Consider the following 45599-nt stretch of genomic DNA (forward strand, 5'->3'; position numbering starts at 1 on the left):
GTTTCCCTCAACTGTCGTCCCGGCGCAGGCCGGGACCCATGCCGAATATTCGAAGTTGCTCAAGTTGCGTGGTCGCATGCTCAGCATGGGTTCCGGCTTGCGCCCGAACGACGTGGAGTCTCAGCGGGCCAAGTGCTCGGTTACCGGACTATCCAGGGTGCGCAGGAAGGCGACCAGATAACGCGCATCCTCGTCGCTCAGGCGGGGCCTTGCCAGCTCGGATTGACCCACCTGCGCCCGCGGCGCCTTGCGGTAGTGCGCGACCACGTCTTCCAGCGTTGCCAGCTGCCCTGCATGCATGTACGGCGCGCGCGTCGCCACGCCGCGCAGGCCCGGCGTCTTGAATGCGCCCACCAGCAGCGGGTCGTCCTTGACCATGAACGCAAGCTCCTCGCACTGGCTGCTCTGCGCGTCGCTGAACCGGCCCAGGCAGTTGAATTCGTCGTTCGCGACCACGCTCGTCGCTGCAGAGCGGCCCAGGTCAGGGTGCGCCGGATCCAGGCGCGGCACACCGGTATTGTGGAAATGCTGGTCGGTCAGCAGCGGGCCGTTGTGGCAGGTCGCGCAGCGCCCCTCGCCGATGAAGATGCGCAGCCCGCGCTTTTCCGCCTCCGTCAGCAGGCGTGGCGCCTCAGGATCGCCGCGCAGTGTCGCGCCCACGTAGGCGTCGAAACGCGATTCGCCAAAGCGCAGGGTCTTCTCGTAAGCTGCAATGGCCTTGCCCATGTTGGCGTAGATGCGCGAGATGGCCTCGCGGCTTGCCGGGTCGAGCTCCTGCCATGCCTGGCGCTGCGCAGCGGTGCCGCTGGGGCTGGCGTCGGCTGGCAGTACCGGCAGGCTGGGCATGGCGCCGAACACCTTTTCGTATTCATCACGGTACGCGGCCTGCACCAGCTGCGCGTAGCGGGTGCGCGTGCCGCCGTGTTCGGCCGGATTTTCGAGCGGCCCAAGCGCCTGGGCCCACAGGCTGTCGGCCCGGCCGTCCCAGAACAGCCACGGGCTGTAGCCTGCGCCGGCCACCGGCATCGTGCGGCGATTGCCCAGCCCCGTCCCGCGCCCGCGCGGCAAGCCGTCCTGGTAGCCCTTGGCCGGGTCGTGGCAGCTTGCGCACGAGACGGCGCCGTTGCTGCTCAAGCGCTTGTCGAAGAACAGCTGCTTGCCGAGTGCGATGGCTTCCGGTTTGCCGTCGACCGCATTGGACGGGTCATTCTGCGCAGGCGGCAGCTGGTTGATATGCATCGACGACAGCACCACCAGTTGTTCCGGCGTCCAGTGGTCGGTATCGGCCAGGGTCGCCGCGATCGACCACGCGGCCGCCGTGGCGGCGATGCCAAGCGCGGCCATCCAGCCGACCACGAGTGCGGGACGACTCATGCTTTCCCCGCTGGTGCGAGAAGCGCGGTCTGGCGCGGCGTGCCGCGGCCGACGACGACGTTGAAGGTCGCGGCATCCGGGCCGTTGGTGCTCGAGTCGATTTTCAGCTTCAGTTCCCACCAGCCGCTCATGCTGAACTTCACGCCGCCGATGACGTAGCGGCCGCCTTCCAGTTCGCGCGTCACCGCGGGGCGGGTCGGCAGGCCGTGGCCGTGTTGCGGCATGCCGCCGCCCACTTCGATGCGTGCACCCGATACCGGCTTGCCGTCGGCGGTGGCCACACTGGCCTCCCACGACTGCATCTGGCCGATCTTGTCCGGATCGCCCAGCGGCTGGAGTTTGACCACGTATTTGTGCCCGTCGGTGGGCTTGGCAAGGGACAGGTCCAGCCCCTCGGGCACGGACATGCAGCCGGTGAGCAGGGTAGCGACCGCGAGCGCGGCCAGGACGAGAAATCGTTGGAACATGTTGCGAGCCTCCTGTAAAAGTAAGTCAAAAAGAAGAGAGGCGCGCAGGTTAAAGCTTGACATCATGGGAAGGTCAAGCGGTTAATACAGAAAAATAAAAAGGGACCTCGAAGGTCCCCTTGGCTCAGAACGTGCCGATCTGTTTGCGGATCTTCATCCGCCATCGCAGCAGGCCAGCCGAGTACATCCAGAAGTACCCGGCGGTCAGCCCCACCGTCAGCATGGTCAGCGGGCTGTCGGTGAGTTTGGGCGTTGGCAGGTTGCTGCCTTTGTTCGCGTAGATGAGCGCGCCCAGGTACAGCACGCGCGCCACCAGCGCCATCGCGACCAGGATGCCAAGGCGCGCGTTGGGCGTGAAGAAGCAGCCTTCCTCGGTCTGTTCGAAGCGCGTGATGCGCAGCCCGTACACACCCAGCGCCAGGCCCGCCAGCAGGCCACCGCCGAGCGCGGCCAGCGTGAGCGGGTCGGACAGCTCGGTGGCCGGCACCGCCACCATGGCGAAAAACGTCAGCAGCCCAGTGTAGTGGCGCGAGACGATCGAGCGCTGGCGCGCCATGCGCGAGGCCACGCGCGAATACACGCGCCACACCAGCACCGGCACCAGGATGATCAGGGCAAGGGTAGTCAGGTCCATCGTGGTTTCAGTCCTTGGCGGGGGCGGTGAGCTTACGCCAGCGCAGCAGGCCGATCGCGTAGGTCATGTAGTAGCCGGACAGGATGCCGAAGATCGTCACCGTCAACGGGCTTTTCATGAAGTCGTTCTGGTGCATGCCGCCGTTGACGTAGAACTCCCAGGCGCGCCAGCCCATGCGGCCGATGAACAGCAGCGCCACCACCAGGCCGATGTGCGCGTGCGGCGTGAAGTAGAACTGCTCGCCGACCTGCTCGAACTGCGTCTTTTTCAACGCTACCGCGCCCAGCACTGAACCGGCGACCAGGCCGCCCGCCAGGCCAAGCAGGATCAGCGGGTTGCCGATGCCGGCCAGGCTGACCAGCACCAGCAGCAGCGGGAAGAACACCAGCGTGGTGCGGTGGCGCCAGGTGCGCGAAAGCTGGCGGGTGGTCAGGCGCTTGATGCGGCTGTACAGGCGCCACGCCACCAGCGGTGCAAGGGCGACGGCGATGATCGGTGCGGGGATGGCCATGTCGGATTCCTTATGTCGAATCCGGCATTGTAATGCAGCCGGGCGGCGAACCGGTCCAGCTCATGATAAGGTTGGCGGTGCATTTCTTGAAAGGAGAACGAGGCCATGAAGCCAACGCCTGCCCTGGCGCATCGCGCGCCGGACCCTGAGCCAATTGAAGAGCCCAGCCCGGATACCTTCGACAACCCGCACCCGCACCACAACCCGGTGCGCATGCCGCAAGAGGACGACGAGGACATCCCGCCCGACCACAACCCGAGCGTGCGCGTCTAGTCGAAGGCCCACGAATACAGCACGTCCAGTGCCGTATTCGTGCCGGTCTGCAGCTGCAGGGTGATGCGCGGGTTGAGCTTGTAGCGCAGCCGCACCACGCTTGACGCCGTGCTCGCGCCCTGCTCGAAGCTCAGGTAGGTGCGCGACGAAAGCCGCTTGCCGACCGTGACCACGGTGCTCTCCAGCCCCTTGGCCGACGCCCCCGACACCCCGATCTCGTCCAGCCCGAGCGAGCCGGCCACCTTGGACGGGAAGCCGCCGCCGGACCCGGAGAGCAGGGCGCTGGCCGCCGCGCCCAGCACGTCGGCCTCGGTGCCGGTCGTGCCCTGCATGCCGTGCCCCAGCACCAGCCAGGACAGCTTTTCGCTGTCGGACACCGTCGGCGTGGACACCAGCTTGGCGACTGGCGCCTGCGCCGTGCCGCGTACTTCCACGCCGGCCTCGACGTTCGTTTCGCTGGGCTGGCCACCGCCAGGCGTCTTGCGCACGGCGAGGATGTCGAGCGAGGGATTGTCGTACGGGCCGCTGAAGGTGAGCAGGCCGCGGTCGATCGTCAGCTTCTGTCCGTAGGCCGAGTAGGTGCCGCTGGCCACGCGGATGGTGCCGTTCACGCGCGGCGCCCGGCTGCCCGTGCGACGCAGGTGCAGGCTGCCGCCGAGCGTGGCGTCGATGCCCTTGCCGCGCAGGCGGAAGTCGTCGCCCAGCTCGGCGGTGAGGTCCACCACCAGCGGCTGGGCCGCTTCCGGCCTGGCCTGCTGCTGCGGCGCGGTTCGGCCCAGCACCACCACATCGTCCGACATGGTCGGGCGGCCCTGCGGCGCCAGTTCGATCAGGGCGCGGTCGGCGCGAAAGCTCCCCTCCAGCGCAAACCGGCTGGCGTCGCGCACCAGCGTGGCCTGGCCGCTCACGACCACCGTGCGGTCCGGCCGCGACAGCGCCTCCAGCTTGTCGGCCACCAGTTTGAGCTGGACATTGGACGCGCTGCCGGCCAGCCGCATCGTGCCTTCGGCGGTGGCGGTGCCGTGCGGCCCGTTGAACGAGAGCCGCTGCAGGCGCAGCTCGTCGCCGGCGACCTGTGCGCGCAACTGCCCGCCGCGCAGGTTCAGCCCCTGTTCGGTCCAGCGCACCGCGAGGTTGTCGCCGCTGACGGTGCCGTCCAGCCCCGGCGCGCCGATGGTGCCGGTGCCGGCCAGCGCCAGTTTGAGCGTGCCGTCCAGATCCAGGCCCGGCTGGCCGGCGAGCGGGGCGAGCCAGGCGATCGACGGGATGTCGGCGTTGGCCGCCAGGCGCAACGGGCTGGCGTCGCTCAGCAGCCCCTGCACCAGCTGGGCGGTCGCTTCCAGGTGCGTGCGTCCCGGCTTCACGCCTTCCATGTCCAGCTGCGCGCGCAGCGTTCCGGCCGCGACGTCGGCGCGCGCGTCGAGCTGGCGCAGGCCGAGCGTGACCGGGATCTCGGTTCCCACGGTCAGGTCGCCGCGTTCGCGGAACAGGTGCGCCATGCCGTCCAGCGCTGGCGCGCCGCCGGTTGCCGCCGCCGTGCGCAGGTCGAGCGACCACTGCGCGCCCAGCGTCAGGTCGCCGCTGACGGTGTCGGCCAGGTCGGGCGATACCTGGGTCAGGTAGTTGAGCGGAATGCCGGTGGCGCTGCCGCGGCTGTTCCAGCGCGGCCCGAGCTTGACCAGCGACTCCACCGTCACGGTGCCGGCCGGCAGGCGGATCACCGCCCCGTTGAATGCAAGCTGGTCCGGATGCGCGAGCCCGGCCAGGCCCGCGCCAGGCAGCGTGGCGATCCGCAGCGGCACCGGCGCCTGCAGTTCAAAGGCGTAGCGGCCGCGGTTGCGCAGCACGCCGACCGTGCCGTTCCAGGCGTTGCCGGTCCAGCCTCCGCGCAGGTCGAGCGCGGCGTCGAAGCCGTCGCCGCGCGCGGCCAGGCCAAGGGTGTGCGCTGCGCGCGTGCCGCTCGATTGCAGGCGCAGCGCGGCCACGCGGGCGGTGCCGGCGGCCAGGTCGGTCAATTGCACGTCGGCCGCCACCGGGTCCATGGGGCCGCGGCCGGTACCAAGGCTGGCCGTGGCATGCAGCGTGCGCACGGCGTAGCGGCCCAGGAAGGCCAGGCCCTGGCCGTCGAGCGTGGTGGTGAGCGCAGGCGCGTCGATGGTTCCCGAGAGCGTGCCGGCCCCGCGCAGCGCGCCTGCGTAACCCGGCCCCAGAGCGGCCAGGCGCGGTGCGTCGATGCGCCAGTCGAGCGTGTCGCGCGCGGTGCCGAAAGCGCCGCGCGCGCTCACCAGGTTCGGTCCGAGGTGCAGCTCGACGTCGGTGTTCGAGATGCGCGCGCGGTCGGCGTCAAAGCGCGCGCGGCCCGACAGGGGCGAGCCGGACAGGGTCGATTGCGGTTGCACGGCCAGGTCCAGCGCGCCGCGCCACGCCGCGCCAAAGCGCGCGTTGCCGTCGAAAGTGGCGTCGATGCTGCCGGCAAGCGGCGAGCCGAATGCGGCCGGGTTGAAGCGCTGCGCCGAGCCGCTGGCCTTCACCGCGGCGACGCGCTTGCCGCCCTCGCTGGCCAGCGACGCCTCGCCGCGCGCCTGCACGATGCCGCCCCCGGCCTTGCCGCGGTCGGCCGCCCAGCCCAGGCCATTGGCATTGACCTCGAAACTCGTGTGCGGCGCGGCCATGGTGCCGGTCAGCTCGCCGCTGGCGACCACGCTGCCGTACAGGCCGGCGCGCAGCACGTCGAGCTGGCGGCCCTCGACGCGCCAGCGCAAATGCTCGCCGGGCGCACCGAAGCTGCCGCTCAGCTGCGCCGCGTTCTGGCCGAGCGCGAGCGATGCGTCCACGCTGCTCACGTGCTGCGCGTCGGCGTCCAGTTTGCCCTTGCCGGACAGCGGCTGCCCGAACAGCCGGCTGGGCGTCACCGTAAAGTCCACCGTCGTGGCCCACGCCGGGGCCAGCTTGCCGCGCGCCTGCAAGGCCGCGTTCAGGTCGGCCTGCGGCAGCTCGCCCAGCGCCGCCGGGTTGAAGTGGGCGACATTGCCCTTGACGCTGAACGCCTTGTCGCCGGCCAGGCTGGCCCTGCCGGCAAGGTCGATGACGCCGCTGCCCACGCCAAGGCGCGCCTGTTTCAGCTCGAGCGCGGTGCCGGACAGCGCCGCGTTCAGGTCCAGCCGCAGGTTCTTTTCCGCGAACTTGCCGCGCAGCGTCTGCGTCTTCTCCGCGCCCGCCAGTTCAAGGTTGCCCGCGATGGCGGTCTTGCGGATGAGGCTGTGAATTTCGTGCAGGTCCAGGTGCTCGGTGCGCAGTACGAAGTCGGCCTGCCCCAGCCCCGCTTCGCCAGTTGCCCGGTGCACGCTGCCGTTGCCGGTGAATTGTCCGGCGGCTCCCAGATCGATCAGCACGCCGGAGACCGACAGCGCGGTCAGGTCGCCGCCCAGCCGCGCCCGTAGCGCGCGCAGCGGCAGCCGCTGCTGGTCGATGGTGCCGGCCGGCCCGTCGTTGGTGATGTCCAGGTTGCCGCTGACGGCATTGCCGGCCTTGATGCGCGCGGCCACCGAGAAGGTCAGGTCCGCTGTCGGCAGGCCGGGGCTGAAAAAGCCGGGATCGACATTGCGGCCGTTGATGGTGAATGCATGCAGTGGAATCGCTTCGTACGGCGCCAGCTCGACGTGACCGGTGCCGGTCGCGCGGCCGGCCTGGCCCTGCGCATCGATGATGGTGGTGGCCAGGTTGCCGCCTGCGTGCAGGGCCAGGCGTGCGGGATGCGGTGTGCTGGTGGCATCCTGCGCCAGGCTGGCATTGGCATCGAGCTTGTAGGGCTTGGTGCCGTCGATGGTGCCGCTCGCCGCAAGCGCACCCCATGGCGTCGACGCGGTCGCGCTGCGCAAGTGCCAGCCGCTTGCACCGCCCGAGACGCTCAGGCGCACGTTGTCGATTTCGGTGGCGGCGCCCTTGCTGACGAAGACCGCTTTTGCCAGCCGCGCGTCGCGCACGTCCAGCCCGAACGGCGGCGCCAGCGTGGCGGGCATCGGCTGGGGCGGCGTTTCGCGCAGCGTTTCGGAACGCAGCGCGCCGGCATACAGCTTGTCGATCGCAAGGCTGCCGCCAATGAGGCCGGAGGGCGACCACACGATGTCCACGTTGTCGATGGTGAGCAGCTGGTCCGGCGTGCGGTACGCGATGCGCGCGATGTGCATTGGCCCGTACAGCGAGCCAGAGATGCCCGACAAGGTGAGCTTGCCGCCGGTGGCGTTGGCGACTTTTTGCGCCAGCGACTGCAGCGTCGCCGGCCGGCCCAGGTACCAGGCGCCGGCGGCGGCCAGCACGGCCACGATGGCCACGCCCGTTGCCACGCGGCGCGGCCAGCGCCGCGGCACTGGCGATGGGGTGGCGGGGGCGGGCGTTGGCGTATCCATCAGAAGGTGAACCCCAGCGAGAAGTGCAGGCGCACCTGGCGCGCGGCCTGGCCGTATGCGATATCGACGTTGATCGGCCCGGCCGGGCTGCGCCAGCGCGCGCCCACGCCGTAGCCGGACTTGGGCCGCAGGTCGGCAATGCGGTCGGCCGCGTTGCCGGCGTCGTAGAAGACCGCCGCGCCCCACGGCGGCTTGAACCAGTACTGCAGCTCGGCGCTGCCGGTGGCCAGGTAGCGAGCGCCGACGGTCGCGCCGTCCTCCTTCACGCCCAGTTCCTGGTAGGCGTAGCCGCGCACCGACTGGTCGCCGCCGGCACGGAACAGGAAGGTGCTCGGCACGCCGGTCTTGGCCCTGGAGCCGACCGCGCCGGCCTCGGCGCGCAGCACCAGCGAGACCCTGGTGGACAAGGGCTTGAGCAGGAAAGCGCGGCCCCAGGCGCGGATGAACTGGCGGTCGGTCATCACCGGCAGCAGGGCGCCGCCGAACTGACCGGTCAGCACGTAGCCGTGCGTGGGCGTGATCAGGTTGTCGAGCTCGCGCTTGGTGATGGCATACGTGAGCGGCAGGCTCTTGCTGCGCGTGGATGGCTGGCTGTCGATGGTGCGCAGCTCGGTCAGCGCTTCGAGCGTCACGCTTTGCTCGAGCCGCGGCGAGCCCCAGGCGCGCCGTCCCGAGATGCTGGACACGTTGGTGATCTCGCCCTGCACGTCGGTGCGTTCGACGCCGCCGCCGATGCTGTCGTCAAAGCCGCTCGGGGTGGTTGGCCAGTAGAAGTCGGCGCGCCCGGTCTGGCGCTTCTGCTCGACGATCAGGCGGCTCTTCAGGCGCGTGCCATGCACGTTCAGGTCGTTGTAGTTCAGCTGCAGGCGCCCGCCGGTGTTGGTCGACAGGCCGGCGCCGGCCTCCACGCTGCGCTGCTTGTTTTCGGTCACCTGCACCAGCACCGGCAGCACCAGCGGCACGTTGTCCGGCGTGGCTGCCGCTTCCTCCTGCCCGGTCGTGTCCAGGCTCACCTGCACGCTGCTGAAGTAGCCGGTGTCCTGCAGGCGGGTCTGGAAGGCCTGCATCGCCGCCTCGCTGTACGGATCGCCCGGACTGATCCGGTTCAGATTCGTGACCACCGTCTGCGGATAGCGGTACAGGCCGACCACGTGCAGCGCGCCGAAATGCACGTCCGGGCCGCTGTCCACCACGATCTGAAGCAGCGCCTTGTGCGCGGCGGGATCGACCGTGGCGCGCGATTCGGCCAGCTGCGCGCGCGCGAAGCGGTTGCGCGTGACCTGGCGCAGGAAGTCGCGCTTGGCGCTCTCCCAGTCGGCCTGGCGGAACTGGCGCCCCGCCGGCAGCGTCCAGTCGCTGCGCAGCGCCTTCTCGTCGAAGGGCAATCCGCTGCCGGTGGTGCCAAAGCCGCGCAGTTCGATCTCCACTTGGCCGACCGTGACCGGCGGCCCCGGATCGACGCTGATGCGCGCGACCGGTTCGGCGCCGCTGGTGTCGAGCCGGGCCTCGATCTTCGGCGTGTAGTAACCCTCGGTTTCGACCAGCGTGCGCGCCTGCGCCGGCGCCTCTCGCACCAGCCTTTGCAGGAGCGGCAGGTCCACGCGCGGGTTGCCGCGCCAGCGCATCAGGTCCAGGTTATTGGTGAGCAGTTCGTCGAGTGCGCCTGGCGCGTCCACCTGCACCGTGTAGTTGATGCCCCCCACGGTGGGGGTATCCTGGGCCAGGGCCACCTGGACCAGCAGCAGGGCGTACACGGCCGACACGATTTGTGCCAAAATTCGAGGTCGCCGCCGCGCCGTCGTCAGGTGATCAAGGCCCGCAAAGAACATGTCGCTCCAATCGCACTTATTGCAGAGAACATCTTAACGGATCGGCAAACAGACTGGCGAACGTTTATCTTCAGAAATTATTCAGCATGCATCCTACCGACACTGCGCTGGTCCTGTTCAGCGGAGGCCAAGACTCCACCACCTGCCTGGCCTGGGCCCTGCAGCGTTTTGCGCGCGTGGAGACCATCGGCTTCGATTACGGCCAGCGCCACGCGATCGAATTGTCGGTACGGCCCACCGTGCTGGAACAAGTGCGCGCGCTGTCGCCCGTATGGAACGAGCGCCTGGGTGAAGACCACATGATCGACCTGTCGCTGATCTCGAAGATCTCCGACACCGCCCTCACCAGCAATGTCGAAATCGCGATGCAGGAAAACGGCTTGCCCAACACCTTCGTCCCGGGGCGCAACCTGCTGTTCATGACCGTGGCCGCCACCGTGGCCTACCGCCGCGGCCTGACGGTGCTGGTGGGCGGCATGTGCGAGACCGATTTTTCCGGCTACCCCGACTGCCGCGACGACACCATGAAGGCGCTGCAGGTTGCGCTCAACCTGGGCATGGCCACGCGCCAGCGCATCGAAACGCCGCTCATGTGGATCGACAAGAAGCAGACCTGGGAACTGGCCTTCGAGGCCGGCGGCCAGCCGCTGGTGGACCTGATCCGCTTCGAGACCCACACCTGCTACCTGGGCGAGCGCGGCGAGCGGCACGAGTGGGGCTACGGCTGCGGCAAATGCCCGGCCTGCGAGCTGCGCGCGCGCGGCTACGCTCAGTTCGCCGCCAGCCGCGGCGCCTGATCCGGGCACCTTGCGATGCGCCTGGCCCTGCTGACCGACCTGCACGCGAACCGCGAGGCGCTGGCTGCGTGCCTGGCGCATGCGGCGCAGCAGAAGGCGGACCAGTATGCGTTCATGGGCGACTTCGTGGGCTATGGCGCCGACCCGGCGTGGGTGGTGCAGACCGTGATGGACTACGTGGCGCGCGGCGCGATCGCGGTGCAGGGCAACCATGACTATTCGGTGACGCGCCCGGCCAGGCCGCAGATGCACGCCGAGGCGCGCGAAGTGATCGAATGGACGCGCGGCCAGCTCGCGCCGGCGCAGCTCGACTTCCTGGCCGAGCTGCCGCTCACGCGCCAGCTCGGCAACATGCTGTTCGTGCATGCCAGCGCCTACGATCCGATCAAGTGGGAATACGTGACCGGCGTCGAGCAGGCCGAGCGTTCGCTGCGCGCGACCGCCAGCAAGCTGGTGTTCTCGGGCCACGTGCACGCGCCAGCGCTGTTCCGGCGCGCCGATGACGGGCGGGTCGGCAAGCACCAGCCGTCGCCCAACTCGCGCCTGGTGCTGCAGCCGCAGCACCAGTACCTGGCCATTCCCGGCGCCGTCGGCCAGCCGCGCGACGCCAACAACGCGGCCTGCTATGCGCTGTACGACGATGCGACGCGGGAGCTGTGCTACTTCAGGGTGCCCTACGACCACGGCGCGGCGGCGCGGCGGGTGATCGGGGCCGGGTTGCCGATCGTGTTCGCGATGCGGCTGGTGGAAGGGATCTGAGGGGGGGGTGGTAGGGTGGGCGCTCGGCTGGGCACTGCCCAGCCTCTCCCTGCCCACGCGTCCAGGCGGCGCAAGCGGTAGTTGAACGCGTGGGCAGGAGGACCTGCCCACCCTACGTATCAGACAGCTTGTTCGGCCAGCATGCGCTGCTTCTTCGCGCGCTTGGTGAAGAACCAGATGATCGCCAGCGGCAGCAGCAGGGGCAGCAGCAGCGGCGAGATCATGGCGGCCAGCGCCAGCGCGCCCATGCCCAGCACGCCAAGCAGGATCACGCCCACGCCGGCGAACACGACCGCCAGCACGGCGCCCACCACCAGCATCACGAATCCCGCGATCAGGGTGCCGCCGCCGGCGAACGCCAGGCCAAGCAGCGCGCCCAGCGGACCGTCGATGCGTTCGCCGTCGATGTCGACAGTCCAGATGTCGGCATGCGCGAACAGGGCCCAGGACGCGGCGGCGACCAGCAGCAGGATGATCCAGGGAGCGTACTTTTTCATGGCTTACCTCGTTGTGTGGTTGTTCGGTATGGTTGTACTGTAGGCGCGCGCGGGGCGTGCGGCCATCGGAATGCGACAGGCTGCAGCTTTTGCGGACCAGGCGTGCGCAAGCGCCGACGAACGTGTTTGCGGGCCGCCCGGCCTGGCCTTGAAATGCGGCTGTCCTTGCCTATACTGACAGTCCGCGCTGCCGTCCGGGGGATGCCATGCACAATAACGAGCACAAGATGAACGCGCGCCGGGCCCGTGCTGCTCCGGTGTTGTTCAACAGCGGGCCGAAAGGGCCGCCGTCGGCCCCGCCGACGATCCCGCCGATCATCATCAACCCCTTCCCGCGCCAGGCGCCCAGCCCGGCCATCGATCCGCGCCCGCTGCGCCCGCCGGTGGCGCCGCCGCGCCCGCCGGGCCTGCGCGCCCGCAGGCCGCCGCGCGCCCCCTGAAATCGCCCGCCGCCGCGGGCAAGCTGGTACTATTTCCCTAGTGCATTATCTATGCAAGGGAAATCATGGAAAGCCGCCTCCGCCGCCTTGAAGCGGTCCAGTCGATGTTGCTCGAAATCGGGCAGATGACCACCAGCTGCAATGACATCACCGAATTCATCCGCCTGGTGCACCGCGAACTTGGCCGCATCATGTTTGCCGCCAACTTCTATGTGGCGCTGTCGGACCGCGAGGATGGCACGGTGCGCTTCGTGTACTTCGTGGACGAGCAGGACGCCTCGCCCGACCCCGGCGAGCGCGTGCGCCTGGCCTCGCCCGAGCAGTCGCCGACGGCGTGGGTGATCCTGAACAAGCGCACGCTGGTGATCACGCGTGACGACTTCGACGAGCGCGGCCAGTGGGGCGCCGGCAGCGCGGCCGAGCACTGGATCGGCTGCCCGCTGCTGGACCAGCAGCACCAGGCGCTGGGCGCGATCGTCATCCAGAGCTACACGCCGGCGCACCGCTACAGCGATGAAGACCAGGCGCTGTTCGCGCTGATCGCCAACCACGTGTCGATCGCGCTGCAGGGCCTGCAGAGCATGGACCGGCTCGAGCGCGCGGTGCAGGAGCGCACCGCGGCGCTGGCGATCGAGGTGGCCGAGCGGCGCCGCGCCGAGCAGCTGCAGCACGCGCTGTTCCAGATCGCGAACCTGTCCGCGCGCGCGGTCGAACCCGAAGACCTGCCGGGCAGCCTGCACCGCATCATCAGCGAATTGATCGCCGCCGATAACTTCCTGATCGCGCTGTACCATCCCGACACCCAGGAAATGAGTGTCCCGTACTTCGTGGACCAGAAGGATGCCGTGGCGCCGGTCAAGCGCTTTCGCTACGGCGTGGGAATGAGCTCGTACGTGCTGGCGTCCAAGCACGCGCAGCTGCACGACGCGGGCAGCTTTGCGCGGCTGCTGGCCAGCGGCCAGGTCACCGAACCGCTCGGCAGCCAGGACATCGCCAGCTGGATGGGCGCGCCGATGCTGTTCAACGACGAGCCCTACGGCGTGATCATCGTGCAGAGCTATGACCCGGCCATCGTGTACAGCAAGGCCGAGCTCGACCTGCTGGCGTTCATGGCCAGCCACGCCGCGGTGGCGATCGCGCGCATGGAGGCGGACCACCGGATCCGGCGCGCGAACGACCGGCTGGAACACCAGAACGCGGCGCTGAACCAGGCGCTGAACCAGCTGCAGCAGGCGCAATCCGAGCTGGTGCGGCAGGAGAAGCTGGCCTCGCTCGGGCGCCTGGTGGCCGGCGTGGCGCACGAGATCAACACGCCACTGGGCATCTGCGTGACCGCGACCAGTCACCTGGTGCAAGAGCTCAAGCTCACGCGCGAGGAGCTGGAAGCGGGCGAGATGACCGAGGAAAGCCTGCAGGCGTTCTTCGACGTGGTGGACCAGTCGCTGCGCATCATGACCACCAACACCCAGCGCGCGGCGGCGCTGGTGCGCAGCTTCAAGCAGGTGGCGGTGGACCAGTCGTCGGACGACCTGCGCAGCTTCAACCTGGGCGCCTACCTGCACGAAGTGCTGCTGTCGCTGCAGCCGAAGCTGAAGGGGCGCCCGGTCAAGGTGGACGTGCAGTGCCCGCCCGACCTGGTGCTCGACAGCTTCCCGGGCGCGGTGTCGCAGATCGTGACCAACATGCTGGTCAACTCGCTGGTGCACGGCTACGAGCGCGACCAGGCCGGCACGATCAGCATTCGCGCACGACGCGACGGCGAGACCGTCACGCTCGACTATGCCGACGACGGCGCGGGCATGGACCAGGATACGCTGGCCAAGCTGTTCGATCCGTTCTTCACGACCAAGCGCGGCAGCGGCGGCAGCGGGCTCGGGGCGCACATCCTGTACAACCTGGCCACCGGGCCGCTGGGCGGCACCGTGCGCGCCGAGAGCGAACCGGGCAAGGGACTACGCTATCAGCTCAAGTTCCCGCGCAGCCGGCGCGAGCAGAAAGCGGCCTGAGTGGCGCGCCGCGTAAGTTTCCACATGGAATTTGTCTTAATTACCGCAGCGCGAAGATATAACTTTGTTGTGACAATTCAATAGCTTATCGTATTTCCTGCACATATATGATCTCCGGCTCACACAGACACGGAGTGACAATGTTCAGGAAACTTGGCATGGCTGCGGGCTGCGCCGTCTTTTGCGCCGGATGTTCCACCGCGCTGCCGGCGTTCGACCATGGACCGGTCCAGATGGACGGCGTGCGCGTGAACGCCGACCTGGTCGACCTGACGCAGCTGAAGGTGTACGTGAATGGCGAGAAGGTGATCGACGATGGCCTTTCCTTGCCCAGGGGCGAAGGCAGCTTTCGCGGCAACTACGCCGGCAAGCCGGTGCTGGCGAGCTGCTCGACCCGGCACCTGATGGCGAGCGGCGCGACCTCGTGCGTGATCACGGTCGGCAGCACCAGCCGCAGCATGTTGTTCTGAGCGGCGCTGCCGCTCAGTCCGGCCAGTTGCGGTTGATCTGAACCGCGTGGTCGATATTCTTGATCAACAGGTCGACGAAGCGCGGGTCGAGGTGGTGGCCAGCTGCTTCGCGCAGGTATTCGGTCACTTTCTCCACCGGCCAGGCGTCCTTGTAGCAGCGCTTGTGGCTGAGGGCGTCGAACACGTCGGCCACCGCCACGATGCGCGCGTAGGGGTGGATCTGCTCGCCCGACAGCCCCTGCGGATAGCCGCTGCCGTCGTACTTCTCGTGGTGCTGGTGGGCGATCACCGCGGCCGCCTTCAGGATCGGCCGTTGCGAGCCCTGCAGGATCGACAGGCCCACGGCCGGGTGCTGCTTCATGATTTCCCACTCTTCCGGCGTGAGCTTGCCGGGCTTGAGCAGCACCGAGTCGGGCGTGGCGATCTTGCCGATGTCGTGCATCGGCGCCGCGTGCATCAGCACCGCCGTTTCATCTTCCGGCAGGCCGGCTTCGCGCGCCAGCAGCTGGCACACCTGGGCCATGCGGCGCACGTGGTTGCCGGCCTCGTTCGAGCGCGACTCGACCACGTCGCCCAGGCGCAGGATCAGCTCGGCCTGGGTGTCGGTGATTTCCTGGTTCAGCAGGATGTTGTCGAAGGCGATCGCGACCCCGGAACAGAACACCTCCAGCAGCTGGGCGTCGATTTCGGAAATCTCCTCGACCCCGCGCAGCACCAGCAGCGAGGCCTTGCCGCTGCTGTTGGGGAAGTAGCCGACATAGGTGTCGCCATGCAGCTTGGAGATGCGGTTGGCGCGCGCCTCGTCGAGCTGGGCCACCAGCTCGGGGCCGATGATCTCGCCGCCGAGGTCGCCGATCTGGGCCAGGATCTCGTAGCGGCTTTCGCCCGTGATCAGGCTGGCGCCGGCCACGCGCAGCAGCATGCTCTGCTCCAGGCGCAACAGCGCCACCACCTGTTGCAGCAGGCCGCTGGCAAAGTCTTTCAGGTTGCGCTGCTTGAAGATGTGGGCCGAGGCCGCGATCACGCGTTCCAGGCCCTCGCGGTAGTTGGCCTGCGCGCGGCGCGCTTCCTCGACCTTCATGATGTCGCGGTAGGCGCGCAGCGCGGCGAAGGTGGTGGTGAACAGCTTGGTGCGGTCGAGCTCGGTCTTTTCCTTGTAGTCGTTGATGTCGTAGTCAACGATCACGCGCTCTTCCGGCGCCTGGCCGGGCTGGCCGGTGCGCAGCACGATGCGGGTGAACTGGTTGCCCAGGTCCTGGCGCATCCAACGGGCGATTTCCAGGCCGCTGTCCTCGCGCTCCATCACCACGTCGAGGAACACGAGGGCGATGTCCTTTTCACGGGCCAGCACTTCCTTCGCTTCCGGCCCGCTGTAGGCGTGCAGGAAGGTCAGGGGGCGGCCGTCGAGGCGAAAGCGCGACAGCGTCAGCTTGGTGATGTCATGGACGTCGGGCTCGTCATCGACCAGCAGGACCTTCCAGGGTGCAACTTTTGGCGCGGCGGACAAAAAAGCCATAGTACTTTCCGATACCGTTTTATTGTGGGCCCGCAGGCCGGCGCGTAATGCAGCCCGCATGAGTGCCGCGTAACAATTTGATTGTAGTATGACCAGATATCATTAACAACAGGAAACACTGTTGCATTTTTGCAGAATCGCGTCACGCCATGCCGCCACCGCGCCTCGGTCGCGTTTGTTCAATATCTTTTTGTAATTCTCAGTCCACCCGGGGCGGGTTATAGCGCTTCTGGCAGCGTTCGCAATAGAAGCTGCGCCGCCGGCTGTGGCCGAGGTTGGCCTTGTGGAAGGGGATGTGGCAGCGCGGGCAGATCGATTTGGTGTGCGCCAGCCAGTGTTGCTTGAGAACGAATTGTTTCTTCCACTCGAGGAACTCGAAGCTGTAGGTGCGGGCCTGCTCGACCAGCGCGCGCAGCTTGGGCGCGGGCAGGGCGCCCACGGTCGAGAGCGGGTGGACGCGGATGCGGAACAGCACCTCGTTCTTGATGATGTTGCCCACCCCGGAAAAGATGTCCTGGTCGAGCAGGGCGTCGCAGGCCAGCATGCCGGGCGCCGCGCGCAGCTTCTTGCGGGCGCGCGCCGGGTCCCACTGGTCGGACATCACGTCCGCGCTCCAGTCGTACAGATGGTCGAGCTCGCCCTCCAGCACCTTCACCGAGCAGGCGTAGAAGTTGAGCTCGCCGCCATCCTCCATTGCCAGGCCCAGCCGTGCGGGCCGGTCACGCCGTTCGTCCACGCGGTAACTGCCGAACAGCAGGAAATGGATGCGCAGCACCAGCTCGGGCAGCTCGATCAGGAAATGCTTGCCCCAGGTGCGCAGCGACACGATCGGCTGGCCGACCAGGCGTGCCTTGTCGATCGCCCAGGTGTTGCCCTCGGCGTGCACGATGCGCTGGCCGACGAAGCGGCGCGACTGTTCCTTCAGAATCACCAGCGACGGACCTTCCGGCACGGCTCACCTCCCTTGGCCCGATTGTGGCGCGCTCCTGCCGAAAATCATGTTCGGAGACTAACATTTCGATACAAAAGTGGACGGCGGGGCAGCAGACGGCGGTGGCCAAAGCGGCGTATATTTGTCATGAGATCAGGAACAGAAAGGACTCCACCATGAAACCGCTGATGCGACAGCTTGCTCTCGCGGGCCTCTGCCTGCTTTCTGCCGGCGGCGCGCTGGCCGCCGAGGTGACAGTGAACTACATCGAACCGGGCAAGTTCGCCGACATGCCGTTCGAGCCGTGGGAACGGGAGAACGTGCTCAAGGACCTGACCGAGCACTTCCAGAAGCTGGGCAAGCAACTGCCGGCGGACCAGAACCTGACGATCGAAGTGCTGGATATCGACCTGGCCGGCCGCATTTATCCGAACATGCGCGGCCAAAATTTGCGTGTGCTCAGGGGCGGCGCCGACTGGCCGCGCATGCGCCTGCGCTACCGGCTCGAAGCGGGCGGGCAGGTGCTGGCTAGCGGCGACGCCGAGCTGTCCGACATGATGTACATGCAACGCAACAACCGCTTCTCGGACGGCGATACGCTGCGCTTTGAAAAGCAGATGATCGACGACTGGTTCAACAAGACCTTCCTGCCCAGGCGCTGACCGGCGCTGGCGCCGCGGCGTTGTGTGGGCGTAGGGTGGGCGGGTTTCCCGCCCACGCGTTCAAGCCAGGTTAGCGCCGTGGTAACGCATGCCTTCGTTGGACGCGTGGGCAGACGAGCTGCCCACCCTACCTGGTCTGCCGGGAAGAAAAAGAGCCCGGCACCAGGTGCCGGGCTGTCAAAAGCGGGACAGGCCCGCACGCTCCCTTAGGGTTCACTGGTATCGCCTACGGCGCCTTCGGCTGCGCGCCCGGTTTGCCCGGCTGGCTGAGATCCTTGACGGTGTAGTCGGACGGCACGCTGAACAGGGCGGCGGCCGGCTCCTCACGCTTGATTTTGTCGAGGTGGAACAGCACCTCGCCCGAACGCGGATCGCTGTGGCGGGTCGACACCGTCACCTGCAGGTCCGGCGCGTACCAGGTCTCGTCCGAGACGACGATCGGCTTGCTGTTGCCGATCGCGCCGGCCGGGATCTCGTAGCTGCGCAGCTTGCCCTGCGCCTTGACGCCGTCGAAGTCGCGCGTGCCCAGGTCCTTGTTGCTGGCGTTGGCCGACCAGCTGCGGTCCGAGAACGCTTCCACCAGGGCGGGCGTGACCTGGATGTGGACCGGGCTGGCGCCGGCCGCCTTGCCCTCGCGGCCGGGCACCTCGAAGCGCCGCACCGTGACCGCATGGCCGCCGGCCTGGCCTTCGGGAAGCACGCCTTCCTTGCGCAGCTCTTCCACATGGACGCGCGCCGCTTCCGCCGCGGCGCGCCCGGCCTCGGCCCCGGCGCGCGCTGCCTCGGCAGCTGCACGGTTGGCTTCGGCAGAAGCACGGTTGGCCTGGGCCGCGCTGCGGGCCGCCTCGGCCGCAATGCGGGCGGCGAGCGCGCCCGGACCCATGCCGGAGGTCTTGAACTTGGTGGCGGTCTTGTCACGCGGGTTCAGCGCCCAGGTCACGCCCTCGGCCGGGTCGTGGATCGAGATGCTGGCCAGCTCGCCCTTGGCGTCGCGGGTCTCGTAACGGGCCCGGCCGGCGCTGTCACGGTAGCTCATGGTGACGCTCTTGTGCGTGATCTGGTTGCCGTCGGCCAGCACCTGGACGCGCTCGGTGACCATCTCGGCGCTGTAGGGCGCGTTCTTGACGGTCCGGCGCGGGGCTTCGCGCATGACCTCGACCTGCATCCGCTCGGTGCGGGCCGGCGCCGGCCTGGCCGCCGGGGCCGCCTGGTCGGCGACTTCCAGCTCGGCCGACAGGGCGGGCAGGCACAGCCCGGCCAGGCTGGCGGCCAGGATCAGTTTGTTTGTGTTCATGGGGCTCCTCGTGTTTCGTCGTCAAGTGAAGTCAGGCGCAGGGCGAGTGGCTCGCCGTCCGCGCTCACCAGCATTTCGGCCTTGACCGAGTCGCCGGCGTTTTCCGGGGTGATCGTCACGCCGAGCGGGGCCAGCGTGGTGCGCGGCACCTGCGTCTGCACCAGGCGCGGCGCCGGTTCGCGCTGGATCCGCTCCAGCGACTCCAGCGCAATGAAGGCACGGTCGTCGCGGCTGGCCTGGGCCATCGTGGCGGCGGCCGGCGGCAGGGCCGGCGACGCATCCACCGGCACGCGGCCCGGCGACAGGGCGAACACCAGCACCACCAGCGCCACGCTGGCCAGGCTGCCGCCGATGCTAAAGCGCGGCTCGGAGAGGCGCTGGTACCAGCGGCGGCGCGGCGGGAAGCTGTGCGCAAAGGCCCGCATCAGTTCCTGTTCCACCCCGGGCGGGGTGTCGTGGCCGGCCAGTTCGGCGCGCAGGGCGGCGAACGGTGAAGCCAGGATCGAATTGTTCATATCCTCGTCAGTCATTGTCTTTCTCCACGGCCGCCCTCAGGCGGCGTTGGCGGCCGGCCGCAGCGCGGTCAGGCGTTTTGCCAGCGCGGCGCGGCCACGCGACAGGCGCGAGCGCACGGTGCCGATGTCGACCTGGCAGACGTTGGCAATTTCCACGTAAGACAGGTCGTGCAATTCATACAAGATCACCACGTCGCGGTAGTGCGGGGCCAGCTGGGCCAGCGCGCGCCGCACCTCCTCGGCCGCCTCGTTCTCCAGCAGGCGCTCGAGCGGCTCGGCGTCCTCGCTGGCCATCTCGAACCCGTCCTCGCCGTCCTCGTCCTCTTGCGCCACCAGCGACAGCAGGCGTGAGCGCCCCGAGTCCTGCTTCAGGGCCAGCGTCCGCGCCACCCCGAACAGGAAGTGCTGCAACTGGCCGCGCAGCGGGTCGAACTGGAGCCGCCCCGTCAACAATCCCATGAAAGCCTCCTGCACGATGTCGGCGGCCGTATCCGGCGAGCCGCAGCGCAACAGGGCGTAGCGGTACAGCGGCCCCTGGTGGCGCCGGTACAGGGCGGCGAAGGCCTCGGCGGTGCCGTTCCTGGCCTGGCGCAGCAGGTCGCTGTCCGAATGAGTGTTGGCGGTGGTCATGGTTGTCATCTTTAACCATATTCCACCGCCGCGTTCAAAAAGTTCCAGATTTTTTGAACGCGAGGGGGCGCCACCGGGGACGGCGGCGCACAGGACGGGGGAGGGGGCGAGAACGCCTGGTCAGAGCCAGTTCACGCGGTCGAACTTGGCGCGGAAGTCGTCGGGCATGGCGACAACCTGGCTGGTCTTGTAGTTGTAGAAGACGAAACCGGACTTGGCCATGGCGACCAGTGTCTTGTCGCGCGGGCGGGTGACGCGAAAGATGATGTCGCCGCCGTACTTGTTGAAGTCCATCACGCCGACCTCGAACAGCAGCTGGTCGCGCGCGTGCGCCTCGGCCCGGTAGGTGGTGGCCAGGTCGGTCACGATGATGCCGGTGCCGTCACGCTCGGTTTCGGCCACGCCGTATTCGAACAGGAAGCGCGCCCGCGCCTCGGAAATCATCGAGATCATCGAATCGTTGCCGAGGTGGTTGGCGGCATTGATGTCAGTTACCCGCACCGTCAGCGGTGTCGAGTAATACCATTGGTCTTCGGGGAAGTCGAGTTGTAAACGTGCCATGCCTAAATTCTAACTCTTCGGTGCGAAGCTGCGCCCGATTTTGTAGATGCTGCCGCTGGCCGCCACCAGGTACAGCTCGCCCTGGCCGTCGCGCCCGAACGACACCACGGCGCCGATCGCCGGCAACGGCCAGCTGCGCTGCTCGATCACGGCGCCGCCGGCAAAGTACAGGCTCTTGAGGAAGCCGGCGCAGTAGTCGGAGTAGAAGTAGCGCCCGGCCAGCTCGGCCAGCGCCGCGCCACGGTATACGAAGCCGCCGACGATGGCGCAGGCGCCGCCGGCCGCATCGCCATGGCCGTACTCGAGCGCCGGCAGCGTCAGCCCGGTGCGGTCGCAGCCGTCCTTCAGGCATAGCGTGCCTTCCATGAGGTTCCAGCCGAAGTCGAGCCCGCCCTGGGCGGTGTCGGCGATATCGACTTCTTCGCGCTGGTCCTGCCCCACGTCGGCAATGTAGATACGGGCGCCGTCCAGGGCGAAGCGCCAGGGGTTGCGCAGCCCGCTGGCCCAGATTTCGGCGCGCTTGTGCGCCTGCCCGACGAACGGGTTGGACGGGGGAATCGCGTACGGAGCGCCGGCGCTGGCGTGGCGCACGTCGATGCGCAGCATCTTGGCCAGCAGGGAATCGGCGTTGCGCCCGTTGCCCAGCGGATCGCCCTCGCCGCCGCCGTCGCCGGTGCCGATGTACAGCAGCCCGTCCGCGCCGAAGGCGAGCAGCCCGCCATAGTGGTTGGCGTACTGCTGGTGCGCCACGCGCAGGATCACGAGGCCGGACGCCGGGTCGGCCACGCTTGCCCCTGGCTGGGCATGGAATCGTTCGATGACGATGTTCTGTTGCTGGTCAGTGTAGTAGACGTAGAAGTAGCCATTGCCGGCGTAGCCCGGGTCGAACGCGACCGAAAGCAGGCCGCCTTCGCCGGCGGTGAAGACGCTGGCGCCGATGTCGAGGAAGGGCTGCGGCAGCAGCGCGCCGCCCTGCATGACGAGAATGCGCCCGCCGCGCAGCACGATGAACTGGCGGCTGTCGCCATCGGGCGCGGCAAGGAACACGGGGCGGTCCAGGCCGCTTGCCACCTCGGTCAGGCCGAGCGACAGCGCGCGCGCCGCGTAGCTGACCGTGGCGGTGGCAAGGGCGCCCGCCGCCACCGTGACCGTCTGGCTGGCCGGCAGCGGCATGTACTGCGTGGCGCCGACCGCGATGCCGGCCGCCGCAATGGTGTAGTTGCCGGGAGCCAGCCCCGCCAGCGTGGCAGACTGGGTGAGGGCGCGCGCGAAATTGTTGGGGCCGGATACCTGAAGGCTGCCGGCCACGCCGCCGGGCGTGCTGATGTCCACCGCCAGCGTGCCGGTGGTGGCGGACGCGCCGCCGCTGCTGCCGCTGGTGAGGCCCGGGCTGCCGCCACCGCCGCCGCAGCCTGCCGCAAGCACGGCGGCGCACAGCGCGACGCACAGCAGCACCCACATGCGCAAGCGGCCAGCCGGCATGGCAACCCCTCCTGTCGAATCGAGGCGCCATTGTGCCAGCCGGGGCCGCGCGCACGGCTGGCCGGCCGTTTGATGCGGGTCAGCGAGTCAGGCGATAGATCAGGATTGCGCTGCGGATCGCCGCGCGCTCGATCGAACCCACGTCCAGCCTTTCCTCCGGCGAGTGGGCGCCGGCGCCGCTTGCGCCCAGCCCGTCCAGGCTGTCCACCAGCGGCGCCACGAACTGGATGTCGCCCGCGCCGCGCGCCTCGGGCGGCACCGCGCCCACGCTGCCCAGGCCGGCGTCGCTGCTGGCCTGCGAGTAGGCGTCGAGCAGCTTCAGGTTGCCCGGCGTGACTGCCATCGGCGGATAGGAATCGCGAAAACTGATGCTGGCGCTGGCGCCCGGCAGGCTCTGGGTGACGATCTCGCGCATTCTGGCCTGGGCGCGGTCGCGCTGGCCGTAGTCGAGGTAGCGCAGGTCGCCCTTGACGGTGACCGTGTTGGCGATCACGTTGGTCTTGCCGAAGGCGCTGCCGCGCGAATTGGCCTCGTCGAAGGCGACCTCGGTGCCGCCCAGGATCACGCCCGGGTTGAAGGTCAGGCCCGGTTCGACGACCTGCTGGCGGAAGCCGTCCAGGATGCGGGCGGCCTCGTACACTGCGCCGTAGCCGCCCCCGCCGAACACGCTGGAGGAGTGGCCCTGCCGTCCCTTGACCTCGAGCTCGAACGAGGCGGTGGCGCGGCGCCCGACTGTGGCGCGCGGCTGGCCGTTGCGGTCGCCCACCATGCCCTCGTAGCCCAGCGCAATGTCGCTGCGCTTGGCCAGTGCCACCATGTCGCGGCGCGAGATTTCCTTCGGGTTGCCGGCCTCTTCCTCGTCGCCGGTGAACATCACCGAGATCGTCGTGTTGTCCAGCGCGCCTACCTGCTTGAGCGCGCGCAGCGCCTCGATGATGGCCACGTCGCCGCCCTTCATGTCGGACACGCCCTGGCCGCGCACCACCTCGGCGCTCTCCGGCTGCCAGGTGGGCACCTTGCTGTCCGGCTCGAACACGGTGTCCAGGTGGCCGAGCAGCAACAGGCGCTTGCCCTGGCTGCCGCTGCGGGTGGCCACCAGGTGGCCGGCGCGGCCCATCTCGGGCGGCATCTCGATCCATTCCGTCCTGAAGCCGAGCTCGTCGAACTGGCGGCGGAACACGGCGCCGACGTCGCGCACGCCCTTCAGGTTCAGGGTGCCGCTGTTGATGCTCGCGGCTTGGCGCAGCAGGTCCAGCGCCTGCGGGCTGTGGGCCTTGATTTCGGCAACGATGCGCTGTTCGACGGGAGACAGTTCGGCGGCCGCCGCCAGGTTGGTGCAGAGAATCGCCGCGGCGGCGAGCGCCAGGCCAGGCTTGACGTGCATAGTTGACTCTTCCGTGAAAGGTGAAGAGTGCACTTTACTACTTCATTGCAAATTGGAAAAAGATTACCGGCGGGGATGTGGGTTCCCGGCGTAATGACAGCTACTGCACGGTACTGGTCGGTCCGCGGCGGGTCTTCCTGACCACGCCCTGCGGGTCGAGCAGGATCACGAATTCGGTGTAGCGCCCCGCACCTGCCGGGATTTCATACAGCCAGGCCTCGAACCGGCTGTCGAACACCACGGTCCTGGTCTTGCCCAGCGTGGCCAGCAGTTCGGGCTTGGTGGTCTGCCCCGGCACCACCCGTGCGGCCAGGTCCTCGCGCGCCACGGATCCCGGGAGAGGGGCGCTGGCGCAGCCGGCCAGCAACACAGCTGCGCACAAGGCGAACAGGCGTGTCATGGGCGCGCTCCCGGCGGGTCGTCCATGTACTCGAACTCGACCAGCGTGTCGTCGGGCCAGCCGCGGTCCCAGATCGGGACATAATACGTGCGGTCCACCAGTACCTGGCAATCGCAGTAGGGCAGCATGTCGCGCGTCTGCTCGCCGCCGGCGTACAGCATCTTGAACGGCAGCACCTCGCTGCGCGCCCCGGCACGCAGCGTCACGGAAAACAGCGGGCGCTCGGCAAAGAACAGGTAGTTGCCTTCCGGGCTGTTGCACACGCGCTCGGTCCCGGTGATCGCGTTCGCCAGCCAGCCGAACAGCGGCGAGCTGTTCGACACCAGGCCGGCGTCCATGCCGACCCGGCATTCCAGGCGCAGGTCGCCCAGCCGGCGCGTGCCTGGCGGCAGGCCGGGGGTATTGATGCGCGCGCGCCAGGTCATGCTGGTGGTCTTGCGGTTGGCGATGACGGCGGCGTCCTCGCGCAGCGCCTGCGCATTGCGCGGCAGGACGAAGGTATTGTCCGGCGCCACCGGCACCGGGATCGAGATGTGGTCGCCCACCACGCGCAGCGTGATGCCGAGCATGTCCACGCCAGGCGTCCGTGGCAACAGCTGGAACCGCAGCGTGGCCTGGGGCGCCAGCGCATGGTCGTGCTCGAAGCGATCCATGCCGTCGATCATTTTTCGGTAGGACTTGTCGACCGGGTCACGCGTCTGGGTGACAGTGACGGTGGCGACCGGCGCAGGTGTTTCCTGCGCGTGTGCGGGCGCCGCCAGGAACAGGGGAATCAGGCAAGCCAGCCTGCGCATGGCTTACCAGTAGCGGACCCGCCCGGTATCCATGTGGACGAACTGCGAGTCCGGGTAATAGCCGACGCCGCCGCCGCGAAGCAGCATGGCGGCCTTGCGCAGGTGCGCCAGGTCCTGGCCGGGCATGCGGATGTCGATGGCCCGGCCTTCCATGTGCATGCTGTGCTTGGCCACGCCGTTGCTGTGTTCGTGCAGCATGGCGTTGGTGGCCGGCGAGCGATAACCGGAAATGACGTGCAGCACGTTTTGCGAGCCGAACTGGGCGCTGACCTTGTCGAGCAGCAGCAGCAGCTGCGGGTCGATCTGGGCGATCTGGTTGTTGCGGTGGTCGCGCAGCAGCTTGTTAATGTCTTGCAAGGCATCAGGGATGAACTGGCCCTCTGCCCAGAAAATGGTGCGCAGGCTTTCGCCGGTGTGCGTGTTGTAGAAACGAAGCGTGCGCTCGTTCTCGGCGGCGGTGGCTGCGGCGGCAGCGGTGACGTCGGCCGCGCGCGCCAGGGCAGGCAGGCCCAGCGCGGACGCCATCACGACGGAACTTTTCAAAAAGGAACGGCGTTGATTCATAGTACTTCCTCACGCGGGTTCAGCAATCTCCCATGATACGCCTCGCAGCCAAATTCTGCAGGCGGCGCTTTTGTTTTTCTTCAGTAACGGCGGGCGTTCTGCGCTGCTAGCCGTTCAGGAAACGTCGTGCGAATCTTACGCAATCGCGGCCACCCGGCGGCTCCCGGTACGCCTTGCGGCAGATGTCGAGGGCGTTTGATCTACCTCTGCTGACTTGCTCGCCCCCACCCCGATGATGAGGCAGTCCGCGCCGTTGACGTGCCATTGCGCGCGGAACAGGCGAACGGGAGCGACCATGTTTCGCAAGTGGATGTTGAGAATGTTCACGGCCTCGCAGCGGCTGCGCGAGGGCGGGGCTGTCGCGCTGCCGGCCACGTTCGCGCTGCCGGGCCTTTCCGCCGGCAGCGTCCATGTGGCCGTGGCCCTGCTGCTGCCCGCATTCTTCTTCCTTCACGGGCTGGACGCGTTCCCCCTGCGCGACAACAACGAAGGCCTGTACGCCGAGATCGCGCGCGAAATGCTGGAGACGGGCAACTACGTCGTGCCGCACCTGAACGGCGTGCCCTACATCGAAAAGCCGCCGCTGCTCTACTGGCTGTGCGCCCTGTCCATGAAGCTGCTGGGGCCAACGCCGGCGGCGGCGCGGCTGGTCTCGGCCGGGTCCATGCTGGCGCTGTGCGCGGGCCTGTTCCAGTTTGCCCGCATGCACGGCCACGCGCGCGCCGGCGTGTTCGCCAGCGTCGGCGCGGCCAGCGCACTGCCGGTGGCGCTGGTGGCGCACGTCGTGCTGTTCGACCCGCTGCTCACGGCATTGCTGGGCGGCAGTCTCCTGTGCTACCTGCACAGCTACCTGGTGCACAGCCGCAAGGCGCTGCGGTGGGCCGCCTTCCTGCTGGCATTGGCCGTGCTGGACAAGGGCGGGGTGGCGCTGGCGCTGGCTGGCGGCACGGTGGCCTTGTTCCTGTTGCTCCTGCGCGACCGCCAGGGCTGGCGCCGCCTGTTCGACCCGGCCGCAATCGCCATCCTGTTGCTCGTTGCCGGGGTCTGGCACCTTGCCGCCGCGTGGATGCAGCCGGGGTTTGCCTGGTTCTATTTCATCAACGAACATGTGCTGCGTTTTCTCGGCCAGCGCCAGCCCGACGATTACCACCACGGCCCGCTCTGGTTCTACCTGCCGCGCCTGCTGCTGATGCTGGCGCCGTGGACGCCGTTCCTGCTGCTGCTCGCGCCGGCGCGGCCCGCCAGTCCCGGCGCCAACGGCGCCATCGTGCGCTTTTGCCAGGCGGCGACGCTGTTCCCGCTGCTGTTCTTTTCGCTGTCCGCCGCCAAGGCCGACTACTACCTGATGGTCGCACTGCCGGGGCTGGCGCTGTGGCTGGGCATCGAGCTGGCGCAGCGCCTGGCCGCACCGGACCGGCTGGTGGCGGCCTGCTGGGGCGTGTCGCTCGGACTTGCCGCGCTGGCGCTGTTTGCCGCGCCGGGCGCGTTCAGCGGCAGCGTGCCGCCGCCGGTGCTGGCCATGCTGGGCGCCGCCGCGCTGGGCCTGGCGATCTTTGGGCGCAGCCTGTTCCTGCGGCTGCGCACCGCCCGCGCGCGCGAACTGGCGCTGCTCGCCGTCGCCCTGCTGTCGGCGGCCGCGCTGGTGCCGCTGTGCCAGGTGGCGGGCGAGCGTGGCGCGCGCGACAGCAGCGTGTACGTCGCGCGCATCCTGGCCGGCCACGAGGGCGGGCCGCGGTCGGTGTTCATCTACCGCGATTTCGAGGACACCTTCTCCACCTTGCCGTTCTACCTCGGGCAGCCGGTGCCGCTGGTGGACAGTGCCAGCCGGGACCTGCAGTTCGGCTGCGCCCGCCATGGCGTGGCGCGCTGCCTGACCATCGACGAGTTCCGGCGCGCGCGCGCGCGCGGCCCGGTGGCGGTGGTGGTGCAGGCCGGGCGCGCCGATGAATTCCTGGCCCTTGCCGGGCCCGGCCGCTGGCGCGCGGAATGGGTCGGCGAGAAGATGGTGCTGTTCGATGCGCGCTAGCGTATGCGTGGCGCATCAGAGTGTTGCGTTACTTTAACGGGAGCATCACGGGCTGGCGATTGTTGTTGGGTTTCCAAAAAGTTGGTTGCAATAATGACCATCCGGCAGGCGGCATCGCGCCGCCGATGGTTCATTGGCGACTTCAACTGGAGGAGACATGCACTTTCCCGTCCGCCGCGCGCTCGCGGCCCTTGCCCTGGCCCTGGCCTGTGCAGCCCAGCCGGCCTGCGGCGCCGCGGCTGCCAAGCCCGCTTCGAACGACATCCCGATCCCCGACATCGCGTACACCAGGTTCGTGCTCAAGAACGGCCTGACGGTGCTGGTGCACGAGGACCACAAGTCGCCGGTGGTGGCGGTCAACACCTGGTACCACGTCGGCTCGAAGAACGAAAAGCCGGGCAAGACCGGCTTTGCGCACCTGTTCGAGCACCTGATGTTTTCCGGCAGCGAGCACTTCAACAAGACCTACATCACGGCGATGGAGCACATCGGCGCCACCGACCTGAACGGCACCACCAACACCGACCGCACCAACTATTTCGAGAACGTGCCCACCTCCATGCTCGACTACGCGCTGTTCGCCGAAAGCGACCGCATGGGCAGCCTGCTGGGTGTGCTCGACCAGAAGAAGCTCGACCTGCAGCGTGGCGTGGTGCAGAACGAAAAGCGTCAGCGCGAGAACCAGCCCTATGGCGTGGCCTACCAGCTGCTGACCGAGAACACCTGGCCCGCCGGCCACCCGTATTCGTGGACCGTGATCGGCTCGATGGCCGACCTCGATGCCGCGTCAATGACCGACGTGACCGACTGGTTCAAGACCAACTACGGCCCCAACAACGTGGTGCTGGTGCTGGCCGGCGACATCACGCCCGAGGTGGCGCGCCAGAAGGTCGAGAAATATTTCGGTGACATCCCGGCCGGCCCGCCGCTGGCGCGCCAGCAAGCCTGGGTGGCCAAGCGCAGCGGCAGCCACCGCAGCGTGGTGCAGGACCGCGTGCCGCAGGCGCGCATCTACCGCGTCTGGAACGTCCCCGGCGCCAACACCCCGGAAGAGCCCTTGCTCGACCTGGCCGCGCATGTGCTGGGCGGCGGCAAGACCAGCCGCCTGTACAAGCGCCTGGTGTACAAGGACCAGACCGCCACCTCGGCCAGCGCCAGCGACGACTCGAGCGAGATCGCCGGCCAGTTCGACCTGACGCTGACCGCGCGCCCCGGCGCCGACGCGCGCAAGATGGAACAGGCCGCCGACGAGGAACTGCGCGCCATGCTGAAATCCGGCCCGACCGACAGCGAGCTGCAGTTGGCCAAGACCGCGATCCTGGCGCGCTACACCCGCATCGTCGAGCGCGTCGGCGGCTTTGGCGGCAAGAGCGACCTGCTGGCCAGCTGCACCACCTTCACCGGCAACCCGGAGTGCTACAAGACCTACCTGGAGCGCATCAAGGCGGCCACGCCGGCGCAGGTGAAAAAGGCGATGAACGACTGGCTGGCCGACGGCGACTACGTGCTGCAGGTGGACCCGTACCCGGCCAATCTTGCCACCACCGCCAAACTCGACCGCAGCAAGGAGCCGGCGCTGGGCAAGCCCGAGTCGCTGCGCCTGCCGCCGATGCAAAAGACGACCTTGTCCAACGGCCTGAAGGTGGTGGTGGCCGAACGCCACACCGCGCCGGTGGTCAATTTCTCGCTGCTCGTTGACAGCGGCTACGCCTCCGACGCGCCGTCGATGCCCGGCGTGGCCAGCCTGGCGCTGCGCATGCTGGAAGAGGGCACGCCGACCCGCTCGTCGTTGAAAATCAGCGAGGAACTCGAATCGCTGGGCGCGAGCTTCAACACCGGCACCAACCTGGACGGCGCCTTCGTCAACATGAACGCGCTCAAGGCGACCATGCCGCGCGCGCTCGACCTGTACGCCGACCTGCTGCTGCACCCGGCCTTCCCGCAGAACGAGTTCGCGCGCCTGCAGAAGGACCGGCTGGCCACCATCGCGCGCGAGAAAGCCAACCCGCAGCAGATGGCGCTGCGCGTGCTGCCCTCGCTCCTGTACGGCAAGGGCCACGCCTACGCGCTGCCGTTCACCGGCACCGGCACCGAAGACGCCGTGCGGCGCATGACGCGCGAGGACATGGTCAAGTACCACCAGACCTGGTTCCGCCCCAACAACGCCACGCTGCTGGTCGTCGGCGACACCACCCTGGCCGAGCTCAAGCCGCTGCTGGAGAAGTCCTTCGCCAGCTGGAAGCCGTCCGAGGTACCGAAGAAGAACGTGGCGCAAGTCGGCCAGCCGACCAAAACGGTGGTGTACCTGATGGACCGTCCCGGCGCGCTGCAAAGCGTGATCATCGGCGCCCAGCTCGCGCCGCCGCGCAACAACCCGGAAGCCGTGCCGCTGCAGCTCGTCAACAACGTCTTTGGCGGCACCTTCAGCGCGCGCCTGAACATGAACCTGCGCGAGGACAAGCACTGGTCCTACGGCGTGGGCACGCAGATCGCGTCGGCGGTGGGGCAGCGCCCGTTCCTGAGCGTGTCGCCGGTGCAGACCGACAAGACGCGTGACGCGCTGCAGGAGCTGGTCAAGGAATACACCGGCATCGCCGGCGCCAAACCGATCACGGCGGCCGAGCTCAAGGCCGCGCAGGACAACGAAACGCTGCGCCTGCCGGGATCGTTCGAGACCACCAGCCAGCTGGCCGGCGCCTACCAGACCATCCTGCAGTACCAGCTGCCGGAGGACTACTACAACACGCTGACCGAGAAAGCACTGGCGCTCACGCCCGAGCAGGCCAACGCGCTGGCGGTGCGCTCGGTGATGCCGAACCGGCTGATCTGGGTGGTGGTGGGGGATCTGTCAAAGATCGAACCCGGCGTCCGCGAGCTCAACCTGGGTGAAGTGCACCAGATTGACGTGGATGGGAACCTGGTGAAGTGAAGTGGCCAGGCGCCATATGCACGTCGTCCCCGCGAAGGCGGGGACCCATGCTGAGCTGGCATGCCGATGCCGCGGTCTCTGAAAGCGGTCTATGGGTCCCCGCCTGCGCCGGGACGACGGCGGCGAGGGGAGCGGTCAGCTTCCAGTCTTCGCCTTCGCCTGCGCCTTCTTCCAGGCCTGGTACGCCTCGGTATGCTCCTCGCGCCGCAGGATCTTCGAGTGCGGGTCCAGCGTGTAGGTCGCGCCTTCCGGCAGTTCCACGCTGCCTTTGCCACCATCCATCTGCACCGTCACCAACTGCTTGCCAACCCGCACCTCGACCGGCATCGGGAACGGCGTGCCGCCAGCCGTCTTCCACGCCAGCTCGAGTCGCGCACCGCGCCGTTGCGCCTGCAGTTCCGGCAGCCCCGCCTGGTACAAATAGGCCTGGAAGAACCAGCCCAGATCGCGTCCCGTCGCCTGGTTCGCCGCCGCGATGAATTCCGCGGTCGTGCCAAAGCGCGGTTGGAAGTTGCCGGGCCGCGGCTCGGCGGTGCCGTACACGACGCTGCGCACGGTGCGGAAAAACGCCTCGTCGCCGATCAGGTGGCGCAGTGTGTGCATCACCAGCGAGCCCTTGTAATAGATGTCCAGGCCCGGTCCGCCGCGCTTCTCGTCGTACACGTCCTCCTCGGTCTTGTGCTTGCCGGCCACGATCGGCGCCTTGTTCGTGATCTGCTTGCGTTGGTCCATCAAGCTCGCGAAATATTCCTGGTCGCCGCGCAGGTACTGCAGGTACAGCGGCTGCATGTAGCTGCCCAGACCCTCGTGCAGCCACATGTCGTCCCAGTCCTGGTTGGTGATCTGGTTGCCGAACCACTCGTGCGCGAACTCGTGCTGCAGCAGCCAGTCGTAGCCGTACTCGCTCTTCGCGTACTTGTTGCCGTAGGCATTGATGGTCTGGTGCTCCATTCCCAGATGCGGCGTCTCGGCCACGCCCATCTTTTCGTCGCCGAACGGGTAGGGCCCGATCACGCTCTCGAAGAAATCCAGCATCAGCGGAAACTCGCGGAACAGCTCCCGTGCCTTCGCTTCGTTCTGCGGCAGATAATAGAAGGCCAGCGGAATCTTGTTGCCATAGCGGCTTGCATATTCGCCGGTCAGCAGCGCGTACGGTGCCACGTTCACCGAGATGCCGTAGGTGCTCGGGTTCTTCGCACGCCAGTGGTATGTGCGCCAGCCGTCGGCTTCGTCCATGCCCAGCGGCGTGCCATTGCCCGCCACCACCAGCGGCGCGGGGACCGTGAAGTGTTCCTCTACCACCTTGGCCTTGCCCATCGGGTGATCGATGCAGGGCCAGAACAGGTCGCAGCCCTCGCCCTCGACGGCGCTGGCGACCCACGGCTGCCCGTCCGGCGTCTTCGACCACACGAAGCCACCGTCCCATGGGGCGCGCTTGGCCACGTGCGGCCGCCCGTGGTAGAGCACGCGTACCTTGACCTGCGCGCCGGCTTCCACCGCGTGCGGCAGCTGCACCGCCAGCCGCCCCTCGGGATTGCCGTAGCTGGCGGCCGGCAGCGCTTGCCCGTCCACCTCCACCGCATCGACCGGCAGGTTGCGGTCCAGGTCCAGCACGATGCGCGCCAGCGGCTCGCGCGCGGTGAAGCTCAGGCTGGCGTCGCCGCGGATGCTGCGCGTGTCCGGCTCGATGCGCAGCTTCAGGTCGGCCTTGTCGAACACGACGGCAAGCTGTTCGGGCGCGCGCGTCAGGCCGGACTCGACGGTGGTGGAGGACAATGGTGGCTGCTGCGTGGCGCAGCCGGCCAGCAGCAGGCAGGCGCAGGCGATAAGGCTCTTGTTCATGGCGTATTGACGGCGTGGCCGGTCCCCGGTCAGATAATGAAGCGAAGAAATTTATCACAACGGCAAGGAAAAACGCGCGTGCGCCGGGTGCCGCCCGGATCGGGAATACTGCGCGCGAGGGAGGATGCAATGGAAGATATCTCGTTCGACCTGGCGCGCACCGCGCTGGTCATGATCGACCTTCAGCACAGCACGGTGGAACGCGCGCTGGCGCCGTATTCAGGCGAGCAGGTGGTGGGCAACTGTGTGCTGCTTGCGCAGCAGATGCGCAACCGTGGCAGCCTGGTCGTGTACGTGCACGTGCTGGTGAACGACATGCTGGCGCGGCCGGCCGACGCGCCGTTGCGTCCTCCCGGGACGCCCGCCCCGCCGCCGGAAGCATCGCAACTGGTGCCCGAGGCCGGCGTCGAAGCGACCGACATCGTGATCGCCAAGCGCCAGTGGGGCGCGTTCTACGGCACCGCGCTCGACCAGCTGCTGCGGCGGCGCCAGGTCAGGACCATCATCATGGCTGGCATCGCCACCAACTACGGGGTCGAATCGACCGCGCGCGAGGCGTTCGACCGCGGCTACGAGCTGGTGTTTGCCGAAGACGCGATGAGCAGCATGCATGCGGACGCGCACAATTTCGCGTGCCAGAACCTGTTCCGCGCGATGGGGCGCGTACGCTCGACCGCGCACCTGATCAAGACACTGCAGGCGGGAACCGGTGAAGCCTAGCGCCTGTTGAACGCGTGGGCCGAGCTGCCCACCCTACGTTAAACCTGCGCTGCCGGTAGGGTGGGCAGCTCGTCTGCCCACGCGTTCAACCCAGGCTCGAATGGATGCCAGCCGTGATCTCGTACGACCGCAGCCGCTTGCCGTGGTCGAAGATCTGGGAAGTGACCATCAGCTCGTCCGCCCCAGTGCGCTCGATGAAGGCCTGGACCTGGGCCGCCACCGTGTCGCGCGCGCCGATGGCCGAGCACGACAGCACCTGGTCCAGCATCGCCCGCTCGGCCGGCCCCAGCTGCTCGAGGTAGCCCTCCACCGGCGGCTTGAGCCGCGTCGGCCGACCGCTGCGCAGGTTGACGAACGCCTGCTGCATCGAGCTTGCGAGGAACTGCGCCTCGTCGTCGCTTTCGCCCGCAAACACGTTAAAGCCCAGCATCACATGCGGCTTGTCCAGCTGCGCCGATGGCCGGAAGGTCGCGCGGTAGAGGTCGATCGCCTGCATCATCATCTGCGGCGCAAAGTGCGAGGCGAACGCATACGGCAGGCCAAGCGCGGCGGCCAGCTGCGCGCCGAACAGGCTCGAGCCGAGAATCCAGACCGGCACCTGCAGTCCCGCGCCCGGCACAGCGCGCACCTGGCGGCGCGGCGAGTCGGCGAAGTAGTCCATCAGCTCCATCACGTCCTGCGGGAACTCGTCGGCGTCGGACGCGAGATTGCGGCGCAGCGCGCGCGCCGTCACGTGGTCGGACCCCGGCGCGCGTCCCAGCCCCAGGTCGATGCGGCCGGGGAACAGCGATTCGAGCGTGCCGAACTGTTCGGCGATGACCAGCGGCGAGTGGTTCGGCAACATGATGCCGCCGGCGCCCACGCGGATGCGCGAGGTGTGGCCGGCGACATGGGCAATCAGCACCGCGGTGGCGGCGCTGGCGATGCCCGGCATGCCGTGGTGTTCGGCCAGCCAGAAGCGGTGGAAGCCCCAGCGTTCGCCATGCTGGGCAAGGTCAACGGAGTTGCGGAAGGATTGTGCGGCGTCGCTGCCCTCGGTAATCGGGGCAAGGTCAAGTATCGAAAATGGAATCATGGCCGCATGATACGCCGAACCTTTTTTTCGCGTGCGCACCCGTCCCCGACCGTAAAGATTGACCCGTCAGTACGGCTTCCCTATTATTGCTCGACGTTAATTTTGACCGGATCAGTTCATGCGCCCATCCCACCTGACCGCACTGCTGCAGCGCAACACCACGTTCGCCGCCGTCGCGGTCGCGCTGCTGGCCGGCTGCGCCCAGGTGCCGAGCTCCGCGCCCGTCGTTCCGGCGGTCTCGCAAACCGAACTCGATACCGCGCGCTTCGCCCAGATCGACAGCGCGATCAACGCCGCCATTGCCGAGCACAAGCTGCCCGGCGCGGTGTTCCACCTGGAGCGCAACGGCGCCGTGTACGAACAAGGCTATGGCACGCTGAGCTATGAGCCGGGCGCGGCCAGCGTGACGACCGATACCGTGTTCGACGCCGCCTCGCTGACCAAGGTGATCGCCACCGCGCCGTCGGTGATGCTGCTGGCCGAACAGGGCAAGATCGACCTGGATGCGCGCCTGGTCCAGTACTTCCCGGAATGCGCCAACGGCGGCAAGCAGGAGATCACGATCCGCCACCTGCTCACGCACACGTCGGGCCTGCCGTCGGGGATTCCGGCCACGCCCGCCTGGCACGGTTCGGCGGCCGGCCACGCGCTGGCCTGCTCGTTGCCGGTGACCAACAAGCCGGGCACTTTCTTCCGTTACTCCGACGTCAACTACGTGCTGCTGGGCCAACTGGTCGAGAAACTGTCCGGCATGCCGCTCAATGAATTCGCGCAGCAGCACATCTACACGCCGCTGGGCATGCGCGACACGGGCTACCTGCCGCTCAAGCGGGTGGCGAAAGAGAAGATCGCGCCGACCCACAAGTCGCCGCTTGACCCGGCGCAGCGCGAGCTGCACGGCGACGTGGCCGGCGGCCAGTTGCTGCAGGGCGTGGTGCACGACCCGACCGCGCGCCGCATGGATGGCGTGGCCGGTTCCGCCGGCTTGTTCAGCACCGCCCGCGACCTGGCCCGCTACGCCCGCATGCTGCTCAACGGCGGCGAACTCGACGGCGTGCGTGTGCTGAGCAAAGCGAGCGTGCGACTGATGACCACCGCGCAGTCGCCGGCCGGCATCGAGGCGCTGCGTGGCATGGGCATGGACATCAATTCGCCATACGCCGTGCGTCCGCGCGGCACCGTGTTCCCGGTCGGCAGCTTCGGCCACACCGGCTTTACCGGTTGCATCGTATGGATCGACCCGAACTCGCGCACCTTCTACGTGTTCCTGTCCAACCGCGTGTACCCGGACGACAAGAGCAACGTGCTGCCGCTGTACACTCAGCTGGGTACGCTCGCGGCCCAGTCCGCGCGCGGGTTCGACTACGCGTCGGTCAAACCGCTCGCCGTCGCCGCCGCGCGCTGAGCCTTGCGGGCAGCCCGCCACGCGTTTCCTCAAGAACACTGCACGGACACGCTGCAAGCCTTGACTTGCAGCAGTTCCCCCTCGCCCTTCCTCTCCAATAATTGCCATGCAGCCACTTCCCCAAAGGAGCACAGCATGGCAATCGTATTCGGCCAGGACCAGCAGTTCACGCTGACCAATGGCGGCAGCGCCAATTACCAGCTGGAGGTCACCACCAAGGGCGGGGCGATCGCCATCAAATTCACCGATCCGGCCGGTTCTGGCAGTGGTGAGCAGGTCTGGGTCACGCTCAAGGACGCCGCGCAGAACGTCGTCTTTTCGCAGGCGACCTCGACCAGCCAGCTGTTCAAGACGACGGTGCCGTCGGCCGGCACCTACCAGCTGACGATCGAGGACCGCGACCCGACCGACGCGCACGACGCGCGCTCCTACACCATCAACGCCTCGCTCGACGCCGCGCCCGCAACCGTGTACGACGGTCCGCTCAACGACACCATGGCCACGGCGCTGCCGGCGCTGCTCACCGACCGCATCGTCGGCACCCTGGGCAACGGCGACGTCGACGTATTCAAGGTCTCGGCCGGGCCGGGCCAGCTGAAGGCGGTGTTCGGCCATCCGTCGGGCGCCGTCGGCGGAGCGCCGATCAGGGTGGACCTGCTGGACGACCAGGGTCGCCTGCTGACCACCAAGACCCTGGGGCAGGACGCGAGCTTCGACGCCACGATGAGCGCGCCGGGCGACTTCTACCTGCGCGTGCTCGATCCCGACGTGGGCGACCACCGCGACGGTGGCTATTACACATTCAGCTCCTCGCTCAGCTACGAAACCGGCACCGTGTACGACGGCGCCTCGGACACCGACGCCGCGCACGCCCAGGCGCTGCCGCTCTCGCGCGTGGTCGAGGCCGAGATGCACCACGGCGACCAGGACTTCTACCGCCTCGACGTGCCGGCCGCGGGCAAGCTCACCTTCAACTTCGTCCACACCGGCGGCAACGGCGTTGCAGTGGGCATGGAACTGCTCGACGCCAGCGGCAATGTGGTGTTCCGGCAGACCGTGGCGAGCGATACCGATTTCACGGTCAATCTGGCCGCGGGCGGGCCGTACACGGTCCGGGCCTTCGACGCCGACCCCTCGGGAGGCGACGCCGGCATCTACTGCTTCATGACCGGCTTTTCCAGCGCCGGCGGCGACACCATGCGCGGCGCTCAAGGCGTCGATGCCCGGTTCACCTCATCGGCCGGCAACGACACCTTCATCGGCTACAGCGGCCGCGACGCGGTCACCTTCCGCGACGCGCGCGCCAGCTACGAGCTGCTGCGCACCGACGCCGGCGTGGCCGTGGCCAACAGCTCGGGCAAGGATGGCAACGACACGCTGTTCGGCATCGACCGCCTTTACTTCAGCGACAAGATCGCCGTTGCCTACGACTGGCAGGGCAACGCCGGCGAAGTGTACCGCCTGTACCAGGCCGCGTTCGATCGCAAGCCGGACGCCGGGGGCCTTGGCTTCTGGATCGGCCAGCATGACGGTGGCAGCACGCTCCAGGCCATCGCGGACGGCTTCGTGCATTCGGACGAATTCCGGCAAGCTTACGGGCCATCGCCCACCAATACCGAGCTGGTGACCAAGATGTACGAGCACGTGCTGCACCGCGCGCCGGACGCCGGCGGCATCGACTTCTGGGTCAAGGCGCTGGACGAGGGCCGTGCCACCGTGGCCGGCGTGCTGCTTGGTTTCAGCGAGAGCCAGGAGAATTTCACCGCGCTGGTCGGTGTTGCGGCAGGCTTCGAATACAAGATCTGGGCTTGATGAGCGTGCTGGATTTTTCTGCAAGGCTATCGCGCGCTGTCTTTATATCGACCGTTCTAAACTCGGCGTCCTCGATTTTATCGGCTTGATATTGTTGAGATTGCCCCGAAACTATTAGGAGATCGATATGAATATGAACAAAGTCTTGAAGGCCCTGCTCGGTGCGTCCGTCGTCGCCGCGATGTTCGGTTCGGTGAACGTGCAAGCACAATCGAGCAGCACCTCGGGCCAAAGCGCGAGCGGCCAAAGCGCAGGCGGCAGCCAGCAGAGCGCAACGGGCGCCGGGGACCAGGGCACCAGCACTACCAGCACCACCACCACCACCAAAAAGCACCAAAAGAAAAAGAAATCCAAGAAGCACGCAGGCACGTCCACCGGCAGCGAGGCTAGCGGCACCAGCGGCAGCATGGGCGGCACCAGCGGTTCCAGCGGAACGACCGGCGGTACCAGCGGCACCTCGGGCAGCATGGGCGGTACCAGCGGAACCTCGGGCGGCACCTCCGGTTCGAGCGGCAGCATGGGCGGCACCAGCGGCAGCTCGGGCACCAGCGGCACCAGCGGCATGAGCGGCAGCTCGGGCACCAGCGGGACCGGCAGCATGGGCGGCACGAGCGGCACCTCTGGCGGCACCAGCGGGACCACCGGCACCAGCGGGACCAGCGGAACCGGAACCGGAACCAGCGGCACCGGGACCAGCGGGACCAGCACCGGCGGTGGCCGCGGCTACTGATCGGCCGGAGTCGTCGTGACAGAACGCCAGCCTGCGGGCTGGCTTTTTTCTATCCAAATATTGCACTTCTCTTGCCGCACAGAATCATTGTTTCCCTTGATTTTACGGGGCTTAAAGCTTTGTCGTCTTGTTGCGACGAATTTGCCGAAGATCTCGGCAACAAGTGCGGATTCTTATCCTGCATCAACTAGAATTCCTTCCCGTACCTCCCTAGATTCCCACGAGTTAAACAACTTGCCGAGCGGCAACTTAAGACTCATGTTGCCGTACCGGCGCATGGTCCTTAGCCCGGCGCTATTTCATTTACGTGTAACGGACCAACTTGTGACATCCCATCCATCTGCAACCAGCACTGTCCCGCATTCCACACCGTCCTCCAAGAAGATCGCCGGCGCCGTCGCGATCGCGCTGGCCGCCGCATTGCTCACCGGTTGCGGCACCGTCCAGGTGCATCCGCTGTCGGCCGATGAGATCAGGAAGCAGACCGCGCTCGATCGCGCGGCCGCCTTCCAGGACGTGCCGCCGGTAAGCGGGAAGCTGACGATGGAGGAGGCAATCGCGCGCGCGCTCAAGTACAACCTGGACCGCCGCACGCGCCTGATGGAAGAGGCGCTGGCGATGAACCAGCTCGATGCGTCCAACCTCGACATGCTGCCGCGCGTGCTCGCCAACGCCGGCTACACCTGGCGCAATTCCGACCTGATCACGCGTAGCGTGGACTCGGTGACCGGCGAGCCCTCGCTGGCCCACCCGTTCATCTCGTCCGAGCGCAGCAAGCCGGCGTATGACCTTGGCCTGACCTGGAACATGCTCGACTTCGGCCTGTCGTACATCACCGCCAAGCAGGCTGCCGACCGCGTGAACATCGCCGCCGAGCGCCGCCGCAAGGCCATGCACGTGCTGATCCAGGACGTGAAGAGCGCGTTCTGGCGCACCGTGAGCGCGCAAAAGCTGCGCGACGACGTGCGCCGCACCATCGACCTGGCCGAGGCCGCGCTGGACGACGCGCGCAAGGCCGAGAGCGAGCGTCTGCGCTCGCCCGTGGACAGCCTGCGCTATCAGCGCCAGTTGCTGGAGAACCTGCGCCTGCTCGAGAGCATCGAGCAGGAGCTGTCGTCCGGCCGCATCGAGCTGGCCAACCTGATCAACACGCCGCTCGACGCGCCCCTCGAGGTGGCCGAGCCTGCCGGCCAGGCCGACACCTCGTTGCTGGAGGTACCCGTGCAGCGCATGGAGGAGCTGGCCGTCGCCCAGAACGCCGACATCCGCGAGCAGTTCTACAACAGCCGCATCGCGGTCGAAGAGACGAAGCGCACGCTGGTCAAGCTGTTCCCGAACCTCGCCTTCAACTACGACCTGCGCTACGACACCGACAAGTACCTGATCAACAACCGCTGGAATGACGCGGGCGTGCACCTGTCGTACAACCTGATGAACCTGTTCTCGGGCCCGTCGCAAAAACGCCTGGCCGACGCCGGCGTCAAGCTCGCCGACCAGCGCCGCATGGCGGCCCAGATGACCGTGCTGACCCAGGTGCACCTGGCACGCCTGCAGTACCAGATCGCCTATCGCCAGTACGTGCGCGCCGACCAGATCTGGCAGGCCGACGCGAAGATCGCCGAGCACATGAAGAACCGCGAAGTGGCCGAGGCGCAGAGCAAACTGGAGCAGGTGGCCAACAGCACCACCGCCATCCTCTCGCTGCTGCGCCGCTACCAGTCGCTCGCGCAGCTGCAGGGCGCGGCCGGCAAGGTGCAGGCGACCATGGGCATGGAGCCGGTGATCGGCAGCGTGACCTCGATGTCGCTCGAGCAGCTGACCCGCGAAGTGGCCGCCTCGCTCGACAGCATGAAGAAGGAAGTGCCGCCCGCCGCGCCGGCCCAGCCGGCCCCCGCGACCGCGGTGAAGACCGCGAAGAGCGCCAGGCCTGGCAAGCAAATCAAGGTCGCCTCCAACTGAAGGCGCCGGGTAACAAAGGAAGTTTCATGAGCAGTCACCAGAACGGTCGCAGCCGCGCGCTGCGCATTGCCGCCATGTTGTCGATGCTGGCCGGTGCCGCGCAGGCCGCGTCCGTCCAGGCGCCGGCGCCGCGCGCGGCCGACCGTCCCGCGCTGGAAAAGCAGGACATTCGCGCGCAGCTGGCGCCGCGCCGCTACACCACCATCGCCGCCGAGATCGGCGCCAAGATCAGCCGCATCGGCGTGCCCGAGGGCGCCAGCTTTCGCGCCGGGCAAACCCTGGTCGCGCTCGACTGCTCGATCCAGCAGGCGCAACTGCAGAAGGCCAGGGCCGTGCTGGCCGCGGCCGAGAAGACCTACGCCGCCAACAAGCGCCTGGACGAGCTGAACTCGGTGGGCAAGGTGGAACTGCAGGTGTCCGAGGCCGAGGTATCCAAGGCCAAGGCCGACGTGGCCAGCACCAGCGTGGTGCTGTCCAAGTGCGTGATCCCGGCGCCGTTCGCGGGCAGGGTGGCCGAGCAGAAGGCGCGCGAGCAGCAGTATGTGCAGCCCGGCCAGCCGCTGCTGGACATCCTCGACGACTCCGTGCTCGAGCTCGAATTCATCGTGCCGTCGCGCTGGCTGGCGTGGCTCAAGCCGGGCTACGCGTTCCAGGTCCACATCGACGAAACCAACAAGACCTATTCGGCCAAGGTGCAGCGCATCGGCGCCAAGGTCGATCCGGTGAGCCAGTCGGTGAAGCTGTCCGCCGCCATCAGCGGCCGCTTCCCGGAACTCATCGCAGGCATGAGCGGCCGCGTCGCGCTGCAACCGCCGTCCACCCAATAACAACGATAAACCACCACCATGAACAAGCCCCTGCCTCCCGCCCCCGTCCTGAACGCCATCGAGCAGCCTGCCCGGCGCAGTCGGCGGCCCTTGAGCGGGCGGGGGCCCGCGCCGCTCGCGCTCGAACCGCGCGTGATGTTCGACGGCGCGACCGGGGATGCGGTGCTGGCGGCCAGGGCAGCGGCCGAGCGCGGTGCCGCGCAGGCGGCCGAGCGCGCGGTGGACGCGGACCGGGCCGGCATCGACAAGCTGGCGCTGCAGGCGCCGGCCGCGGTGGCGGGGCCGCTCGACGCCACGCGCCACGAGATCGTCTTCATCGAGGACAACGTCGAGAACTACCAGCAGCTCGTGGCCGGGGTGAAGCCGGGCGTGGAAGTGGTGGTGCTGGACCACACGCGCGACGGCCTGCAGCAGATGCTGGCAGCGCTCGACGGCCACGCGCCGGTGGACGCGATCCATCTCGTCACGCACGGCAGTGAGGCCAGCATTCGGCTTGGCAGCACCGAGGTATCGCTGGCCAATCTCGAAGGTTTCGATACGCAGTTCGGCAAGCTGGGCAGCGCGCTCACCGCCAATGGCGACTTTCTGATTTACGGTTGCGACGTGGCGGCCGGCGCCGATGGCCAGCAGTTCGTCAGCCGGCTGTCGCAGTTGACCGGCGCCGACGTCGCTGCGTCCGTGGACCTGACCGGTGCGGCAGCGCGCGGCGGCAACTGGACGCTCGAGACGCAGACCGGCAGCGTCGAAACGGCGCCGCTCACCGGCGACCATTACGACGGCCTGCTCGGCGCGGCCAACGTGAAGGTCAGCACGGACAACGTCGTCAACACGAACGACACCCTGACCACGGTCACCGTCAGTGGCACCGTCGATAACGGTACCGGCAGGGACATCAACGTGACGGTCACCGGAGCAGGCGGGACGCCATCGGTGACCTCGACCATCACGGGGATCACCAAGACGCAGGGCGGCACCTGGAGCGGAACGATCAACCTGAGCAGTTTTGCCGACGGCACCCTCAACGTCTATGTGACGCAGGGCGGGACGGCTGGCCCGAGCGCCACCAACGACCAGACCTTCACCATCGTCAAGGACACCACCGCGCCCACGGTGACCACGACCAACACCAGCACCGCGTCCACGTCCAGCTTCAGCCTGACGGCAAGCGATGCGTCCAAGGTGTCCACGCTCGAGTACCAGGTCGACTCCGGGAGTTGGAATTCGCTGGCGATCACCCCCGCCACTAGCGTGAGCTCGACGGTGACCCTGGCCACGCAGACAGTCGGATCCCACCACCTGAACGTGCGCGCGACGGACGCCAATGGCAACGTGACGGTCAGCGGCACCGATTTCACGGTCGCGGCCCCGCCGGCCAACCACGCGCCGACCGCATCGGGCGACGCGACGTTGGCGAGCATCCCCGATACCACCACCAACCCGCCGGGCGCGTCGGTGTCCTCGCTGTTCCTGACCAAATACGCCGACAGCGACAGCGATGCATTCAAGGGTATCGCGATCGTCTCGTACACGCGCGATGCCAGCGCTGGCGAATGGCAGTACTACAATGGCTCGAGCTGGACTAACATCGGCGCCGTGACTTCCGCCTCGTCGGCGATCACGTTCGGCGTCAACGACCAGTTGCGCTTCAAGCCCGCAAGCGGTTTCTCGGGTGCCGCGCCGGCGCTGTCGGTCAAGCTGGTTGACGCCGGCGGCACGGTCAGCACCAACGGCGTGGTTGACGCGTCGGTCTCCGGCGGCAGCAGCGACTTCAGCGCGGCCACCGTCTTGCTGAAGACCTCGGTGACGACCACCTACACCCTCTCTTCGCCGGACAGCAAATTCGTCACGCTCCTGTCGGGGAATAACTACGACCCCTACAACGACACCCAGTCGCACGCCGCTGACACCGACCTGGTCGGCAATTCGAGCGCGCCGCTGCTGCAGGGCGGCTACGACACCAATACGCAGACGCTGTACTACCGCGTCCGCATTGGCAACCCGACCCTGTCGAAAGGCGTGGCGACGTTCACCGGTGTGGTGCTGCTTGGCGTGGACGTCAACAACGACGGCAAGCTGGACATCTTCATCGGCGTGGACGGCCGCAACAACGGCCTGGGCGTGGTGACGTTCGCGCCGGGCGCCGACCTGAACGTGAGTCCGAGCACCACCTCGATCACCGCGCCGGTCTCGGCCAGCGGCAGCTACTCGTACACGTCCGTCACCACCGGCACGACCGACATCGGCGGCGACGGCAAGACCGACGCTTACCTGACGTTCTCGCTGCCGTTCAGCGCACTGCAGTCGCGCGTCGCGGCACTGGGCAAGTCGATATCGACGAACACGTCGCTGGGTTTCGTGCTGATGACGCTGACCCAGAATAACTCGATCAACGGCGATATCGGCGGCATCGGCACCATGAGCAAGGGCGACAAGGACAAGACCTGGCGCGACCTTGGCCTGCTCCAGCCGATCAACCTGACCGCGCCGACCCTGGGCAGCATTTCGGGCAATTACCAATTCGTCGAGAACGGCGCCGCGGTGACCCTGGCTCCGAACGCGACGTTCAGCGACTTCGACACCCGAAACTTCAGTGGCGGCAAGCTCGAGGTCACGATCAGCGGCAACCCCGAGAGCGGCAAGGACCAGCTGTCGCTGAGCGCAAGCGGGGTTTCGCTTGTCGGCGGCGCGGTCAGCGTGAACGGCACGCAGGTCGGCACCGCCACCTTTGCCGGTAACGTCCTGACCGTCAACTTCACCGGCTCCAACGTGACAGCCGACCAGGTGAACGCCGTCGTGCGCGCGGTGAACTTCTCGAACACGAGCGATGCGCCTTCGACGCTCAATCGCACGGTGCAGTTCAAGATCACCGACCCGGACAGCAACGCAAGCGACCCCACGGTGGCGGCGGTTACCGTACTGGTCCAGGCGGTCAACGATGCGCCGGCGGTCAGCGGCGCGGCGACCTCGCTCAACCGGACCGTCACCAGCGGCGCCAGCTACGCCGTCGGCAGCGCCACCACCAGCGACGGGTTGATTCTTGGTCGCGGCGTGAACTCGGGCATTTCGGTGTCCGACGTGGACGCGGCCAGCGGCACGGTCCGCGTCACGCTGAGCGTGGATCTCGGCATCCTTGAGCTGTACAACGCCGGGACACGGGTGGCCACCGCGACCACCATCGATAACGTTACGTTCAGCGGCTCGCGCACCGGCACGCTCGTCCTCACCGGCACCCTCGCCAACATCAATGCGATCCTCACGGGGACCAACACCAGCGACACCAAGGTGCTGTACCAGCCGGGGCTGAGCGAGGTCGGCACGGCCAAGCTCACCCTGGCGGTCAACGACCAGGGCAACACCGGCTACGGCGGCCCGCTGTCCGCTTCCGCCACCGTGGGCACGATCACGATCTCGGCGCCGGCACCGACCGGCACCCTGATTGGCACCGTGATCGAGGATAATGCGGTCACCAGCGGCAACCTGTCGGCAAGCGGAACGCTGAGCCAGACCATCACCGGATCGAACTGGCTCGGGAACACCCTTGGTTCGTCCGCGCTCGGCACGCTGACCGCGTCCGGCGCCACCTGGACCTACACCGTGAACAACAGCGCGGCGGAAGTGCAGGCCCTGGTCGCGGGGCAGTCGATCGAGGAGAGCTTCCAGGTTGCCACGGCGGGCGGCAACGTGTTCGTGCGCGTGACCATCAAGGGCACCAACGATGCGCCGACCCTGACCGCGACCAATGGCGCGTCTGGCTATACCGAGAAGGGATCGGCAACCACGCTGTTTTCCTCCGCCACCGCCACACTCGGCGGCAGCGGTGCGTCGGCGGAGAGCGGGCAGTCGATCACCAGCATCACCCTCGATGTGTCCAACGTGTTCGACGGCGACCAGATCGTCATCGACGGCACCACCCTCTACCTTGACCATTCCAGCAGCGGCACGCTGACGGCCAGCGGTTACCGCGTCAATGTCACCCTTTCCGGTTCGACCGCGACCCTGACGGTGGACACCGCGCAGGCGTCGCCTTCGTCGATCCAGTCGCTGGTGACAGGGCTCGCCTACCAGTCGAGCAGCAACAACCCGACCAACTACGGCAACAACGCAAGCCGTACGTTCACGCTGCGCAGCATGCAGGACTCGGGCGGCACTGCTTTGGGTGGCAGCGATACCGCAGCGATCAACTGGTCGCGCACGGTGACGCTCACTGCGGTGAACGATGCGCCGGTGGTCAATGTGGCGCCGATTACGGTCAACCAGAACACGTCGATCGTGTTGTCGAGCGCCTACCTGCTGGCCAACGACCCGGACACAAAGTCCGACGGCCTGACCTACAGGATCACGAGCGATCCGACCAAGGGCGTGGTGAAGTTCAACGGCACTGTGGTGACGGGCGCCGTCACCTTCACCCAGCAGGATCTCGACGCCGGCAGCGTGACTTATACCGCCAATCCGTCTGGCAGCGCCACGAGCGACGCGTTCTCGGTGACGGTTTCGGATGGCACGAATACGACCGCCGCCAAGCAGGTGGACGTGAGCATCATCACGACCAATTATCCGCCGATCACGTTCGACAACACGGTGACGACGGCCGAGGACAACTCCTACGTGTTCGGCACAACGGATTTCCTCTTCAGCGATTTCAACACCGGCGACAGCATGTCCACGGTGGAGATTTTCACCTTGCCGGGAACGGGCAAGCTGCAGACCTACGTCAGTGGCGCCTGGCAGGATGTGACGGGCGCCAGCACCATGGTCAGCACTTCCGAAATCATGGCCGGACATCTGCGCTTCATGCCGGTCGCGAATGCTTACGGGAGCCCCTACGCGACCTTCAACTTCAAGGTGTACGACCAGTCAAACGTGGCATCCGGCGATGCGCAGATGACGGTCATCGTCACCCCGGTCAACGATGCACCCGTGCTGGCGGTAGCGCCGGTTTCGCTCGCCCAGGGCGCGACCGTCACCCTCACCACGAGTTACCTGAACGCGACCGATGTCGACACCGGCAACGGCAGCCTGACGTACACCGTCACCAGCGCACCGGGCAAAGGCACCATCAAGGTCAACGGCACGGCGGG

The 45599-nt window shown here is 67.6% G+C and carries 36 protein-coding genes; 16 read left to right on the top strand and 20 right to left on the bottom strand.

Annotated features, from left to right (window positions below; genetic code table 11):
- Positions 1–120 precede the first annotated feature (120 nt).
- The 4 genes from NX773_RS23085 to NX773_RS23100 all read right to left on the bottom strand — a co-directional run bounded on the left by NX773_RS23085 (position 121) and on the right by NX773_RS23100 (position 2986).
- The gene (locus NX773_RS23085) at positions 121–1374 is read right to left on the bottom strand and encodes a cytochrome-c peroxidase (RefSeq protein WP_258858578.1); all 1254 of its coding nucleotides are present in this window, start codon (positions 1372–1374) and stop codon (positions 121–123) included.
- Complete coding sequence (locus NX773_RS23090; RefSeq protein WP_258858579.1) at positions 1371–1841, bottom strand: FixH family protein; 471 nt, start codon at positions 1839–1841, stop codon at positions 1371–1373. Before NX773_RS23090 ends, NX773_RS23085 begins: the two co-directional genes overlap by 4 nt.
- A 124-nt stretch (positions 1842–1965) precedes the next feature.
- On the bottom strand, positions 1966–2475 hold the full coding sequence (locus tag NX773_RS23095; protein WP_258858580.1) for a CcdC protein domain-containing protein: 510 nt from the start codon (positions 2473–2475) through the stop codon (positions 1966–1968).
- 7 nt (positions 2476–2482) lie between these two features.
- Entirely contained in the window at positions 2483–2986 is a 504-nt protein-coding gene (locus tag NX773_RS23100) for a CcdC protein domain-containing protein (RefSeq protein WP_258858581.1), read from the bottom strand.
- 105 nt (positions 2987–3091) lie between these two features.
- Between NX773_RS23100 and NX773_RS23105 the strand changes: the two genes are divergently transcribed.
- Entirely contained in the window at positions 3092–3259 is a 168-nt protein-coding gene (locus NX773_RS23105; protein WP_258858582.1) for a hypothetical protein, read from the top strand.
- Here NX773_RS23105 and NX773_RS23110 read toward each other — a convergent pair.
- Positions 3256–7590: a translocation/assembly module TamB domain-containing protein gene (locus NX773_RS23110; RefSeq protein WP_258858583.1), complete on the bottom strand. Its 4335-nt coding sequence runs from the start codon at positions 7588–7590 to the stop codon at positions 3256–3258. The genes NX773_RS23105 and NX773_RS23110 overlap by 4 nt on opposite strands.
- Before the next feature lie 74 nt (positions 7591–7664).
- A complete protein-coding gene (locus NX773_RS23115) occupies positions 7665–9440 on the bottom strand; it encodes an autotransporter assembly complex protein TamA (protein WP_258858584.1) in 1776 nt (591 codons plus the stop codon).
- 140 nt (positions 9441–9580) lie between these two features.
- Between NX773_RS23115 and queC the strand changes: the two genes are divergently transcribed.
- Both queC and NX773_RS23125 read left to right on the top strand, forming a co-directional pair.
- Positions 9581–10291, top strand: a complete 711-nt coding sequence (gene queC / locus NX773_RS23120) for a 7-cyano-7-deazaguanine synthase QueC (RefSeq protein WP_258858585.1) — start codon at positions 9581–9583, stop codon at positions 10289–10291.
- 15 nt (positions 10292–10306) lie between these two features.
- On the top strand, positions 10307–11050 hold the full coding sequence (locus NX773_RS23125; RefSeq protein WP_258858586.1) for a metallophosphoesterase family protein: 744 nt from the start codon (positions 10307–10309) through the stop codon (positions 11048–11050).
- Positions 11051–11169: 119 nt separating this feature from the next.
- Here the strand turns inward: NX773_RS23125 and NX773_RS23130 are convergent, their stop codons facing one another.
- Complete coding sequence (locus NX773_RS23130; RefSeq protein ID WP_258858587.1) at positions 11170–11547, bottom strand: hypothetical protein; 378 nt, start codon at positions 11545–11547, stop codon at positions 11170–11172.
- Between the two features lie 206 nt (positions 11548–11753).
- Between NX773_RS23130 and NX773_RS23135 the strand changes: the two genes are divergently transcribed.
- The 3 genes from NX773_RS23135 (at position 11754) to NX773_RS23145 (ending at position 14463) form a co-directional block, all read left to right on the top strand.
- The gene (locus NX773_RS23135; protein WP_258858588.1) at positions 11754–11987 is read left to right on the top strand and encodes a hypothetical protein; all 234 of its coding nucleotides are present in this window, start codon (positions 11754–11756) and stop codon (positions 11985–11987) included.
- 65 nt (positions 11988–12052) lie between these two features.
- On the top strand, positions 12053–13993 hold the full coding sequence (locus NX773_RS23140) for a GAF domain-containing sensor histidine kinase (protein ID WP_258858589.1): 1941 nt from the start codon (positions 12053–12055) through the stop codon (positions 13991–13993).
- Positions 13994–14133: 140 nt separating this feature from the next.
- Positions 14134–14463, top strand: coding sequence for a hypothetical protein (locus NX773_RS23145; protein ID WP_258858590.1), 330 nt, complete (start codon positions 14134–14136; stop codon positions 14461–14463).
- 13 nt (positions 14464–14476) lie between these two features.
- Here NX773_RS23145 and NX773_RS23150 read toward each other — a convergent pair whose 3' ends face one another.
- Positions 14477–15979, bottom strand: a complete 1503-nt coding sequence (locus NX773_RS23150) for an HD domain-containing phosphohydrolase (protein ID WP_258858591.1) — start codon at positions 15977–15979, stop codon at positions 14477–14479.
- A gap of 199 nt (positions 15980–16178) precedes the next feature.
- Positions 16179–16931: a DNA-formamidopyrimidine glycosylase family protein gene (locus NX773_RS23155; protein ID WP_258858592.1), complete on the bottom strand. Its 753-nt coding sequence runs from the start codon at positions 16929–16931 to the stop codon at positions 16179–16181.
- 155 nt (positions 16932–17086) lie between these two features.
- On the opposite strand from NX773_RS23155, the gene NX773_RS23160 reads away from it, so the two are divergent.
- Complete coding sequence (locus NX773_RS23160) at positions 17087–17572, top strand: DUF3016 domain-containing protein (protein WP_258858593.1); 486 nt, start codon at positions 17087–17089, stop codon at positions 17570–17572.
- Between the two features lie 226 nt (positions 17573–17798).
- On the opposite strand, the gene NX773_RS23165 is transcribed toward NX773_RS23160, so the two are convergent.
- The 9 genes from NX773_RS23165 to mepK all read right to left on the bottom strand — a co-directional run bounded on the left by NX773_RS23165 (position 17799) and on the right by mepK (position 25196).
- Positions 17799–18866, bottom strand: coding sequence for a hypothetical protein (locus NX773_RS23165; protein WP_258858594.1), 1068 nt, complete (start codon positions 18864–18866; stop codon positions 17799–17801).
- Positions 18863–19396, bottom strand: a complete 534-nt coding sequence (locus NX773_RS23170) for a hypothetical protein (RefSeq protein WP_258858595.1) — start codon at positions 19394–19396, stop codon at positions 18863–18865. Before NX773_RS23170 ends, NX773_RS23165 begins: the two co-directional genes overlap by 4 nt.
- 21 nt (positions 19397–19417) lie before the next feature.
- A complete protein-coding gene (locus NX773_RS23175) occupies positions 19418–20011 on the bottom strand; it encodes an RNA polymerase sigma factor (RefSeq protein ID WP_258858596.1) in 594 nt (197 codons plus the stop codon).
- A gap of 120 nt (positions 20012–20131) precedes the next feature.
- Positions 20132–20572, bottom strand: a complete 441-nt coding sequence (locus NX773_RS23180; protein WP_258858597.1) for a thioesterase family protein — start codon at positions 20570–20572, stop codon at positions 20132–20134.
- Positions 20573–20581: 9 nt separating this feature from the next.
- Positions 20582–22054: a PQQ-dependent sugar dehydrogenase gene (locus tag NX773_RS23185; RefSeq protein WP_258858598.1), complete on the bottom strand. Its 1473-nt coding sequence runs from the start codon at positions 22052–22054 to the stop codon at positions 20582–20584.
- Between the two features lie 79 nt (positions 22055–22133).
- Positions 22134–23438: a M20/M25/M40 family metallo-hydrolase gene (locus NX773_RS23190; protein ID WP_258858599.1), complete on the bottom strand. Its 1305-nt coding sequence runs from the start codon at positions 23436–23438 to the stop codon at positions 22134–22136.
- Between the two features lie 100 nt (positions 23439–23538).
- The gene (locus tag NX773_RS23195; protein WP_258858600.1) at positions 23539–23838 is read right to left on the bottom strand and encodes a hypothetical protein; all 300 of its coding nucleotides are present in this window, start codon (positions 23836–23838) and stop codon (positions 23539–23541) included.
- On the bottom strand, positions 23835–24632 hold the full coding sequence (locus tag NX773_RS23200) for a hypothetical protein (protein ID WP_258858601.1): 798 nt from the start codon (positions 24630–24632) through the stop codon (positions 23835–23837). The genes NX773_RS23195 and NX773_RS23200 overlap by 4 nt, the downstream gene beginning before the upstream one ends.
- A 3-nt stretch (positions 24633–24635) precedes the next feature.
- Positions 24636–25196, bottom strand: a complete 561-nt coding sequence (gene mepK / locus NX773_RS23205; protein WP_258858602.1) for a peptidoglycan L,D-endopeptidase MepK — start codon at positions 25194–25196, stop codon at positions 24636–24638.
- Positions 25197–25515: 319 nt separating this feature from the next.
- Between mepK and NX773_RS23210 the strand changes: the two genes are divergently transcribed.
- Together NX773_RS23210 and NX773_RS23215 are read left to right on the top strand one after the other, a co-directional pair.
- Complete coding sequence (locus NX773_RS23210; protein WP_258858603.1) at positions 25516–27222, top strand: ArnT family glycosyltransferase; 1707 nt, start codon at positions 25516–25518, stop codon at positions 27220–27222.
- A 157-nt stretch (positions 27223–27379) separates the two neighbouring features.
- The gene (locus NX773_RS23215) at positions 27380–30151 is read left to right on the top strand and encodes a M16 family metallopeptidase (protein WP_258858604.1); all 2772 of its coding nucleotides are present in this window, start codon (positions 27380–27382) and stop codon (positions 30149–30151) included.
- Positions 30152–30286: 135 nt separating this feature from the next.
- Here the strand turns inward: NX773_RS23215 and NX773_RS23220 are convergent, their stop codons facing one another.
- Entirely contained in the window at positions 30287–31993 is a 1707-nt protein-coding gene (locus NX773_RS23220) for a M1 family metallopeptidase (RefSeq protein WP_258858605.1), read from the bottom strand.
- 129 nt (positions 31994–32122) lie between these two features.
- Between NX773_RS23220 and NX773_RS23225 the strand changes: the two genes are divergently transcribed.
- Complete coding sequence (locus tag NX773_RS23225) at positions 32123–32713, top strand: isochorismatase family protein (protein WP_258858606.1); 591 nt, start codon at positions 32123–32125, stop codon at positions 32711–32713.
- Between the two features lie 85 nt (positions 32714–32798).
- On the opposite strand, the gene NX773_RS23230 is transcribed toward NX773_RS23225, so the two are convergent.
- Positions 32799–33788 carry an LLM class flavin-dependent oxidoreductase gene (locus tag NX773_RS23230; RefSeq protein WP_258858607.1) on the bottom strand — a complete coding sequence of 330 codons (990 nt, stop codon included), beginning with the start codon at positions 33786–33788 and terminating at the stop codon, positions 32799–32801.
- 118 nt (positions 33789–33906) lie between these two features.
- On the opposite strand from NX773_RS23230, the gene NX773_RS23235 reads away from it, so the two are divergent.
- From NX773_RS23235 to NX773_RS23260, 6 genes are all read left to right on the top strand, one after another.
- A complete protein-coding gene (locus NX773_RS23235) occupies positions 33907–35193 on the top strand; it encodes a serine hydrolase domain-containing protein (protein ID WP_258858608.1) in 1287 nt (428 codons plus the stop codon).
- Positions 35194–35328: 135 nt separating this feature from the next.
- Complete coding sequence (locus NX773_RS23240; RefSeq protein ID WP_258858609.1) at positions 35329–37005, top strand: DUF4214 domain-containing protein; 1677 nt, start codon at positions 35329–35331, stop codon at positions 37003–37005.
- Between the two features lie 127 nt (positions 37006–37132).
- Positions 37133–37735 (top strand): hypothetical protein, encoded by a 603-nt coding sequence (locus NX773_RS23245; protein ID WP_258858610.1) that lies wholly within the window; start codon positions 37133–37135, stop codon positions 37733–37735.
- 324 nt (positions 37736–38059) lie between these two features.
- Positions 38060–39694, top strand: a complete 1635-nt coding sequence (locus tag NX773_RS23250; RefSeq protein ID WP_258858611.1) for a TolC family protein — start codon at positions 38060–38062, stop codon at positions 39692–39694.
- Positions 39695–39720: 26 nt separating this feature from the next.
- On the top strand, positions 39721–40521 hold the full coding sequence (locus NX773_RS23255) for an efflux RND transporter periplasmic adaptor subunit (protein WP_258858612.1): 801 nt from the start codon (positions 39721–39723) through the stop codon (positions 40519–40521).
- An 18-nt stretch (positions 40522–40539) separates the two neighbouring features.
- A partial coding sequence (locus tag NX773_RS23260; RefSeq protein ID WP_258858613.1) for a DUF4347 domain-containing protein occupies positions 40540–45599 on the top strand: 5060 nt, incomplete at its 3' end.

Origin of the sequence: Massilia solisilvae (assembly GCF_024753215.1) — a bacterium.
Taxonomy (GTDB): Bacteria; Pseudomonadota; Gammaproteobacteria; order Burkholderiales; family Burkholderiaceae_D; genus Telluria; species Telluria solisilvae.

Coding starts and splice junctions, on each gene's coding strand:
- NX773_RS23145 (WP_258858590.1), top strand. CDS start 14,134: ATGTTCAGGAAACTTGGCATGGCTGCGGGCTGCGCCGTCTTTTGCGCC.
- NX773_RS23245 (WP_258858610.1), top strand. CDS start 37,133: ATGAATATGAACAAAGTCTTGAAGGCCCTGCTCGGTGCGTCCGTCGTC.
- NX773_RS23195 (WP_258858600.1), bottom strand. CDS start 23,838: ATGACACGCCTGTTCGCCTTGTGCGCAGCTGTGTTGCTGGCCGGCTGC.
- queC (WP_258858585.1), top strand. CDS start 9,581: ATGCATCCTACCGACACTGCGCTGGTCCTGTTCAGCGGAGGCCAAGAC.
- NX773_RS23220 (WP_258858605.1), bottom strand. CDS start 31,993: ATGAACAAGAGCCTTATCGCCTGCGCCTGCCTGCTGCTGGCCGGCTGC.
- NX773_RS23100 (WP_258858581.1), bottom strand. CDS start 2,986: ATGGCCATCCCCGCACCGATCATCGCCGTCGCCCTTGCACCGCTGGTG.
- mepK (WP_258858602.1), bottom strand. CDS start 25,196: ATGAATCAACGCCGTTCCTTTTTGAAAAGTTCCGTCGTGATGGCGTCC.
- NX773_RS23140 (WP_258858589.1), top strand. CDS start 12,053: ATGGAAAGCCGCCTCCGCCGCCTTGAAGCGGTCCAGTCGATGTTGCTC.
- NX773_RS23200 (WP_258858601.1), bottom strand. CDS start 24,632: ATGCGCAGGCTGGCTTGCCTGATTCCCCTGTTCCTGGCGGCGCCCGCA.
- NX773_RS23215 (WP_258858604.1), top strand. CDS start 27,380: ATGCACTTTCCCGTCCGCCGCGCGCTCGCGGCCCTTGCCCTGGCCCTG.
- NX773_RS23240 (WP_258858609.1), top strand. CDS start 35,329: ATGGCAATCGTATTCGGCCAGGACCAGCAGTTCACGCTGACCAATGGC.
- NX773_RS23255 (WP_258858612.1), top strand. CDS start 39,721: ATGAGCAGTCACCAGAACGGTCGCAGCCGCGCGCTGCGCATTGCCGCC.
- NX773_RS23105 (WP_258858582.1), top strand. CDS start 3,092: ATGAAGCCAACGCCTGCCCTGGCGCATCGCGCGCCGGACCCTGAGCCA.
- NX773_RS23180 (WP_258858597.1), bottom strand. CDS start 20,572: ATGGCACGTTTACAACTCGACTTCCCCGAAGACCAATGGTATTACTCG.
- NX773_RS23130 (WP_258858587.1), bottom strand. CDS start 11,547: ATGAAAAAGTACGCTCCCTGGATCATCCTGCTGCTGGTCGCCGCCGCG.
- NX773_RS23125 (WP_258858586.1), top strand. CDS start 10,307: ATGCGCCTGGCCCTGCTGACCGACCTGCACGCGAACCGCGAGGCGCTG.
- NX773_RS23135 (WP_258858588.1), top strand. CDS start 11,754: ATGCACAATAACGAGCACAAGATGAACGCGCGCCGGGCCCGTGCTGCT.
- NX773_RS23210 (WP_258858603.1), top strand. CDS start 25,516: ATGTTCACGGCCTCGCAGCGGCTGCGCGAGGGCGGGGCTGTCGCGCTG.
- NX773_RS23170 (WP_258858595.1), bottom strand. CDS start 19,396: ATGACTGACGAGGATATGAACAATTCGATCCTGGCTTCACCGTTCGCC.
- NX773_RS23185 (WP_258858598.1), bottom strand. CDS start 22,054: ATGCCGGCTGGCCGCTTGCGCATGTGGGTGCTGCTGTGCGTCGCGCTG.
- NX773_RS23160 (WP_258858593.1), top strand. CDS start 17,087: ATGAAACCGCTGATGCGACAGCTTGCTCTCGCGGGCCTCTGCCTGCTT.
- NX773_RS23175 (WP_258858596.1), bottom strand. CDS start 20,011: ATGACCACCGCCAACACTCATTCGGACAGCGACCTGCTGCGCCAGGCC.
- NX773_RS23095 (WP_258858580.1), bottom strand. CDS start 2,475: ATGGACCTGACTACCCTTGCCCTGATCATCCTGGTGCCGGTGCTGGTG.
- NX773_RS23085 (WP_258858578.1), bottom strand. CDS start 1,374: ATGAGTCGTCCCGCACTCGTGGTCGGCTGGATGGCCGCGCTTGGCATC.
- NX773_RS23230 (WP_258858607.1), bottom strand. CDS start 33,788: ATGATTCCATTTTCGATACTTGACCTTGCCCCGATTACCGAGGGCAGC.
- NX773_RS23150 (WP_258858591.1), bottom strand. CDS start 15,979: ATGGCTTTTTTGTCCGCCGCGCCAAAAGTTGCACCCTGGAAGGTCCTG.
- NX773_RS23165 (WP_258858594.1), bottom strand. CDS start 18,866: ATGAACACAAACAAACTGATCCTGGCCGCCAGCCTGGCCGGGCTGTGC.
- NX773_RS23090 (WP_258858579.1), bottom strand. CDS start 1,841: ATGTTCCAACGATTTCTCGTCCTGGCCGCGCTCGCGGTCGCTACCCTG.
- NX773_RS23225 (WP_258858606.1), top strand. CDS start 32,123: ATGGAAGATATCTCGTTCGACCTGGCGCGCACCGCGCTGGTCATGATC.
- NX773_RS23235 (WP_258858608.1), top strand. CDS start 33,907: ATGCGCCCATCCCACCTGACCGCACTGCTGCAGCGCAACACCACGTTC.
- NX773_RS23190 (WP_258858599.1), bottom strand. CDS start 23,438: ATGCACGTCAAGCCTGGCCTGGCGCTCGCCGCCGCGGCGATTCTCTGC.